Annotated in this window: 45 protein-coding genes, 4 tRNA genes and 1 pseudogene; 20 read left to right on the top strand and 30 right to left on the bottom strand. The window is 48.1% G+C overall.

All coding sequences use genetic code 11. From position 1 onward, the window contains the following. Positions 1 to 309 precede the first annotated feature (309 nt). From H5985_RS01590 to purB, 3 genes are all read right to left on the bottom strand, one after another. Positions 310 to 1,302, bottom strand: coding sequence for a class 1 fructose-bisphosphatase (locus H5985_RS01590; RefSeq protein WP_205049574.1), 993 nt, complete (start codon positions 1,300 to 1,302; stop codon positions 310 to 312). A gap of 21 nt (positions 1,303 to 1,323) precedes the next feature. Beyond that, entirely contained in the window at positions 1,324 to 3,996 is a 2,673-nt protein-coding gene (gene pepN / locus H5985_RS01585) for an aminopeptidase N (RefSeq protein ID WP_205049573.1), read from the bottom strand. A 177-nt stretch (positions 3,997 to 4,173) separates the two neighbouring features. Then, positions 4,174 to 5,538 (bottom strand): adenylosuccinate lyase, encoded by a 1,365-nt coding sequence (gene purB, locus H5985_RS01580; protein ID WP_205049572.1) that lies wholly within the window; start codon positions 5,536 to 5,538, stop codon positions 4,174 to 4,176. A 270-nt stretch (positions 5,539 to 5,808) separates the two neighbouring features. On the opposite strand from purB, the gene H5985_RS01575 reads away from it, so the two are divergent. From H5985_RS01575 to H5985_RS01560, 4 genes are all read left to right on the top strand, one after another. Continuing rightward, positions 5,809 to 6,399, top strand: coding sequence for a BAR domain-containing protein (locus H5985_RS01575; protein WP_205049571.1), 591 nt, complete (start codon positions 5,809 to 5,811; stop codon positions 6,397 to 6,399). A gap of 229 nt (positions 6,400 to 6,628) precedes the next feature. Beyond that, a complete protein-coding gene (locus H5985_RS01570; RefSeq protein WP_205049570.1) occupies positions 6,629 to 7,705 on the top strand; it encodes a DUF72 domain-containing protein in 1,077 nt (358 codons plus the stop codon). Further along, the gene (locus H5985_RS01565; protein WP_205049569.1) at positions 7,702 to 8,325 is read left to right on the top strand and encodes a cyclase family protein; all 624 of its coding nucleotides are present in this window, start codon (positions 7,702 to 7,704) and stop codon (positions 8,323 to 8,325) included. The genes H5985_RS01570 and H5985_RS01565 overlap by 4 nt, the downstream gene beginning before the upstream one ends. Further along, positions 8,309 to 8,725, top strand: coding sequence for a thioesterase family protein (locus H5985_RS01560; protein ID WP_205049568.1), 417 nt, complete (start codon positions 8,309 to 8,311; stop codon positions 8,723 to 8,725). Before H5985_RS01565 ends, H5985_RS01560 begins: the two co-directional genes overlap by 17 nt. Before the next feature lies 1 nt (position 8,726). Here the strand turns inward: H5985_RS01560 and murI are convergent, their stop codons facing one another. The 14 genes and pseudogenes from murI to H5985_RS01490 all read right to left on the bottom strand — a co-directional run bounded on the left by murI (position 8,727) and on the right by H5985_RS01490 (position 18,826). Further along, the gene (gene murI / locus H5985_RS01555; protein ID WP_205049567.1) at positions 8,727 to 9,524 is read right to left on the bottom strand and encodes a glutamate racemase; all 798 of its coding nucleotides are present in this window, start codon (positions 9,522 to 9,524) and stop codon (positions 8,727 to 8,729) included. Beyond that, a complete protein-coding gene (locus tag H5985_RS01550) occupies positions 9,521 to 10,408 on the bottom strand; it encodes a DMT family transporter (protein WP_205049566.1) in 888 nt (295 codons plus the stop codon). Before H5985_RS01550 ends, murI begins: the two co-directional genes overlap by 4 nt. Positions 10,409 to 10,418: 10 nt before the next feature. Then, positions 10,419 to 11,159 (bottom strand): annotated as a pseudogene (locus H5985_RS01545) (pseudouridine synthase); the annotation flags it as partial. Positions 11,160 to 11,174: 15 nt separating this feature from the next. Then, positions 11,175 to 12,155: an L-threonylcarbamoyladenylate synthase gene (locus H5985_RS01540; protein ID WP_205049564.1), complete on the bottom strand. Its 981-nt coding sequence runs from the start codon at positions 12,153 to 12,155 to the stop codon at positions 11,175 to 11,177. Continuing rightward, positions 12,155 to 13,321: a 5-(carboxyamino)imidazole ribonucleotide synthase gene (locus H5985_RS01535; protein WP_205049563.1), complete on the bottom strand. Its 1,167-nt coding sequence runs from the start codon at positions 13,319 to 13,321 to the stop codon at positions 12,155 to 12,157. Before H5985_RS01535 ends, H5985_RS01540 begins: the two co-directional genes overlap by 1 nt. Positions 13,322 to 13,338: 17 nt before the next feature. Beyond that, positions 13,339 to 13,833 carry a 5-(carboxyamino)imidazole ribonucleotide mutase gene (gene purE / locus H5985_RS01530; RefSeq protein WP_205049562.1) on the bottom strand — a complete coding sequence of 165 codons (495 nt, stop codon included), beginning with the start codon at positions 13,831 to 13,833 and terminating at the stop codon, positions 13,339 to 13,341. 82 nt (positions 13,834 to 13,915) lie between these two features. After that, positions 13,916 to 14,803: a phosphoribosylaminoimidazolesuccinocarboxamide synthase gene (locus H5985_RS01525; RefSeq protein WP_205049561.1), complete on the bottom strand. Its 888-nt coding sequence runs from the start codon at positions 14,801 to 14,803 to the stop codon at positions 13,916 to 13,918. A gap of 130 nt (positions 14,804 to 14,933) precedes the next feature. Continuing rightward, positions 14,934 to 15,323, bottom strand: a complete 390-nt coding sequence (locus H5985_RS01520) for a diacylglycerol kinase (RefSeq protein ID WP_205049560.1) — start codon at positions 15,321 to 15,323, stop codon at positions 14,934 to 14,936. Between the two features lie 59 nt (positions 15,324 to 15,382). Further along, positions 15,383 to 16,447, bottom strand: coding sequence for a class II fructose-bisphosphate aldolase (gene fba, locus H5985_RS01515; RefSeq protein ID WP_205049559.1), 1,065 nt, complete (start codon positions 16,445 to 16,447; stop codon positions 15,383 to 15,385). A 97-nt stretch (positions 16,448 to 16,544) separates the two neighbouring features. Then, positions 16,545 to 17,915: an N-acetylmuramoyl-L-alanine amidase gene (locus tag H5985_RS01510; protein ID WP_205049558.1), complete on the bottom strand. Its 1,371-nt coding sequence runs from the start codon at positions 17,913 to 17,915 to the stop codon at positions 16,545 to 16,547. Beyond that, positions 17,891 to 18,391 carry a tRNA (adenosine(37)-N6)-threonylcarbamoyltransferase complex ATPase subunit type 1 TsaE gene (gene tsaE / locus H5985_RS01505; protein WP_205049557.1) on the bottom strand — a complete coding sequence of 167 codons (501 nt, stop codon included), beginning with the start codon at positions 18,389 to 18,391 and terminating at the stop codon, positions 17,891 to 17,893. Before tsaE ends, H5985_RS01510 begins: the two co-directional genes overlap by 25 nt. Before the next feature lie 159 nt (positions 18,392 to 18,550). Next, a tRNA-Lys gene (locus H5985_RS01500) sits at positions 18,551 to 18,626 on the bottom strand. Between the two features lie 25 nt (positions 18,627 to 18,651). Continuing rightward, positions 18,652 to 18,727, bottom strand: a tRNA-Lys gene (locus H5985_RS01495). A 23-nt stretch (positions 18,728 to 18,750) separates the two neighbouring features. Continuing rightward, positions 18,751 to 18,826, bottom strand: a tRNA-Lys gene (locus H5985_RS01490). 368 nt (positions 18,827 to 19,194) lie between these two features. On the opposite strand from H5985_RS01490, the gene recA reads away from it, so the two are divergent. Next, positions 19,195 to 20,274: a recombinase RecA gene (gene recA, locus H5985_RS01485; protein ID WP_205049556.1), complete on the top strand. Its 1,080-nt coding sequence runs from the start codon at positions 19,195 to 19,197 to the stop codon at positions 20,272 to 20,274. Further along, the gene (gene recX / locus H5985_RS01480) at positions 20,258 to 20,767 is read left to right on the top strand and encodes a recombination regulator RecX (protein ID WP_205049555.1); all 510 of its coding nucleotides are present in this window, start codon (positions 20,258 to 20,260) and stop codon (positions 20,765 to 20,767) included. Before recA ends, recX begins: the two co-directional genes overlap by 17 nt. Positions 20,768 to 20,820: 53 nt before the next feature. Here recX and folD read toward each other — a convergent pair whose 3' ends face one another. The 3 genes from folD to H5985_RS01465 all read right to left on the bottom strand — a co-directional run bounded on the left by folD (position 20,821) and on the right by H5985_RS01465 (position 24,726). Then, positions 20,821 to 21,669, bottom strand: a complete 849-nt coding sequence (folD, locus tag H5985_RS01475; RefSeq protein ID WP_205049554.1) for a bifunctional methylenetetrahydrofolate dehydrogenase/methenyltetrahydrofolate cyclohydrolase FolD — start codon at positions 21,667 to 21,669, stop codon at positions 20,821 to 20,823. 68 nt (positions 21,670 to 21,737) lie between these two features. Then, positions 21,738 to 22,388: a response regulator transcription factor gene (locus H5985_RS01470; protein ID WP_205049553.1), complete on the bottom strand. Its 651-nt coding sequence runs from the start codon at positions 22,386 to 22,388 to the stop codon at positions 21,738 to 21,740. Positions 22,389 to 22,437: 49 nt separating this feature from the next. Continuing rightward, positions 22,438 to 24,726 carry a PAS domain-containing sensor histidine kinase gene (locus H5985_RS01465; protein WP_205049552.1) on the bottom strand — a complete coding sequence of 763 codons (2,289 nt, stop codon included), beginning with the start codon at positions 24,724 to 24,726 and terminating at the stop codon, positions 22,438 to 22,440. Between the two features lie 179 nt (positions 24,727 to 24,905). Between H5985_RS01465 and rpiA the strand changes: the two genes are divergently transcribed. Beyond that, positions 24,906 to 25,562 (top strand): ribose-5-phosphate isomerase RpiA, encoded by a 657-nt coding sequence (gene rpiA, locus H5985_RS01460; RefSeq protein ID WP_205049551.1) that lies wholly within the window; start codon positions 24,906 to 24,908, stop codon positions 25,560 to 25,562. 30 nt (positions 25,563 to 25,592) lie between these two features. Here the strand turns inward: rpiA and H5985_RS01455 are convergent, their stop codons facing one another. Further along, on the bottom strand, positions 25,593 to 25,862 hold the full coding sequence (locus H5985_RS01455) for an oxidative damage protection protein (protein ID WP_205049550.1): 270 nt from the start codon (positions 25,860 to 25,862) through the stop codon (positions 25,593 to 25,595). A gap of 95 nt (positions 25,863 to 25,957) precedes the next feature. Between H5985_RS01455 and hrpA the strand changes: the two genes are divergently transcribed. Genes hrpA through H5985_RS01440 form a run of 3 tightly spaced genes read left to right on the top strand, consistent with a single transcriptional unit; the run spans position 25,958 to position 32,242 of the window. Further along, positions 25,958 to 29,881 carry an ATP-dependent RNA helicase HrpA gene (gene hrpA / locus H5985_RS01450; RefSeq protein ID WP_205049549.1) on the top strand — a complete coding sequence of 1,308 codons (3,924 nt, stop codon included), beginning with the start codon at positions 25,958 to 25,960 and terminating at the stop codon, positions 29,879 to 29,881. A gap of 14 nt (positions 29,882 to 29,895) precedes the next feature. Beyond that, the gene (locus tag H5985_RS01445; RefSeq protein WP_205049548.1) at positions 29,896 to 31,887 is read left to right on the top strand and encodes a heterodisulfide reductase-related iron-sulfur binding cluster; all 1,992 of its coding nucleotides are present in this window, start codon (positions 29,896 to 29,898) and stop codon (positions 31,885 to 31,887) included. Beyond that, positions 31,880 to 32,242 (top strand): GtrA family protein, encoded by a 363-nt coding sequence (locus H5985_RS01440; RefSeq protein ID WP_205049547.1) that lies wholly within the window; start codon positions 31,880 to 31,882, stop codon positions 32,240 to 32,242. Before H5985_RS01445 ends, H5985_RS01440 begins: the two co-directional genes overlap by 8 nt. On the opposite strand, the gene H5985_RS01435 is transcribed toward H5985_RS01440, so the two are convergent. From H5985_RS01435 to xpt, 6 genes are all read right to left on the bottom strand, one after another. Further along, entirely contained in the window at positions 32,239 to 33,426 is a 1,188-nt protein-coding gene (locus H5985_RS01435) for a THUMP domain-containing class I SAM-dependent RNA methyltransferase (RefSeq protein ID WP_205049546.1), read from the bottom strand. The two genes, H5985_RS01440 and H5985_RS01435, sit on opposite strands and share 4 nt — an antisense overlap. Positions 33,427 to 33,431: 5 nt before the next feature. Further along, positions 33,432 to 34,445, bottom strand: coding sequence for a DNA polymerase III subunit delta (holA, locus tag H5985_RS01430; protein WP_205049545.1), 1,014 nt, complete (start codon positions 34,443 to 34,445; stop codon positions 33,432 to 33,434). After that, a complete protein-coding gene (locus tag H5985_RS01425) occupies positions 34,435 to 34,950 on the bottom strand; it encodes an LPS-assembly lipoprotein LptE (protein ID WP_205049544.1) in 516 nt (171 codons plus the stop codon). The genes holA and H5985_RS01425 overlap by 11 nt, the downstream gene beginning before the upstream one ends. A 110-nt stretch (positions 34,951 to 35,060) precedes the next feature. Further along, positions 35,061 to 37,697: a leucine--tRNA ligase gene (leuS, locus tag H5985_RS01420; RefSeq protein WP_205049543.1), complete on the bottom strand. Its 2,637-nt coding sequence runs from the start codon at positions 37,695 to 37,697 to the stop codon at positions 35,061 to 35,063. 148 nt (positions 37,698 to 37,845) lie between these two features. Next, positions 37,846 to 39,219, bottom strand: coding sequence for a nucleobase:cation symporter-2 family protein (locus H5985_RS01415; RefSeq protein ID WP_338124942.1), 1,374 nt, complete (start codon positions 39,217 to 39,219; stop codon positions 37,846 to 37,848). Positions 39,220 to 39,229: 10 nt separating this feature from the next. Further along, entirely contained in the window at positions 39,230 to 39,796 is a 567-nt protein-coding gene (xpt, locus tag H5985_RS01410) for a xanthine phosphoribosyltransferase (RefSeq protein ID WP_205049542.1), read from the bottom strand. A gap of 313 nt (positions 39,797 to 40,109) precedes the next feature. On the opposite strand from xpt, the gene H5985_RS01405 reads away from it, so the two are divergent. The 3 genes from H5985_RS01405 to H5985_RS09410 all read left to right on the top strand — a co-directional run bounded on the left by H5985_RS01405 (position 40,110) and on the right by H5985_RS09410 (position 42,299). After that, positions 40,110 to 41,309: a M20 metallopeptidase family protein gene (locus tag H5985_RS01405; protein WP_205049541.1), complete on the top strand. Its 1,200-nt coding sequence runs from the start codon at positions 40,110 to 40,112 to the stop codon at positions 41,307 to 41,309. 292 nt (positions 41,310 to 41,601) lie between these two features. Beyond that, positions 41,602 to 42,126 carry a carboxymuconolactone decarboxylase family protein gene (locus tag H5985_RS01400; RefSeq protein ID WP_239481527.1) on the top strand — a complete coding sequence of 175 codons (525 nt, stop codon included), beginning with the start codon at positions 41,602 to 41,604 and terminating at the stop codon, positions 42,124 to 42,126. Between the two features lie 17 nt (positions 42,127 to 42,143). Continuing rightward, a complete protein-coding gene (locus H5985_RS09410; RefSeq protein WP_239481525.1) occupies positions 42,144 to 42,299 on the top strand; it encodes a carboxymuconolactone decarboxylase family protein in 156 nt (51 codons plus the stop codon). Between the two features lie 205 nt (positions 42,300 to 42,504). Here H5985_RS09410 and H5985_RS01395 read toward each other — a convergent pair. Beyond that, positions 42,505 to 42,581 (bottom strand) — tRNA-Met (locus H5985_RS01395). Positions 42,582 to 42,661: 80 nt separating this feature from the next. Continuing rightward, the gene (locus H5985_RS01390; RefSeq protein ID WP_205049540.1) at positions 42,662 to 43,801 is read right to left on the bottom strand and encodes an MBL fold metallo-hydrolase; all 1,140 of its coding nucleotides are present in this window, start codon (positions 43,799 to 43,801) and stop codon (positions 42,662 to 42,664) included. A gap of 226 nt (positions 43,802 to 44,027) precedes the next feature. Here H5985_RS01390 and bcsA point away from each other — a divergent pair, with 226 nt between their 5' ends. From bcsA to H5985_RS01360, 6 genes are all read left to right on the top strand, one after another. Further along, positions 44,028 to 46,607, top strand: a complete 2,580-nt coding sequence (bcsA, locus tag H5985_RS01385) for a UDP-forming cellulose synthase catalytic subunit (protein WP_205049539.1) — start codon at positions 44,028 to 44,030, stop codon at positions 46,605 to 46,607. Positions 46,608 to 46,629: 22 nt separating this feature from the next. Then, complete coding sequence (bcsB, locus tag H5985_RS01380; protein ID WP_205049538.1) at positions 46,630 to 48,849, top strand: cellulose biosynthesis cyclic di-GMP-binding regulatory protein BcsB; 2,220 nt, start codon at positions 46,630 to 46,632, stop codon at positions 48,847 to 48,849. Further along, positions 48,846 to 49,928, top strand: coding sequence for a cellulose synthase complex periplasmic endoglucanase BcsZ (gene bcsZ / locus H5985_RS01375; protein WP_205049537.1), 1,083 nt, complete (start codon positions 48,846 to 48,848; stop codon positions 49,926 to 49,928). Before bcsB ends, bcsZ begins: the two co-directional genes overlap by 4 nt. Before the next feature lie 13 nt (positions 49,929 to 49,941). Further along, positions 49,942 to 51,588 (top strand): cellulose biosynthesis protein BcsG, encoded by a 1,647-nt coding sequence (gene bcsG, locus H5985_RS01370; protein ID WP_205049536.1) that lies wholly within the window; start codon positions 49,942 to 49,944, stop codon positions 51,586 to 51,588. Between the two features lie 5 nt (positions 51,589 to 51,593). Further along, positions 51,594 to 52,148, top strand: a complete 555-nt coding sequence (locus H5985_RS01365) for an NUDIX hydrolase (protein ID WP_239481523.1) — start codon at positions 51,594 to 51,596, stop codon at positions 52,146 to 52,148. Between the two features lie 115 nt (positions 52,149 to 52,263). Next, positions 52,264 to 53,337: a quinone-dependent dihydroorotate dehydrogenase gene (locus tag H5985_RS01360; protein ID WP_205049534.1), complete on the top strand. Its 1,074-nt coding sequence runs from the start codon at positions 52,264 to 52,266 to the stop codon at positions 53,335 to 53,337. A 25-nt stretch (positions 53,338 to 53,362) separates the two neighbouring features. On the opposite strand, the gene H5985_RS01355 is transcribed toward H5985_RS01360, so the two are convergent. Continuing rightward, positions 53,363 to 55,117, bottom strand: a complete 1,755-nt coding sequence (locus H5985_RS01355; protein WP_205049533.1) for an IS1634 family transposase — start codon at positions 55,115 to 55,117, stop codon at positions 53,363 to 53,365. A 275-nt stretch (positions 55,118 to 55,392) separates the two neighbouring features. Between H5985_RS01355 and H5985_RS01350 the strand changes: the two genes are divergently transcribed. Next, complete coding sequence (locus H5985_RS01350; protein WP_205049532.1) at positions 55,393 to 57,498, top strand: AsmA family protein; 2,106 nt, start codon at positions 55,393 to 55,395, stop codon at positions 57,496 to 57,498. Positions 57,499 to 57,671: the final 173 nt, after the last annotated feature.

Below are 57,671 nucleotides of genomic sequence, written 5' to 3'. Positions count from 1 at the left end.
GTTAAATGAGAGTATAAGAAGTCAAACTTTAAAACTCAATTTAAGTTTGAACTTTGGCCGATAGATTTTGTTTATCAAAAAGGCGTTTTTGATTGATTTTGTCTATCAAAAACGCCTGTAGATCAGGATCGTAATTCAGATTTTTTGTCAGGATTTGCCTGAGGGCTTTTTGTCTTGTTGTCGTCCTCGGGCTCAATCCAGAATTTTGTATCCGGATTTTCCTTGGACCAACTGACAAAGCCGTAAATAATAATTCCGGGTAGTAACACCCAGTTGATCAAAAAATCAATAACAACCATTTGCCCCGTCTCAGTTGTGGTAGGACGTTACAAGTTCCACCTCTTCTTTAGCGCCTAAGAAGACTGCAACGCGCTGGTGCAGACCTTCAGGTTGAATATCAAGAATATTTTGTTTGCCGTTTGTTGCTCGACCACCTGCTTGTTCAACGAGCCAGCTCATCGGATTGGCTTCATACATCAGGCGGAGCTTGCCGGGCTTGGAGGGATCACGATTGTCTTTCGGGTACATGAAAATACCGCCTCTGTTGAGGATGCGGTGCACTTCGGCAACCATAGCAGCCACCCAACGCATGTTGTAATCTTTGCCGCGCGGACCGGTCGAACCGGCTAACAACTCGGTGATATAACGTTGCACGGGCGCTTCCCAATGGCGCATATTCGAGCAGTTAATGGCAAATTCTTTGGCTTGAGGAGCAATTTCCAGTTTTTCTACCGTTTGGTAGAAATTGCCGGTTCCCAAGTCTAACGTAAAGAGAGTCGTACCGAACCCTAAGGTGAAAACCAGTTGAGTCTGAGGACCGTAGATGACGTAGCCGGCAGCTAATTGATGGCGACCGGATTGCAGGAAATCTTCGTCTTTGACCTGACGACGGGCTTCGCCTGCCGGTAGGATGGAAAAGATCGTACCGATCGAAACGTTGATGTCGATGTTACTGGAACCGTCGAGCGGGTCAAAAAGCACCAGATACGGACCGACTTCACAGTCTTCAGGAACCTGCAGCGCATGATCCATTTCTTCGCTGGCTACCCCGCTCACAAAGCCGCTTTCCGTGCAAGCTCGGCACATGATGTCATTGGCAATGATGTCAAGCTTTTTCTGAGTTTCGCCTTGCACATTTTCACTGCCTGCTGAGCCCAAGACGCCTGCTAGGGCACCTTGACTGACTTTGAAACTGATCTCTTTACAGGTACAGGCCAGATGATTGATCAAAGCGGTCAGTCGAGGATCGACCTGGTGGTGAACTTCCAGATCATGCAGGTAAAGGTCTAAAGTTTTTGCCATCTTTATGAGTCCTTCTCGAAATTAATGGGTAGCGTTATTGAGCGCTTTGCCGACGACTTCCTTAAGGTCAGTCGACAGATTGGGTTGAGAGTACACGTATTTGAGTGCACTGAACATCAATTTAGAGCACTCCGGTGTGTAGCGTCTCCAGCCGTCCAAGCAGCGAGCTAGGCGGCTTGAAACCTGAGGGTTGATTCGGTCGAGTTTGAGAACCTGTTCAACCCAGAATTTATAACCCACACCGTCGGGGCGGTGGAATTCGGCCAGATTATTCTGGCAGAAAGCCAACACAAGTGAGTAAACGTTATTCGGATTGTGGGCGTTGTAACCTGGGTAGCGTTCTACGAGGTTTTGAACTACATCAACAATCGGGCATTCGTCCATCGGAACAGTCGCTGTAGCCTGAAGTGTAAACCACTTATTGATCAGCAAGGGTTCGTTTCGCCATTCGGTCTCTGCTGCTTCCAAAAGGGTGAACTTCGTCGGAGATGCACTGTTGACAATGATTCGCAAAGCGTCGAGTCTTTCGGTCAGATTTTTACTTGTTTCAAAAATTTGTCTGGCTCGAAGCAGAGATTTGGCATTACCGCCCGCTAACAACAGTTCGAAGCAGAATGCACGCATCGCACGCTTGCCGGCGTCGGCTGCATTGGGTGAGTAAACGGGATTGGGGGCATTGTCGTCAAATACACGCATGATCAGATGCGAGAATTGGCGGCCCAATTGTTCGCGTAGTGAACGGATAGCTGCTCGAATCGAAATGGGATTGATCATCGGTTGGGCTTCGGCAATGCGCGTCTCACTGGGTAAGGTCAGTGCAATAGCCTTAAATGCCGGCGAGATACTCTTATCCGTGAGCATGGACTCGAAGGCATTTCTGTAGTGAGGATTGATGACCATGCGAGTGCCGCGCTCATAATCACTCACCATCTCATTAATGCATAAAAGAGAAAGCTCTTCCATGGCATGGGCTCGATTGAACGCATCATTGTCGCACTGACTTAAAAAGACAAGTTCTTCAGGCGAATAGTTGTAGTCAACGATGATCGGAGCGGAGAAGTTTCTTGCCAATGAGGGGATCGGCTTTTCTTTGACGCCCACAAACACCCAGGAGTGTTCCTCGTCGGTCAGTTCCAGTACGCGCGAAGTTCCTTTTGCGTTCGTTTCAGCTTGCAATTGCAAAGCAATCGGTTTGCCTTTGCTGTTAAAGAGCGCCACGTCAAACGGGATAAAGAACGGTTCTTTTTTCGTTTGACCCGGAGTCGGCGGACAGAATTGCGACAGGGTAATGGTGTACGTGGCACTGCGCTCATCCCAATGCGTGCGAACACGAACGTGGGGAGTGCCGGCTTGTGAGTACCAACGGGTAAATTGCGACAAATTACGCATGTTGGCTTCTGCCATGGCGTTGAGAAAATCTTCGCAAGTAGCACTCGAGCCGTCATGGTCTCGGATGTATTGTTCCAGTCCCCGTTTAAAGCCGTCTTTACCCAAAAGGGTTTGCAGCATACGGATGACTTCGGCACCTTTTTCGTACACGGTAGTCGTGTAGAAGTTATTAATTTCTTCGTAGGATTCCGGACGAATCGGGTGAGCCATGGGGCCTGCGTCTTCCGTGAACTGTCTGTCACGCAAATAACGCACATCTTCAATGCGTTTGACGGCGCGCGCCGTGCTGTCGCCTAACATGTCGGCGGCAAACTCCTGTTCACGGAAAACAGTGAGTCCTTCTTTAAGCGTGAGTTGGAACCAGTCACGGCAAGTGACACGGTTCCCGGTCCAATTGTGGAAGTATTCGTGACCGATCACACTTTCAATGCGGGCAAAATCCCGGTCGGTAGCCACCTCAGGCGTTGCCAGTACGCAGCGGGAATTGAAAATGTTGAGTCCTTTGTTTTCCATCGCACCCATGGTGAAGTCATCCGTGGCGACGATCATGAAACGTTCAAGATCCAGTTCGAGTCCGAAACGTTCCTCATCCCAAGCGATGGCACGCTTGAGACTTTCAAGGGCAAATTCTGTTTTATCCAGGTTTTGCGGCTCGACCCAAATTTGAAGCAGTGCTTTTTTGCCGTTTTTCAGTTGAAATTTTTCTTCGCGGCACTTTAAGTTCCCGGCCACTAAGGCGAAAAGATAGCTGGGTTTGGGGAACGGGTCTTCCCAACAGGTGTAGTGCCAGTTGCCGTCAAGTTCACCTTCCTCAACAAGGTTGCCGTTAGAGAGCAGCACCGGGCAGACCGATTTCGGAGCGTTGATTCGGACAGTAAATTTGGCCGAAATATCCGGGCGGTCCGGGTAATAAGTGATGCGTCGGAACCCTTCGGCTTCGCACTGAGTCATGAAATTACCTTTGGAAAGGTAAAGACCCATCAGTGAGGTATTGGCTTGAGGATTGATGATATTTTCAATTTCAAGCTTGATTTCTTTGGTAATTCCACGCAAAACAATGTCACCGTTGGGCATCAGCGTGTATTCGGTCCGATCCAATTCACGCCCGTCCATGACGATACGGACCAATTCCAAATCCCGACCGTTTAAAACAAGGTCATTGTTAATCCGATCTTCATTGGGGCGGATTATCAAGGTACTGTGAACGTGGGTTTGTTGGGGATGGAGATCAAACTCCAAATGGACTGAATCAACCCAATGAGTGGGTGGAATGTAATCTTTGCGATAAACGGTAGCCGACGCCATGCTCAAAACCTCTGAAAATCAAGACGCTTTTTAGTGTTTCAACTTTCACATTGTAAGCATATGATGATGAAATTTCCGCTATCGCGTGCAGATTTTAACGACACGATTTGATGGCATTAAAAAAGCCCGGGAACCTCGTCGGAGGAGATTCCCGGGCCGAAAAACAAACAAAGCGGATTAGGCGCGCTTAGCCAATTCAACTGCCTTACCGATGTAGGTGGCAGGGGTCAGTTTCATCAGACGCTCTTTTGCCTCGGCAGGGATATCCAGCTGGGAGACAAATTCGTGAATTGTTTCCGGCGTGATGCCCTTGCCGCGAGTGAGGGCTTTGAGTTGTTCGTAGGGGTGCGGCACACCGTAGCGACGCATCACCGTTTGGATGGCTTCAGCCAACACTTCCCAGGCGTGATCGAGGTCTTCTGCGACACGTTGTTCATTGAGCTGCAGTTTGCCCAAGCCGCGCGTTAAGGCGTTGTAGCCCACGAAGCAGTAGCCGAAAGCGACACCGAGATTGCGCAAAACGGTAGAGTCCGTCAAATCGCGCTGCCAGCGGGAAATCGGCAACTTTTGAGCCAAGTGCGTCAAAAGTGCGTTGGCGATACCGAGATTGCCTTCGGAATTTTCAAAGTCAATCGGATTGACCTTATGGGGCATGGTTGAAGAACCCACTTCGCCTTCCTTGAGTTTTTGCTTATAAAAGCCCATGGAGATGTAACCCCAAATATCGCGGTCTAAGTCAAGCAAAATAGTGTTGGCACGAACAATAGCATCGAAAAGCTGGGCCATGTAGTCATGAGGCTCAATCTGAATGGTGTGCGTATTAAAGGTGAGCCCCAGGCGTTCTTCCACCACTTTCTTGGCAAAGGCTTCCCAATCTTTTTCCGGGTAAGCGATGGTGTGGGCATTGTAATTACCCACGGCACCGTTCATTTTGGCCAGAATCGTTACCGATTCAATCGATTCGATTGCGCGTTTGAGACGCATCGCTACGTTGGCCCATTCTTTACCGATTGTGGTCGGAGAGGCTGTTTGTCCGTGGGTACGGGACAGCATCGGAACTTCGGCCCAGCGATGGGCGTTTTCCACCAGAGTCTGATGGATACTGCGCAGGAACGCAACGAGCTCTTGACGACCTTCGGAGAGCATCAAAGCGTGAGAAGTGTTGTTGATGTCTTCACTGGTGCAGCCGAAATGGACAAATTCGCTGGCACGGGCTAACTCTTCGTCGTGAGAGACTTGCTCTTTGATCCAATATTCAACGGCTTTGACGTCGTGATTGGTTGTTTTTTCAATGTCTTTGATTTCTTGACAGGATTGAACCGTGAAATTCTCAACTAGTCCGCGCAGGTAGGCTTTGCCGTGATCGGAGAGGTGATCGAGCTCGGGCAGTTGAGCTTCAGACAAAGCAATCAACCACTCGACTTCGACGCGAACACGGGCACGCATAAAGGCAGATTCAGAGAAAATACCACGCAGCGATTCGGTTTGGCGGGCGTAACGACCGTCAAGCGGTGACAAAGCAGTCAATGCAGAAAGTTCCATTTTGTAAAGTCCTGAAAAAATGTAAATATACGACGTCCTCATTGTATCAAAAGCAAGCTTCAGTCTATTGGTAAGAAGGCCTGATTTTGCTTGAAATTTTTAAGATTGAGCCGATAAGCATCTGTTGAGCTTAATAACAAAATCACACAGTTGCCAAAAGATTGTTGCTTAACTGATCCGTACACTGCAATTAACAAACAAGCTAAAGTCTTTTCCCCCTGCCTGACAGCAACGACTCGCAGGGGACATTTTTCTAGTAGGGGAGCAAATATGACAAAGAAAACATTATTGATCGCTGCGGTAGCTTCCGTCGGTTTTATTCCGCTGGCTTCTTTTGCTTGGCATGGGGCTCCTTGTTGGGGTGCCGGAGCGCCGGGTTGGCATCACTACGATGAAGGGCCTCACTGCATGATGCGTGGAGACGCTCCTCGCTTCGGGCCTCACCACCGTGCTCGGGCTCAAGCTCCTTACGGTTTGGGAGTGCGCACTTTCGGTATGGATCGTGCAGAGGCAGAGCACTTCATGACGGAAGTCGGATCTGTTTTAGAAATTAAGAGCAACGAGCAAAAGGCATGGCAGCAGATGCAAAAAGCCTATGCCGATTTGGCCCAGACACGATATGATCGCTGGAAAACGGGTGAAGCACCTCAAAACCGGCAGGAAAGACTTCAGGCACGCAGTGCTTTTATGAGTGCTCATGCTCAGGCGTTTGACGGTTACGTCAAGGCTCGAGCCGAATTACAAAAGGTGTTCGGACAAGAGAAGATGCACGAATTTGACTACATCGTCAACACCGGTAGCCTTTTAGAACCTCCGGCCCCGCGCGCACAACCTCGTCCTCCTCGTGGTCCTCGTCTGTAATATTTATCAATGGCGGGAAATAAAAAAATTCCCGCCATGAGCTGCAACCGAACTTTTGTCTCAATTGCTCAACTTCAGACATTGAAGTAGAAAATTTTTTCTGCTATTTTTCAATCTTCTGAGCAAAATTACTCATTTTTCGTCCTATGTTGTTGAATTTTCGGACGTATACTAAAAAAAGCAGTCATTCGGCTTTATTTTTGTTTGTTGATATACAGATTGGAAAGTTATGTTTGATCAATTTACGACAGATCCTTACAGTTTTGATGAAGTGACATCTTCCCCCATTACTCCGGTTACCCCTTCTCAAGACGTTTTGCGTTTAGGTCGCTTATTACCTTCTTCCATCTATCTGGGTTGTGCCAGTTGGAATTTTCCGGGTTGGAAGGGAATCGTTTGGGGTGAAACAAGTGGAGTAGAGGATTTAACCAAACGGGGATTGACAGCGTATTGCAAGCACCCGGTTTTGCGTGCCGTTGGTATCGATTGGTCGTTTTTCGGCACTCTCAATGAAATGTCCTACGCTGCCATGGCTGCTCAGGTGGACGAAAAATTCCGTTTTCTTATCAAGGCTCCGCAAAGTGTGACCGATGCCGTCAAGCGTGATCCTAAGGGACGTTTCCGTTCCCTCAATCAGGATTTCCTTGATTTGCACGCAGCCATGCATGAATTTGTGTATCCGGTGATTAACGGTTTGGGAGAAAACGCGGGTCCCTTGGTCTTTCAATTGTCTCCCATCCCCAGACCGCTTTTACCCACCCAAGCTGAGTGTTACAGCTACATTGATCGAATTGCTCAATTTTTCGCAGACTTGCCGAAAGAAGTGGAAGGGGAACATCCCGTCTATGCGGTTGAAGTCCGTACGCTTTCTATTTATACAAAACGTTTATTGAATGCCTTGCGTCCGAGCGGAGTACGTTTGGTTGTCGGGGTTCATCCCTCCATGCCGGATGTCATCCGTCAAACGGCGGCCTTGCGTTATTACGAAGACCCGGAGGCCCAAGGAGAGGATTGGAAGATGAAGGGACCGTTGGTAGTTCGTTGGTCTTTAAATCCCATTCAACGTCACGGTGTAGCCAAGATGACCTATGCGCCGTTTAACCGTGTTGTTCATCCGGATCTTGCTACCCGCTCCGGTATCGTTCATCTGTTGGACATTGCGCAAAAATCCGGGCAAAAGAGTTTTGTGATTACCAATAATAAGGCCGAAGGTTGTGCTCCGTTGACAATGATTGAAATTGCTCGAGAGGTCGTCAATAAACTGTCGAGCGAAAAAGACGCTCAATTGGATCCCCGTAACCTGTGAGAATCCTTGATATCTCTCCCTTGATTACAGAAGCATCGCCCGTGTATCCGGGCGATGCCCCTTTGAGTTTGTCATTTGTCCGCTCATCTCAGGTGTGTGTCGGTACGTTGACTATGAGTGCGCATTTGGGAGCACATGTGGATGCTCCTCAGCACCTCAACCGTGTGGGAGATGTTTCCGAAATAGCTTTGACAGAGCTGATCGGACCGTGTCAGGTCATTGAAAGAATAGGGAAAAAAGTTATCACTGCCGAAGATTTACCTTCGAGGCTGTCTGCACGACGGGTGCTGATTAAAACGGGCTTTAACAGGCCTTGCTGCTGGACGAACGAGTTTAGTTATTTGTCAGCCGATGCCGTTGCGTTTTTAATTGAGCAAGGCGTAAAAGTGATCGGGATTGATACGCCCAGCATTGATCCGGCAGAGGATGAAAAACTTCCCTCCCATGTTTTAGCTATTGACGCCGGGATTCTCATTTTGGAAAATCTTAAACTATCTGCCGTACAGGCAGGCGAATATGAATTGATTGCTCTGCCTCTGAAAATTAAGGGGTTGGAGGCAAGCCCAGTGCGGGCAGTATTAATCGATCAAAGGAGTGGTGAAAGTGGGAGCTGTATTTAAAAAGTCCTGCATGATTCGTTTTGCGCATTGTGATCCTGCCGGCATTGTGTTTCATCCCAATTTTTTTGTATTGTTTAACGGCTTAACGGAAGATTGGTTCCGCGAAGGAATGCAACTGCCCTGGGAACGCATGTCTGAGCTCGGGGTCTTAATCCCGGTTGTTTCCGTTCACTCGGATTTTTTCAAACCCTTTACAATCGGGGATCAAGGTGAAATGCGCCTTTGGGTCAGTCATATCGGCAACAGCTCCTTTACAGTAGAAATTGAGTTTTACAAGGGCGAAGCCCTTCACGTGAAGTGTCGTGAAGTCATGGTCTGCATTGATCCCGTGAGCAGAAAATCGACCCCCATTCCTGAAAAACTTCGTGAGCGGATGACTCCATTTTTGACAGAAGCCTGAGTCAAACTGCCAGATTTTCAAAAAGTGTGGCATTGCGCCATAAACGGCGGGCCACACTTTTTCTTTGCTCATTGAGTCCGCTGACGTAAAAGCATTCCTTACCACGGTGATTTTCTCTCAGAGCATGAGCATCCTTTAAAAGCATCTGAAGGCGTCTGGAGACAGCAAGACTCGGTTCGTAGAGGGTTACTTCAGGGCCGACAATTGATGAGATCGTATCGCTCAAAAACGGGTAGTGCGTGCAGCCTAAAACCAAAGTATCGATTCCGGCTTCAAGCATAGGATCCAGATAGCGGTGTAAAAGCTCACGAGTGGTCGCTGTGTCAAATTCTCCAGCTTCCACACAGTCCATTAATCCCGGACAGCCCGTTGAGAGGATGTGAGAATTTTGTCCGTAACGCTTGAGAAGTTGACGGTAGCGATCGGATGTGGCGGTACGGGTTGTGGAGATCATACCGATGCACTGTTTTTTCGATAACGCGACGGCCGGTTTGACTGCTGGTTCAACGCCGACAATCAGAGCTTGCGGTAACTCTTTTCTTAATGTATCAATGGCCTCGGCTGTTGCCGTGTTGCAGGCAATGACCAGTGCTTTGACCTGTTGGGATTCAAAAAGAAAACGGGCAATTTTGCGGGCCCGATCAACAATGAATTCGTGAGTACGGTCGCCGTAAGGAGCATTGGCGCAGTCGGCTACGTAAATAAAATCTTCCGATGGTAGTATTTGGCGAGCTGTTTTCATGATGGACAGACCGCCCCAGCCGGAATCGAAAAAACCGATCGGTTGATTTTGCCTCATAATGTTTCCCCATTATTTTTCTTGCCGCTACTGGGACGCCAGGCACTGATCAGAACTGCAAAGATGATCAGTGTAGCACCGGACAGTTCCGATAAGCCGAACTGTTCACCGGCGAACCACCCGATAATACCTGCAAATACCGGTTCCAATGCATAGATGAGTGTCGCTCGCATGGCAGGAACGTATTTCAAAGCCCAACCGATCCCGAATTGCACAAAACTGACAATGGCCGCTAAGGCGATGACGCAGATAAAAAGTCCTGACGTCCATTCTGTGGGACGAGAAGGCTCGTGCCACAAAAGGGTCAATAATGCCAGGCAAGCAACAGTGATCAGTTGAGTAAAGCTCAGTTGAAGCGGTCGACAACCTTTCGTGAAATAGCTGATTGAAAGAATTTCAGCAGCACAGATAAGCGCACTTAAAACGGTGATCCATTCTCCCATTTGACCGGAAAAGCTTACGGAGAAGGGATTGGCAAAAAGGGTCATGCCGGCAAAGGCGAGCACGATTGTCACAATGGTTATGGGTTGAGGGGCATTTTTAAAAATCAACCATTGCAAAAGCGGCACAAAGCCGACATAAAGTCCGGTGAGAAAAGCCGAAGTGCTGCTGGCAATAGATTGCAAGCCGATTGTCTGAAGGGTGTAAACACCGAAAATACAAATTCCCACTACTATTCCGGCCTTCCACTCGTAGCGGGAGATTTTCAGTATTTCGCCTCTGAGAAGACAAGTGAGGATGCCGGTGGCGATGACAAAGCGCAATGCGACGATAACCACAGGATCAGCCCAGGTCAGAGCTATCTGAAGAGTCAGAAACGTCGAGCCCCACAAGAGTGTGACGAAAACCAACAGAAGCTGAGCCAATATCGAGCGGTTGTGCATACTGAAGTGTTCAGAAATTTTCGCCGGGTTTTAAATAACGCCATTGACCGAGCGGTAAATGACCGAGAACGATCCGACCGACACGGACGCGTTTGAGGCGAAGAACTTTCAGACCTACGGCCTCACACATGCGGCGAATTTGTCTTTTTTTCCCTTCCTTCAGAACAAAACGCAGTTCATCCTCATTAAGCCAGGAGACTTTGGCCGGTAGTAAAGGTTTGCCGTCAAGCTGCAATCCGAAATTGAGGAGCGCAAGATTCTCTGCACTTAATGTCGGGCGCGATCCGTCAAGCGCGGCTACACGCACAATGTATTCTTTTTCCAGATCGGTGGTTTCTCCGATAATGGATTTTGCAACACGTCCGTCTTGAGTCAGAACCAAAAGCCCTACCGAATCAATATCAAGTCGGCCGGCAGGTACCAAATGATTCAGTTGCGAGGGGGAGAATCGAATAGGTGCATCATCTTTTACCCAATGATTTTGGGCGGTGATCAGAACTTTAGCGGGTTCATAGCCGTCTTCGGCCTGACCGCTTACGTACCCTACCGGTTTGTTGAGCAAAATCGTGACGAGTTTTTTCTGCTCGTTTTTCGCTTTGGAAGATATTTGAATCCGATCGGAATGAGTGACTTTCATGCCGAGCGTAGCGATCTCTCCGTTGACTTTGACCCAGCACTTTTCAATCCAGGCATCGGCCTCGCGACGCGAGGCGATACCGAGTTCACTGATGCGTTTGGAGAGTCTGACAAGTTCTTCTGACATGGCTTAAGCAGCGGCACGGGATAAGCGATCCTGAACGGCATTCCAGGCATCACCCGTAGGAGGCGTTTCAATCAAAATCAAGTCGGCACCGGCCTGATCAAGCTCGTGCAGACGAACGTACAGATCATGCATGTAGGCCGTGGCATTATCCGGGGCGACAAACCATTTGATGACGTGATCAGGTGTCTGTGCAAGGGATCGTGCACTGGCCATGACGGCAATTTTTTTATCCCCGTACTTTTTGAGCTCAGAGACCAGGTCATCGCACAGAATGACTTTGGTCTTGGGCGCATAATGGCTCTTTAATGAGCCGGAAACGCGAGGTGAGTCTTTTCCTCCGTCGGGTACAGCACAACCGAGAGCCTCTTCAAGCATGTTTCGGGTGATGGCTCCGTGACGCAAAATTTCGGGGTGTTCACCGCTCAGATTGATGATGGTTGATTCAACTCCCACTTCACATTCGCCGCCATCGAGAATGAAGTCGACTTTACCCTTGGGTTTTTCTCCCAAATCGTCTCTGACGTGCTGAGCTGTTGTGGGGGAGATCCGACCGAAAGTGTTGGCAGAAGGGGCTGCCAATCCTCGATGGTGTTTGCCCGCAAAAGACTTGATCAGCGCGACAGCCCAAGGATGAGAGGGGCAACGAAGACCCACAGAGTCTTGACCTCCGGTAATCCAATCGCCCACAGAATCACTCTTTTTCAAAATCATAGTGAGCGGTCCGGGCCAGAAGCGTCTTGCCAATACGTAGGCACTCTGAGGAATCTCTCGGGCCCAGTGATCCAGTGCTTCTTCGCCCGTGATGTGAACGATCAGAGGATGAGTCGTGGGGCGGTGTTTAGCCTCAAAAATTTTCATTACGGCCTTTTCGTCCTCGGCATTGGCTGCAAGTCCGTAGACAGTTTCTGTGGGCATTGCGACCAGTCCCGAGCATTCCAAGACATCAACAGCAGCTCGTATGGCACGTTCATCAACAGGTTGCATTATTGCGGCTCCGGTAAATTCAAAATTTTGGCAACTTTTTTCGCCCGATCAAGAGCTTCTTCGATCGTGTGTCCGAGGCAGGTCACATGTCCCATTTTACGGGCGTGGCGGGCTTGGGCTTTGCCATAGAGGTGCAGCTTCACACCGGGAATCGCCAAAACGGCAGACCACTGAGGTTGTTTGGGCTTGTCGCCGTCAAACCAAATGTCTCCCAGCAAATTCAACATCACTGCAGGGCTGTGTTGAGTGGTATCGGCCAGTGGTTGGCCGGTCATGCATCGAAGTTGCTGTTCAAATTGATTGCTCCAGCAAGCATCAATCGTGGCGTGTCCGGAATTGTGCGGACGGGGAGCCATTTCATTGGCAACGAGGCTGCCGTCCTCAAGGACAAAGAATTCCACACAAAGTACCCCTACATAGTGCAGAGCGTCGACGATTTGTGTGGCGTAGCGGCGAGCCTGCATGGAAATGGCTTCACTCACACGCGCAGGCATCACGGTAACGGCCAAAATACCGTTTCGATGTTTGTTTTCGCACACCGGGAAAGTGGCGGTTTGTCCGTTGACCGAACGAGCCACAATGACTGAGACTTCTTTAAAAAGCTTTAATCGTTTCTCGAGAATACAGCCAACCTTGTGAAGGCTTTCAAAGGCACGTGTGAGATCTTGGCGGGAGTCAACGAGGACTTGTCCCTTGCCGTCATAGCCCAGGCGGGCTGTTTTTAAAATGGCAGGAAAAAGTGAATCCTCTACCGCTTCAATATCCGATTGAGCACTGATGCGGCAGTGAGGTGCCACAGGAACGTGGGCTACGCTCTCAATGAAATGCTTTTCACTGTTGCGGTCCTGTGCGACTGCGACAGCCGATCCGGGAGGAGCAACAAAAACGTTTTGGGCCAAGCGATCCAAGGCTTGTGCCGGGACGTTTTCAAATTCAGTGCTGACGGCAGCGGTGTCGGCGGCCAATGCATCAAGCCCTTCTTCACTCAAGTAGGGACGGGCGATATGATGAAGTGAAACTTCAGCGGCAGGCGGCAACTCACCGGGCTCCAATACCGTGACGTGATAACCCATGTAAGCAGCTTCGATGGCAAACATTCGACCCAGTTGGCCACCGCCCATCATGCCGAGCGCTTCTCCGGGATTTAAGGGAAATTTTTTCTGCATCGTGATGTGTCCGTTTATTAAAGGGGCAAAATCATGTTGCGGGCTTTTTCGTTCTGAGCTTTGCGGAATTCGGCAATCTTTTTCTGCATTTCAGGGCAGCCTGCGCTTGCCAACATTTCGATGGCAAAAAGTGCGGCGTTGCCTGCACCGGCCTCACCGATAGCAAAGGTAGCAACGGGAACGCCTTTGGGCATTTGAACAATCGACAGCAGAGAATCTTCACCACGAAGATAGCGTGAGGGAATCGGTACGCCTAAAACCGGGACAACAGTCTTGGCGGCGAGCATGCCGGGTAAGTGAGCAGCGCCGCCCGCACCGGCAATAATGACTTTGAGACCGCGCTCTTGGGCCGTTTCGGCGTAACGGAACATTTCATCCGGCATGCGGTGAGCGGAAACCACCTTGGCTTCAAACGGGACTTCAAATTGCTGAAGAATATCGCAAGCATTTTTCATGATGTCCCAGTCAGAATTTGACCCCATGACAACACCGACAACAGGATTGTTTTGCATAGTCAGATTACCTATTAAAAAAGAAGAAGGGCGCGGAAAGAAAGGACTCTTCCGCGCCATCGGATACATTTAAGCGACCTTTTTAAGCCACATCACGACCGGCGAGTCGGCGAAGCGCTTCACGGTACTTCTGGGAGGTTTTTTCCAAAATCTCTTCAGGAGCCCGGGGAGCCGGAGGGGTTTTATCCCACGTTTGCGTCTCGAGCCAATCGCGAACAAACTGCTTATCAAAGGAAGGCGGCGAAATGCCTTCACGATATTGATCGGCAGGCCAGAATCGGGAAGAGTCAGGTGTGAGGACTTCGTCCATCAGGCGCACCGTACCGTCCTTATCCAGACCGAATTCAAACTTTGTATCCGCAATGATGATACCTTTGGTGAGGGCATACTCGGCTGCACGCGTATACAGTTCAATCGAGTAATCGCGAATTTGGTTGGCAATCTTTTCACCGACCAATTCAACGGCTTGTTCAAAGGAGATATTTTCATCGTGCGTGCCCACTTCCATCTTGGCTGCCGGCGTGAAAATCGGTTCGGGAAGTTTCTGAGCTTGCTTGAGACCGGCGGGTAACTCAATACCACAGACTTTACCGGTCGCCTGATAGTCTTTCCAACCGCCGCCGATGATGTAGCCGCGAACGACGCATTCAATAGGAATGGGTTTGAGCTTCATGGCAACTACAGAACGGCCCTTGACTTGTTCGACTTCATCCTCGGCAACGACCGTAGTGGGATCAATGCCCGTTAAGTGATTCGGCACAATGCCTTTGAGCTTATCAAACCAAAAATCCGTGAGTGCCTGCAAAACCATACCTTTGTAAGGAATGGGATCGTCAAGAATCACGTCAAATGCGGAGATGCGGTCCGTTGCGATGATCAGCAATTTGTCATCGTCGAGCTCATAGCTGTCGCGGACTTTGCCGCGATAGATGCGCTTTAAGGAGTGCAAAGAAGTATCAAGAATGGGCATGATCGTTTGATTCCGTTTGAAAAATGGGTTGGCCCACTGCCAACTGCTTAACGGATACATTCTAGCGGTTTTTGACGTCGCTGCGAGTGTTTTTGAGCAGATTCGTCTTAACGGAAAAACAACAAGCTCGTCAATTCAGGAAAAAACAATCGACAACAACAGCAATCCAGACAATGGCTGCCAGGAAACAGGCAAACAGTACTGCGCAGCTGCCCATGTCTTTGGCACGTTTGGATAAGGGATGAATCTCAGTGCCGATCCGATCAATGGCCGCTTCAATGGCAGAATTAAGGATTTCCACAATCAGCAATAGCAGCAAAACAGCAATAAGAGCCACCGTCTGTAGCAGAGTAACTGGTAAGACAAAGGCAATGATCGAACCGACCACTAAAAGCCAGAATTCCTGTCTGAATGCCTCTTCCGATTGATACGCTGCGGCAAAACCGTCTTTAGAGTAAAAAAATGCATTGGTGAGGCGTTTAACCCCGGTTTTACCTTTGAGATCTTTTGCGTCAGACATTTGATATTTGCAGTCAATAAGAGGGGGAAGTTTCCCCCTCTTTTATCGGTCAAAAACAGTTAGATGACGTTTTGCTTTAATTCGCCGTTGGCATAGCGCTTAGCCATCGAGAACAAATCAATCGGCTTGATGCGGGCACCTTGACCTTCGCAACCGAATTCAAGGTAACGCTTCTTGCAAAGCTCATAAGCAGCTTGGCGTGCAGCCTTGAGGTATTCGCGGGGGTCAAACTTCGTCGGATTTTCGACCAGGAAGCGACGAACGGCTGCAGTCATTGCTAAACGGATGTCCGTGTCAATATTGACCTTGCGCACGCCGTGCTTGATGGCTTCCTGAATTTCTTCAACCGGAACACCATAAGTTTCACGGAATTGGCCGCCGAACTCTCTGATTTCAGCCAGATATTCCTGGGGAACAGAGGACGAGCCGTGCATCACCAAATGGGTGTTGGGCAGACGGCGGTGAATTTCTTTGACGCGGTCAATGGACAGAATGTCGCCGGTGGGCTTACGCGTGAATTTGTAGGCGCCGTGGCTCGTACCGATCGCAATGGCCAGAGCGTCCAATTGGGTCTTTTCGACAAAATCGGCTGCCTGATCGGGATCCGTGAGCAATTGATCACGAGTCATCTTGGCGTCCGTCCCGTGACCGTCTTCTTTGTCGCCCTTCATCGTTTCCAAAGAGCCCAAGCAACCCAATTCGCCTTCCACGCTTACGCCGATGCAGTGAGCCATTTCAACGACCTGACGCGTCACATTGACGTTGTAGTCGTAGCTGGCAATGGTTTTGCCGTCGGCTTGCAGTGAACCGTCCATCATGACTGAAGAAAAGCCCATGCGAATAGCGCCTTGACAGACGGCCGGGTTTTGGCCGTGGTCCTGATGCATACAGACCGGGACATCCGGATAGGTTTCAACAGCCGCCTGAATGAGGTTCTTCAGGAAAAGTTCACCCGTATAGCGACGGGCACCGGCCGAAGCCTGCATGATGACGGGGGCGCCTACTTCCTGGGCGGCCGTCATGATGGCCTGAACCTGTTCCATGTTGTTGACGTTGAAAGCCGGAACGCCGTAACCGTTTTCAGCAGCGTGATCCAGTAATTGACGTAGAGAGACAATAGCCATGATTGCGATGTCCTAGAGTTAAAAATCAATACGATTAGGTAATTTTAGCGGTTAAGCTTTAAATTGTTAACAAAACAACGTTGCAAAACTTTTCCGATCAGCCCTGCATGATAGAGTCATTTTTCTTAACCTGAGCTTTTATGCCTTTTAAAATAGCCTCCGCAACATTTTGCTGATAGGCAGCGGTTTTCAGTTTGCGCTCTTCTTGCGGATTGCTGATGAAGGCGGTTTCAACAAGAATGGAGGGGACTCCCGGCGTTTTAAGGACTAAAAAGCCCGCCTGCTCAACCTGTCTGCGATGCAAGGTATTGATTTTGCCCAGATACTGCAGCACACTGTGACCCAATTCAAGGCTGTAGTTGATCTTCCATGAGGTCGTCATATCGACTAAAACAGATTGCAGTCTTTTATCCACTTCTTTGAAGTTGGCCCCGCCGATCAAGTCGGCTTCATTTTGGTTTTTAGCCAACCACATGGCAGCAGAGCTCGTCGCGCCGCGTTCGGCCAATGCGTAAACCGAGGCGCCCTTGGCAGAGGGTTTCGTCCAAGCATCAGCGTGAATACTCACAAAAAGGTGGGCTTTCGCTTTTTGAGCAATCATCACCCGCTGACTCAAACTGACAAAGTGGTCGGACGTGCGGGTCATGACAACTTTCATGCCCTTTTCCTTTTTGATCAACCGTTCCAGTCGTTTGGCAATCGACAAAGTGATGTGCTTTTCGTACGTTTTTCTTTTACCCACTGCTCCGGGGTCTTCACCGCCGTGACCGGCGTCCACCACGACAATAATGTCACGCTTGGGTTTGGACGCAGGTTTGGTTTGAGCCGGCTTTTTAGTCTGTGTCGGCTGAGACTTCTGAGGAGTGGTTTTCTGAGGCGAAACGGCCTGTTGGCCCGTTGATTGAGCGGGTTTATTTTGAGCTGCGCTGCTTGTCGACTTTGAGGACTGGGAACGATTTTTCGCTAATAAGTCTCCCACCGGATCTGATTTTTTCGACTTGTCATTGAGACCGGCGATCACGCCTGCAATGGGGTCTTTGTCGACGGGGTAAATATCGAAAATGAGACGGTACTTGTAATTGGCTATCGGTTTTAAAGAAAACACTTCCGGTCGGACCTCGTTTTTAAGATCCATGACCAGGCGAACAACGCTCGGTGTGTACTGACCGATTCTCACCGCCTGAATATAAGGGTCATTAGGTGAGACATCGGAAATCATTTTCTGTAGTTTGGCCGTCAGTGTCAGCCCCTCGATATCAACCACCAAGCGATAGGGCATGGGTGAGCGAACGAGGAAATATTTAAATTTAATCGGCTCATCATGTTCGAGCGTTACGCGGGTATATTCCTCGGCCGGCCACATACGCACATCCACCATTTGCGCGGCTTGAGTCGCACGTACAGGCAAAAGTGACAGAGCCAGTGTTCCTGTCGTGGTTTTAATTAAAGTTCTACGGGAGAGGGCCATTGTTTTTTCAATTCGCTTAAAACGTTTACACCTAAGTCAGATGAGGCAGATAGTTGAACAGACCGACCGTCATCGTGGGGTTCTAATTCAATCGTCAGATCGGCGGGCGGCAAGCATTCGCCGGCCTTTTCGCTCCATTCGCAAAACGTGATGTGACCCGGGCCGAAGTTATCGCGAAAACCCGCATCCAAAAATTCTTCAGGTGTTTCGAAACGATAGAAATCAAAGTGAAACACTTCAATTTCAGAATCGATCGGATAAGTTTCCAAAAGTGTGAAAGTCGGGCTTTTGATTCTGCCGGTGACACCGAGTGCACGAAGCGTGGCGCGGGTGAGACTGGTTTTGCCAGCACCCAAATTGCCTTCCAATCGAATGTTAAAGCCCTGAAGAACAACATTTGGGCGAAATTTAGTCAGGCATTGCGCCAACAGTTGTCCCAATCGATCCGTATCATCGGGCGAAGGCAAAAGAATCATATTGAAAAGCCACTCAGATAAATTCAAACAAGGAAAATATTTTAAAGGTAAGCGCTTATTTTTGGACGAAAAAATGCCTTCTTCGACTAAAAAATTTCAAGTCGTTACAAAGAAGCAAAGATAGGAAGTCAACAAAGAAAAGGAAGAGGATTTTGGCGATGGTGGGAGCGCAGAGACTCGAACTCTGGACCGACGGATTAAGAGTCCGCTGCTCTACCAACTGAGCTACGCTCCCAATGCCAATCAACGGTTGTGAGGTTTGGTGGGAGCGCAGAGACTCGAACTCTGGACCGACGGATTAAGAGTCCGCTGCTCTACCAACTGAGCTACGCTCCCAAACCTTCAACAATTTTCGGTGGTGGTGGGTCGTGAGAGACTCGAACTCTCGACCAACGGATTAAAAGTCCGCTGCTCTACCGACTGAGCTAACGACCCGTAGATTAACGAGCGGGACAAGCCCACAGGTAACGTGTCCAACCGAGTGCGAAATGATGCCTCATTAAAATCGGTTTGTCAAATAATTTTGGAGAAAAAAGTGAAAAACATGAAAAACGGATAAAATTTTGGAATCTTGATATAGATCATTGATTGATATGAAAGTTAGGGTAAACGATAACAAATTTAACAAAATAAAGTCTCGACAAATGATCTTTTATTGTTAATAATTTGACCTATGAAGAAAATAAATCGCCCGAATGATGGGAGTTTGATCTTGATTGATATTTTTTTTTTAAATTATTAAAAAATATATTAGTCAAAACGAACAAGAGTTGGGGCACACGATAACTGTTAAAGGAATAAAAATGGCAGAAAAGAAAACGTTACCGCGGGTCGAACGCGTTGAAGGTGAAGAACGAAAAAAGGCTCTGAGTGCCGCCCTGGCTCAAATCGAAAAGCAATTCGGTAAGGGTTCCATTATGCGCATGGGCGATAAGGGCATGAGTGAAGATATTGACGTGATCTCAACGGGTTCACTCGGCTTGGATATCGCTCTCGGTGTGGGTGGTCTGCCTCGCGGACGCATCATTGAAATCTACGGACCGGAATCGTCCGGTAAAACCACTCTTGCGCTTCACGTGGTGGCGCAAATGCAAAAAACAGGCGGCACCTGTGCGTACATTGACGCTGAACACGCCTTGGATATTCAATATGCGCAACGATTGGGCGTTAACCTCAAAGATCTGTTGATCTCTCAGCCGGATACCGGTGAGCAGGCTTTGGAAATTTGTGATGCCCTGGTTCGTTCCGGTTCTGTTGATATGGTGGTGATTGACTCGGTCGCTGCACTGACTCCGCAGGCTGAAATTGAAGGTGAGATGGGTGAGGCATTGCCCGGACTGCAGGCTCGTTTGATGAGTCAGGCTTTACGAAAACTGACTTCATCGATTAAACGTACCAACACGCTCGTGGTTTTCATTAACCAAATTCGTATGAAGATCGGCGTGAGCTACGGCAGCCCTGAAACAACAACCGGCGGTAACGCATTAAAGTTCTACAGCTCCGTTCGCCTGGATATTCGCCGCGTCGGTGCTATCAAAAAGGGCGATGAAGTGATCGGCTCGGATACCAAGGTGAAGGTGGTAAAAAATAAAGTGGCGCCTCCTTTTAAGACCGCTCAGTTTGACATCCTTTACGGTGACGGGATCTCGCATGAGGGTGAAGTGATTGATATGGCCGTAGACCTCAATCTCATCCAGAAGTCCGGTGCCTGGTACAGCTATCAAGGCAGTAAGATTGGACAAGGACGCGATAATGCTCGTGAATACCTCAAGGCCAATCCGGAAATTTTGACAGAGGTAGAAAATCGTATTCGGGAAATTAAGGGCGTGAAGTCTCTGGTCAAGACCGCAGCGGTTGAAGAAGCCCATGCCGATCAACAATAGCGAAGAAAAATACGGGAGTGGCTGCTCCCGTCGCGCAGGCCCGAGCTTAAAAACTCGGGCAGTGCGTTACCTGGCACGGCGGGAATACAGTCGCTGTGAGCTGCGTGAAAAGTTACGCCCCTACCTGCAGGAATCTCAAAGTGAGGAGGAATTAGATACTGTCCTCGATGAGCTTGAGCAAAAAGGGTACTTATCGGACGAACGATTTGCTCGTTCTCGCGTCAGACTGCGAGCTGCCCGATACGGTAACGCTCGCTTGGCCTATGAGCTTCGATCAAGCGGGGTCTCGAACGAACTTATTGATCAGGCGCTCGATGATTTAGGCCAAAGCGAAGGACAACGGGCTCGAGCCTTATGGTCCAAGCGCTTCGGACAAATTGCGCAGGACTATAAAGAAAGAGCCAAACAGATGCGATACCTGTTGGCTCGAGGTTTTTCAATGGAAATCGCCCGAAAAGTCGTTCAGGCAGATGATTTCGATGATGCGTTTTAAAGGAGAGTGTTGATCCGCTCATTGGGTTTGAGCGGCATTCAACACTCTTTTGCTTAGAAAATATTTTGCCGTTTCTGTGCAGATATCAAAGTATTGTGCATCAGCATGGCAATGGTCATCGGGCCGACGCCACCGGGAACCGGGGTAATCCAGCCGGCCACTTCCTGTACGGCTTGCGTATCAACGTCGCCGCATAATTTTCCGTTTTCATCCCGATTCGTGCCGACGTCAATGACTACCGCACCCGGTTTAACCATATCGGCTTTGACGTATTTGGCCCGACCGATCGCAGCCACCAAAATGTCGGCATCCAATGTGTAGTGTTTCAGATTCGGTGTGTGGCTGTGTGTCATGGTCACGGTTGCATTTTCCTGCAGCATCAGCATCGCCAACGGTTTACCGACAATGTTGGAGCGCCCGAGGATCACGGCATGCTTGCCTTCAATGGGATAATCAATGGCTTTAAGTAGTTCAATGATCCCGGCCGGGGTACAGGGTTTGAATCCCCCTCCGGTTGTCACAAGTTTGCCCGTGTTGTAAATATGAAAACCATCCACGTCTTTGTTGGGGTCAATGGTTTCAAGAATTAAGCCTGCATGCATATGCTCGGGCAAAGGCAGTTGAACCAGAATACCGTCAACCGTTGCATCTTCGTTCAATGCTTTGATGACTTCAAGTAAGCGCTCATCGGTGCAATCTTGCGGCAGGCGGTGTTCAATCGAGGTGATTCCGACTTCGTTGCAGGCCCGAACTTTGTTTCGAACATAAACGGCACTGGCAGGATTTTCTCCGACCATGACTACGGCTAAAGCCGGAGCACGGCGCAGACGAGCGGCCGCAGCTTTGGTCTTTTCCCGAATGGCTTTGGCAATTGCTTTGCCGTCGATGATTTGAGCTGACATTTGTGACTGTCCTCATACGGAAAAGTCCGCCCACACGAGCGGACTTTCCCGGCACTGAAAAATTCGACTTAAATTTGTTTATTGGCGCTCATCACCACGCGCATCAAATCGGCCACCGTTCCGGAGTTGGTTTTATCCATGATAGAGGCACGATGGGCTTCCACAGTCTTAATGGAAATGCCTAAGTCATCAGCGATTTGTTTATTGAGGCGGCCAGCCACAATACGCTCGAGCACCTGTTGCTCGCGGGGAGTCAATTTTGAGAGCATGGCTTCATTTAAGGATTGACGCTCACTTTTGACTCGCTGTTCACGCGCTTCAGATAAAAGGCGTGAGATCTGCGGCAAAAGAAGCTCAATCTGAGGAGGCTTTTGCATAAAGTCGGCCGCTCCCTTTTTCAACGTACTGACAGCCATCGGCACGTCACCGTGACCGGTCATGAAGATGATGGGAATCGTAGCCTTGCGCGCGATCAAGTGATCCTGCACCTCCGTGCCCGTCATGCCGGGCATGCGCTGATCGAGCAAAAGAACCGCAATGGCGTTGGGGTCATACTTAGCAATAAAGGCTTCACCGCTGTCGTACGCTTCGACTCGATAGCCTTGGGATTCAAGAAGTCTGCGCATAGAATCGCGGACATCAACGTCGTCATCTACAACGTAAACCGTTCCCAGTGGTTCCTTGCGGATATTGTCAAAATTAAATGCAGGAAAAGACATAGTTCAATAGCGGGTAAAGTCCCTGTTTTTTAGTCAACAACCAACCATTTTAACCTGTTTCCTTTTTTTCGGAAGGAAGGGTTAATGTGAAAATCGTTCCTCGGCCGATATTGTCTGAAATCGCCAGTCGCCCGTGATGCAGCTCAACAATCGTGCGACAAATATTGAGCCCCATACCCATACCGGTCGATTTAGTCGTAAAAAACGGATCGAACAGTTGGGCTTTATGTTCATCGTCAATGCCGCAGCCGTTATCAGCTACTTCAAAAACGACATGATGATTAATGTCCGAGTAAATCGTCAGAGAGACTTCGGGCTTTTGACCTTCAATGCCGAGACTGGCTTCAATACCGTTTTTGATCAAATTCAAAAGAACCTGTTCGATCATGATTTCATCGCACCAGACATTACTGACGTCTGGAGCGATAAAGTATTGCACCTTGGCGTTATGACGTCGTGCTTGGATGTTGGCCAGTTCCATGACTTCTTTAACCAGGTTGATAACCGGAATGGACTCCATCTTCGGTTCACTGCGTTTGGTGAAAGCGCGAATACGCTGAATGATTCCGGCTGCTCTTTGTGCCTGCGCCTTAATGCGTGAGACGGAATAAAACATTTCATGTTCTTCGGGCACCCCGGCCGCTTTCATCATGGAACCGACCACGTAGGCGTAATTGGAAATGGCACTTAAAGGTTGATTCAGCTCGTGAGCGAGGGAACTCGCCATTTCACCCATGGTAACCAGACGGGAGTTGAGTTCCGAGCGAGCCTGCTGCTCAACGAGTAAATTTTCGTTTTTACGTCTTTCCGTGATATCGGAGAGAATCTGCAGTCTCACTTCCGTGCGATCGGTCCAAGTAATGGTCCTTTCGTGCAGAGCAAACCAACGATCTAGTTTTTCCAAATAAATGTCGGTGGAGATATCGTTGGCTGCTTTGACTTTTTCTTCACCTTTTTCATTGATGAGTTCCATATGCGCCTGAAGATGGCCGGAACTATCATCTCCGAAGAGCGAATCGTAGACGGAATTGGAAAACAATAAGACATTGCTTTGGGGGTCAACGACGCTGATCGCATCCTGCATGGATTCGAGCACGCGGGTGAATCGTTCGTGAGCAGCCGTCACACGTTCCTGTGCCTGACGGATTTCTGAAATGTCGGTTAAGGTCCATAGCCATCCTAAATGCGTGCCTTCCATCGTAATCATCGGCGAGATGTGCAGGTAGGCACTGAACGTGGATCCGTCCGGTCGCATGGGATGAAACTCATAACTGGTCGTGGTCATTTGACCGCGTCTGATGGTTTCAAAAAGCTCCATCAAGCGAAAGCCTGCATCCCCTTTAGGCCAATAGGAGTAAGGCGGAAGCTGACCGATTAAATGGTCATTGGAGCCGATACCGAGAAGGTCGGTGAACGTTTTATTGGTGTAGACAATCCGACCGTTACGGTCGGTGACTTGAAGGCCGGATAATTGACTGTCTGCAATGGTTCGTCTTAGTGCCGATTCTGCACGAAGGGCTGTTTCCGTACTGTTTTGCCGCCAATTGAAACGAATGAGTCCCAAAAGGGCGACGATAAGAAAAATTCCCAAAGCACTGATCACCCAAAAAAGAGTGTTCTGGGTTATGAGACCTTGAGCATAACTCGATACCTGCAGTTCGAATCCGGCGGGCAGGGGCTCTAAGGGAATTTTGTATGAGATGGATTGACGTCGGGAGTCAGTACTGGCCGCGATGATCGGTTTGTCTTCGTACAGAATACTGATGCGGAAAGAGGAATTCTGACGGTTCTGAGTGGCCTGACGCAACAGTGACCAGATCGATAAACGAGAAATCTGCAGGTACCTCTCCCCTCCGATTAATGCAGGCGAAACCAGATCAATAAACGGAGAACCTTCAATCGGCAACGAGTAAGGTTCCGAAAAAGAAGAGGATCCCGTACGTTTGGTACGCACAATGGCATTGGCCGAGCGACGATATTGCTGACCGACGGTAGAGGTGATATTGCCGAACGGGTGAGGAGAGGCAAAGGTTGAAATAACACGGTTACGACTGTCGAGGTAATTGATCTCCAGGATTTCTGCTCGTTGCTGCATTAACTCACGCGCCTGTTGGGCAATGAGTGCCATGTTTTCTGCAAAACCAAGATTGGGAGGCAGTGAGTTATTGAGCTGGCCGAGTCGATCTAAATCTGCATTGAGTCGAATGGAAAAAGATTCGGCCCACAATTCCGTCGTTTGGTGCAACTGAGACAGTTGAGATTTCTCGTCTTCCGATTGAATGACTCGGCCGATAAACAGTAATCCGATAATGACGCAAATGAGCATGATCCATGTCATGACGACACCGAACATGCTTTGACCGCGAAACGATTTGTCGCCCAAACTCTTAAAGGTTTCGACGGCAAAAATTGGAGTAGCTCTTTGCACTGTATAGAAAACTGAAAAATTCTTAACACCGAATAATAGCTGTCATTTAGAATTCGTGCTGTTGGACAATCGGATTAAAAGAGGTCAATATGGATCAGCAAGAACTGAAAAAGGCCGTAGGGCGGGCTGCGCTTGAGTATGTCAAACCCGGTGAAATTCTTGGGGTGGGGACAGGCTCTACGGTGGATTGTTTTATCGATGCCTTAAAAGAAAGCGGTATCGACGTCCCGGCCTGCGTTTCAAGCAGCGTTCGATCAACTCAAAAGCTTCAGGCTTACGGTTTTAAAGTACTCGACTTGAATGAAGTTGAGAAAATCGGTGTGTATGTGGACGGAGCCGATGAAATTGATCCTCACTTTGCCATGATCAAGGGCGGTGGCGGAGCGCTTACGAGAGAAAAAATCGTGGCGATGGTTTCCGAGCGTTTTGTGTGTATTGCCGATGAGTCCAAGAAGGTGGATGTTTTGGGTAAATTCCCGCTGCCTATTGAAGTCATTCCGATGGCTGTCAGAGCCGTGAGTCGTGAAATCGAAAAATTAGGCGGCAAGCCCGTTTTGCGCGATTTCACAACGGATAACGGCAACAAAATTTTGGATGTTCACGGTTGGCAGATTACTGATGCCGAGCAATGGGAGCAAAAACTCAACCAAATCGTCGGCGTAGTGACGGTGGGACTTTTCGCCAAGCGCGGAGCCGACGTTTTGCTGTTGGGAACTTCGCAGGGAGTTAAGACCTTTAAACGTTAAAAAAAACGGGCACCTAAGGTGCCCGATGAATCATTTGGGTGGCGTGTAGTTAGGAACGGATTCCACGCCGTCACCAAAGAGATACTTTTGCATCTGACCCAGAAGATGTTTTCTGGCCTCCGGATCTGCAAGATTGAGTTGGTATTCGTTGACCATCATTGTTTGCAGACGGATCCATTCGTTCCAGGCTTCCTTGGAAATGTTTTCGTAAACCTTTTGACCCAAGGGGCCGGGCAGAGGGGCGAAATCAAGCCCTTCGGCTTCTTTATTGAGTTTGAGACAGTGGACCATGCGAGCCATACTGATTGTCTCTCCTATCGTAGAGTGAAACTTTCGCTAATTGTAAGTATTCGGCAAGCATTTGTCTTGGCGAGTTAAATTTTGAGGAATACGCGGTGAGCGGTAACAGTCTTCGTGATCAGTTAAAAGGGTTGGCGTTGGAGCGCCAAAAGCAACGTGAGCAGGCGCAATTGCAAGAGGAAAAAAAGAAAGCGCCCGCCGCTAAGTCTGAGCTCAAGCATACTGAGAAAGAAGCTTCCGAAACAGTAACGAAAAGCAGCGAACAAAAGGCCGTACCCCGTGCACGACTGACCCCGATGCCGGGACTGCCGGTTTCAGAGCGTGCCCAAGAGATCATTGAGGCTATTAGGAAAAATCGCGTCTTAATTCTTTGCGGCGAAACGGGTTCCGGCAAAACAACTCAATTGCCGAAACTGTGTGTTTTAGCCGGTCGCGGTCGTAGAGGAAAAATTGCTCATACTCAACCGCGTCGAATCGCCGCATCTTCAATTGCCAAGCGATTGGCTGAAGAAACCGCAACAGAGCTCGGCCAGTGGGTGGGATTCAAAATTCGATTTACCGATAAGACCGAGCCCGGCGCCAAAGTCAAGATGATGACTGATGGCATTTTGCTTGCTGAGACTCAAGGCGATCCTTTACTTCGAGCCTACGACACGATCATCATTGACGAAGCCCATGAAAGAAGTATCAACATTGACTTTTTGTTGGGGTATTTAAAGGGTTTATTGAAAAAACGGCCCGACCTGAAAGTGATCGTGACCTCGGCGACGATCGACAGTGAGCGCTTTGCCAAACACTTTGCAGACGACAAAGGCATCCCCGCTCCGGTATTGACGGTCTCGGGGAGAACCTATCCGGTAGAAATCCGTTATCGACCGCCTGAAGACGAAGATGAAACCGATGACAAGAGTTGGATGAATGCCATTTCAGATGCTTGCGACGAACTTTGTCGGGAGGGACCGGGCGATATCCTGGTGTTTTTACCCGGGGAGCGTGAAATTCGGGAAGCGGCTGAGACATTGACGCGGTCACAACCGCCGACAACAGAGATATTGCCCTTGTATGCCAGACTGTCTGCAGCAGAGCAGGAAAAAGTTTTTAAACCCAGTGAGAAACGACGCATTGTGTTATCAACCAATGTGGCGGAAACCTCTATTACGGTTCCTGGCATCCATTACGTTGTGGATACGGGTTTAGCCAGAGTCAAACGTTATTCCTACCGCAATAAAGTCGATCAACTGCTAATTGAACCCATCAGCCAGGCCTCTGCCAATCAGCGCTCGGGTCGGTGCGGGCGTGTGGCAAACGGCGTATGCATTCGTCTCTACAGTGAAGAAGATTTTGCCCGAAGAGCACCTTTTACTGACTCAGAAATCATGCGCACCAATCTGGCTGCGGCAATTTTGCGGATGAAGTCGCTCAAGTTAGGAGACGTACGGGCCTTTCCCTTTGTTCAGGCGCCGCCCAATCGAGCCATCGTCGACGGTATTTCACTTTTAAAGGAACTCAATGCGCTCGATGATAGGGAACGATTAACGGAGACCGGCAGGGCTCTGGCAAAACTGCCTGTTGACCCCAAAGTGGCTCGAATGCTCTTGGCCGCTAAAGAGAACGGTGCTCTTGCCGAAGTGTTGATTATCGCCAGTGCTCTGTCCGTGCAGGATCCGCGCGAGCGTCCACTGGATCGTCAGGAAGCAGCAGACAATGTTCATCGGGCGATGGCCGATGATAAAAGTGATTTCACAACATTTGTAAAACTGTGGCGCTATGTACAAAACGCCATGGAGCACAAAGAAAGTAACCGAAAATTAACCGAACAATTCCGACGGCAATTCCTCAGCCCCAGACGTTTGCGTGAGTGGCGGGATGTTTACCGTCAGCTCAAAGAGCTTTGTACTGAACTGGGCTGGAAGATCAATGACAAGGATGCCAACTATGAACAGGTTCATACCGCGCTTTTGAGTGGTCTTCTCGGTAACCTCGGCTACAAGATTCCGGATGCAGAACCTAAAGCCGCTCCTTTTTTAGGGGCACGTGGGATTAAGTTTTTCATTTGGCCGGGTTCTCCTCGAGTGAAAAAATGCGGCCGTTGGATCATGGCGGCAGAATTGGTGGAGACCTCACGCCTTTTTGCCCGCACGGTGGCTGACGTTGATCCTCAGTGGATTGAACGGGTGGGGTCACATTTGATTAAAAAGAGCTACTCGGAACCTCACTGGGAGAAAAAAGCCGGTGCCGTGATGGCCATGGAAAAGGGAACCGTATACGGATTGACGGTTTACGCACAGCGAAAAGTTACTTATACCGACAAAGATCCGGCACTGTGTCGTGAGCTTTTTATCCGAGAGGCACTGGTCAATGGAGAATTTGAAACTCAGGCGCCTTTCTTTAAGCACAATCAACAACTTGTTCGTGAGATTCGAAATCTTGAACATAAGGCCAGACGCTTGGATGTATTGGTCGACGATGAGTTGATTGTTCAGTTCTACGATTTGCACTTGCCAGCAGAAGTTGTCAGTGCGGTGACCTTTGAACAATGGCGCAGGAAGGCTGAAAAATCGAACCCGAAGCTTTTGTATTTGTCTCGTGATGAGCTGATGCGTCATGAGGCAAGCGGCATCACTACCGAGTATTTCCCGAAACAAATGGAAATGAAGGGCGTATCGATGGCGCTCACCTACCACTTTGAGCCGGGTAGCCCTCGAGACGGGGTGACACTTGCAGTTCCGCTTTATGCATTAAACCTTGTCGATGAAGTCAGAACTCAGTGGCTTGTCCCGGGTATGCTCAAGGAAAAAGTTCAGCTTTTACTTAAGAGCCTTCCCCAGCGCTACCGCAGGCACTGCGTGCCGTTAGGTGACTATGCCAAAGGGTTTGCTCAGCGAAGTGAGTCCGTAGCCGGACAAAAACCGCTTTTGCAAGTGCTTTGTGAGGATATCGAAACACAATGTGCTGTCCGACCGAAAGTTGAGGATTTTAAATCGGAGCAATTACCGCCCCATTTGACGATGAATTTTAAAGTTCTCGATGAATACGGCAGACAAATAGAGATGGGCAGAAACTTGGCGGAATTGAAATCTGAGTTGGGCCCTCAGGCTCAAAAATCATTCCAACAGGTTGCCTCTCAAGATACCTCCGTCTCTCAGGAGTGCGAACAGGAAATCACGCAATGGGATTTCGGAGAATTGCCTGACATTATGGAGATTAAACGCAAGGGGCAATCTTTAATTGGTCACCCAGCGCTTGTTGATCACGAAACATTCTGTTCATTGGAAGTATTTGACAGTCCTGATGAAGCGGCCCGTCAGCATCAAAAGGGGTTGCTGAGGTTATTTAAGCTGCAACTGCGGGAACAGATACGTTATTTGGAAAAAAATCTCAAATCCCTTCAGAGCATTCAGATGCAAGCATCAATGCTTGAACCGATGAAAGAAGTGTTTGAGAGTTTTGAAGCGATGCGAGAGGCGGTTGTGGACGCATCACTGAAGCAGTGTGCTTTATGTGAACCGTTGCCGGTTAATGCCGAGCAGTTTGAGCTCAGACGTCAGGATGCCAAAGGCAAATTAAATTTGATTGCTCAGGATATTTCTCATCTTTTAAGCGAAGTGGTTGAGCAAACCGCATCAGTGATGAAGAAATTGAAATCATGTTCGGACAAATGGGTTCTCGAAGATGTGAATCACCAGCTAAAGAGTCTCTTTTTTAAAGACTTTTTGCTTAAAATTGGCTACTCACATCTGTCTCACTACCCGCGTTACTTAAAAGCTATAGAGCTGCGTTTGGAAAAAAGACGCGACGAACCGGAGAAGGATGCGCAGAAAATGCGCGATGTCACACGTTTTGTGACGATGTATGAGCGCGAACTTGCAGCTCGAAAGGGAGTGACCGACAGTCGTTTGGAAGAATTCCGTTGGATGATTGAAGAACTTAGAGTGTCGCTTTTTGCCCAAAAATTAAGAACACCTATGCCGGTGAGCGTCAAGCGACTCGATAAAGTATGGTCTTCAATTAAGTATTAAAAGGAAAATAAGTCATGGAATCCATGCCGATTCGTCCCGCATTTTGGAACATTCCATTTTGGGCGGAAATTGGTGTTTATGTAGTGGGATTGATTGCTGCCGTTGTCTGCGTGGTCGGCATTTGCCGCTGTGTGCATCTTTGGCGTCAAGGACGTCCTCTTCAGTTGCCACAGGCCAGAAAAGAGCGATGGCTCGGACTCTGGCGGGATGGGTTTATGCACAGACGCTTACTGAAAACACCGGGCGGTTTGATCCACTTTGCCATCTTCTGGGGCTTCATTTTTCTCTTTTTGGGTACTGCGACAGCGGTGTTGGATTGGGATATCGCACACTATCTGTTTGATGCGCGTTTACTCAAGGGCGATATCTATCTCGTCTACAAATTTGTGTTGGATATTGCCGGTCTTTTCTCTTTGATCGCATTAGCAGTGGCCGCCTGGAGACGATTCGCGGTAAAAGGAAAGAAACTGGAACGCTCATGGCGTTTTGCCTGGATTCTGACGTCTCTGGCCATCATTATTTTTACAGGATTCATCGTCGAAGGTTTGCGTCTGGCGTCGCAGCAACCTGAGTGGGCTGTGTATTCGCCCGTGGGCTATGCCCTATCACTTCTTTTCCTTCAGATGTTTACCCCCGAGCAGCTCCAAGGCGCGCACTTTACTTGGTGGCTGGTGCATGGTGCGGGGGCTTTGATTTTTGTTGCCTTAATTCCGTTTACATTCTTTGGCCACATGTTTAAAGCTCCTGCAAACATCTATTGGAGGAAACTTGCTCACAAAGGACAGTTGGCCAAGATCGAGGATATTGAAGAGCAGGAATCATTCGGCGTCTCTGATTTCAATCAATTTACTTGGAAACAGCGTTTGGATTTTGATGCCTGCACGGAATGCGGACGTTGCTCTGAAGTGTGTCCTGCCTTACGTTCTGGTGCTCCTTTGGATCCTAAAGCGCTGGTCATGAGTTTGAAAAAGCGTCTGCATCATCCCGCAGACAAGGCCCTGATCGGAGATATTGTCAGCAAGGAGGCACTCTGGAGCTGTACAACGTGCGGAGCCTGTATGCAGGCTTGTCCGGCACGCTTGGATTTGCCTTCAACCATTGTGGATATGCGCAGGCACCTGGCGTTGGAATTGGGAGAATTTCCCGCCGGACTTCCCAAAGCTTTACAAAATACTCAAAACGTCGGAAATCCCTGGGGGATGGACCCGGCTTCGCGCTTGGATTGGGCTAAAGGACTCAACGTCCCTGTTGCCACCGAAGGCCAACCTGTTGATTATTTGTATTGGGTCGGTTGTTCGGCTTCTTATGACCGAAGAGCGCAGAAAATTGCCCGCGCCATGGTAAAGATTTTAAATGCGGCAGGGGTCTCTTTTGCCGTTATGCAGGAAGAACGCTGTCACGGTGATTTTGCCCGACGCAGTGGCGAAGAGTATACCTTCCAGCTGGCAGCGCTTGAAAACATTGAAAACTTACATAAGTATCAATTCAAACACATTTTGGCTCATTGTCCGCACTGTTTTAACACGCTCAAAAACGAATACCCGCAGTTTGAAGGCGGTAAATTTGATGTGATCAGTCATACCCAGTTGATTTTGGGATTGATTGAGTCGGGGCGTATCAAACCGAAACTCAAACACGCTGAGAAAATTGTTTTCCACGATCCGTGCTACATGGCTCGGTACAACAACAGTGTCGGAACGCCTCGCAAGATCTTAGATTCCATTGAAGGCGTTTCGCGAGTAGAAAATCTTGAGAGGGGTAAGACGGCAATGTGTTGCGGCGCCGGTGGCGGTCAGATGTGGATGGAGAGTTCAACCAAGAAGATCAACTTTATCCGTTTGGTGGACTTACGTAAATCTGCTTCGACCGTTGCGGTCGGCTGTCCTCATTGCCTGACTATGTTTGAAAGTGCCATGACGGCCGATAAGGTTCTTTCCGGAATGGACATTATTGAGTTGTCGGAAATCGTTGCACAAGGATTGGATGATGAGGCCCAAAATGGATGAGAAACTTAAACAGTTTTTGACGTATGCCACGATCGGTGTAGTCAATACCGGCATTCATTGGGGAGCTTTCGGTTGCTTTTATAATTTTTTGGACTGTTCTCAGAGCATATCGAATCTGTTGGGGTTCCTGATCGCGGTGACATTTTCCTATGTTATGAATGCAAAATTCACCTTTAAAAAGGAACAGAATCTGGCAGGCTACCTCAGAATGGTCGTGGTGATGGCTTCCATTTCCTGGGGAATCGGCTGGTGTGCCGATCAAAGTTCCTGGCACCCGATGGTGACATTGGTTCTTTCATCGGCAACAAGCCTGGTGTTGGGTTTTATATTGTCCAAACTTTTGGTTTTTCGTTAACTTCCCTGAGCCTGGTTTTTCTTACTGCGAAAAGATCCGCTGACCATTTCGAATTTAAAGAAACGGCACTCCAGCGGTCCGTTGAAAATAACGATTTTTCTCGATTCAGACAATCGCATCTGACTGGGCAGCTTACGATCGCTTGTGAGCATCCAGGCTGTCCATCCTGAAAATTGCTTTTTCAGATTGTCGGCTACATTTTTCATCATGGAACCGACCGTAGCGCTTTTCGGATTGGACTGTTCCCCGTAAGGCGGATTGGTGACGATGAAGCCTTTTTCGCTCGATGGGGAAACCTCGCGGGCATCACATTGACTGAAAGAGAGCCTCCCGTCATCGAGCAGTGCCTGAAGCCCCGCTCGTTGAGCATTTGCCTGAGCTTTACCGACAACAATTGTTGAAATGTCGCTGGCACGAATATTCAGTTTGGCGTGCAGGTTGACTTCTGCCTTGGCATCTTCCTTCATTTCTCGCCATTCCTGCATGTCGAAAATATGCAGTTTTTCAAAACCGAAAGAGCGATTGAGTCCGGGGGCTATGCCGCAGGCAATCTGAGCAGCTTCGATAGCGATGGTGCCCGAGCCGCAGAACGGATCCAACAGTGGTTGATCAGGAGTCCAGCCCGACAGTGCAAGCAGCCCCGCAGCCATATTTTCTTTCAAAGGTGCCTCGCCTTTTTCCACGCGCCAGCCACGTTTAAACAAAGGTTCACCCGATAAATTCAGATAAAACGTGCAGTAACGCTCATTAATGAACGCATGGATACGTACATCGGGATCTGTTTTTTCAATACTCGGCCTTTTTCCGCATCCTTCACGGAAGTGGTCACAAATGCCGTCTTTGATACGAAGGGTTGTGAAATCCAAACTTTCTAAGGGTGAGCGGTGAGCGGTCACATCGACTCGGATTTTGGCTTCAGAGTCAAAAAAACGCTCCCAAGGCAATACATGAGCCATGTCGTAAATGTCATGACTGTCATAGTACTGGCGGGTAGCGATACGAAGCAGAATCCGACTGGCGTATCGACTTCTTAAACAGGCAGCCATGGCCAGTGCAAGCGGTCCTTCAAACAAGACTCCGCCCGCATTGGTTTTAATGTTCTGTGCACCCAGTCCACGCAGTTCTTCAGCTAAAACCGGTTCAAGTGTGCGGGGGCAAACCGCAAAAAAGTGGTAAGCGGGCATGACAATTACTTCCTATTGGGAATATGTGCAAGAAACACGCAAAGAGTTTTTAATTCCGACCAAACATCATCTCGATTTTCGACAGTAAGACCTTTGGCCAACCGGTCTAAGTCTGCGCAACGTCCCAGCATATTGGCGATTTTGGCTGTGCTGGATCGCTTGGCCAGTTGTGTGGCAAGATAACGTGTTGAAGGCATGATAGGAGCCTGACGATCAACCGTTAAGGCGAGGGTGTCGCGAAGAAAACTGCTCAGCCGCATCAAAATAAGGGGTAAAGGTTCATCTTCGGATTGCATCCCAGAGACCGTGCGGGCCGTACGGGCAACATCACCTTGGGCCACCGCCTCAATTAAATCTTCCATGCTGTAGCGCGAGACATTCATCACGCAGTCTTCTACTTCTTTTAGTGTCAGCTCTTTTCCGGGGTACAGCAACTCAAGTTTCATCAGTTCCTGCTTGGCTGCCATCAAATTGCCTTCGGTCTGTTCAGCAAAAAATGTCAACGCCTGATCCTGCATGCTTTGCCCTTGTTGACGAAGCCGTTCCCGAATCCAGGTCGGATATTGAGCGTGAGAAATGGGTTGACAGGAAATGACATGCCCGCAGGCGGCCAGAGTTTTAAACCATGAACTTTTTTGAGTGGAATAATCTGTTTGCGTTAAATGAACGACCGTAACCGTGGAATCAATCTGCGGGACAAGCTGAGCAAATTGAGCCAATACCTTAGCGCCCTTAATGCCGGGTCCCGAAGAGAGAAAACGCAGTTCAATAATTTTTCGATCATCAAAAAGCGAGACGGAACTCACCGCATCAATAAGCGGAGACCAGTCGCTTACGGAATTGAAAGCCAACACCACCCTTTCGGAGTACCCGAGATCTTTCGCTGTATTACGAAGCGCATCTCCGGCTTCCAGAGCAAGCAAAGGCTCCTCGCCCACAATAATCCATAAGGGCGACAGTGCTCCTTGGGTGCGTTCACGCTCAAGGATGCGAGGCAACTCTTCGCTTTTAATATTCATGCGAGATAGCTTGAACGGTGGTTAAACGGCTCAGAAGCTGTGCGATCAGATCCTGCTGCATCTCGTTGTAGAGCACATTTTCTTCAGCGTTTCTGGAAAGGTACTCATCATCGTTGTAGTACATGTTACGAGAGGCAGTAAAGGTTGTAGGCGGAAAGAATTCCTCGCCATCAGGATTGACCAGACGGAAAGTCATGTTCAGTGTGAGCTCGTACTCGCGGGCCTCGCCTTCCATGTTCAGAGAGACCACTTCACGATGTCGTCCGGAGGAGAGCAACTCCAAGATGGCTTCGGCACCCTCTGCCTCCATGACAATCTTGACATTGGTTGAGGCGGCAATCATACGACGAATGTCAGCACCAACCTTGTTGTTGACCGGCATATTGACGTAAAGAGTATTGAAAGGCAACGTGACATGTCCGCGCAAATGCCAACCGCATCCGGTTGCTGCCGCAGCAGTCAGGGCAAGAGCTGATAAAAGAAAGGAGCGTCGGGCCAAAGCCATGATTTAACTTCCCAAAAATGAATAGCTTCAAAACAATAGGCTCATTATAGGGCAAAAAGTCCCGAAGCCAATGCGACTTCGGGACTCCCGTTGATCTCAGAACTTAGAAATTAAGCTGCCACAATATTGACGAGCTTCTTCGGAACAATAATGATCTTTCGAATCGTCTTGCCGTCAGTGAATTTCTTCACATTTTCGTTGTCCAGTGCAGCCTTTTCAATTTCCTCTTTCGCGGCTTGCGCAGAAACCGTCACGGAACCGCGAAGTTTGCCGTTGACCTGTACGACCAACGTCATATCATCAGCAACGAGGGCTTTTTCATCCACTTCAGGCCAAGAAGCATCAAGAATGGAACCTTGGACCGCTTCAAAGCCTAAGTCTTGCCACAACTGCGTGGTGATGTGCGGGGCAATCGGATAGAGCGTGCGAATAAGGATGCTTGCGCACTCTTTCTTGACTGCAGCAGCCGACGCATCGCTTCCGATCTTGGCACTCTCAAGCGAATTGAGCATTTTCATCGTGGCAGAAACAACCGTGTTGTATTGCATACGGTCGATGTCAGAAGTTGCCTGCTTGAGCGCCTGATAAATATCGCGGCGAAGATTTTTCTGCTCAGCGGACAATGCTGCAACATCAATCGCTGTTGCCGTCTCGATCGTCTCTTTGTTCTTGAAGCACCAGTTCCAAAGTCTGCGCAGGAAGCGGAAGGTACCTTCGGCTCCGGAATTACTCCAAGCAGCGGATTGATCAGGAGGTCCGGCAAACATCACGAAGCTGCGGGCCGTATCGGCGCCGAACTTATCAATGATGGTCTTCGGTTCCACCACATTGTTTTTCGATTTACTCATCTTCTCGACGCCGCCCATTGTGACGGGTTGGCCGTCATCCTTTGCAATGGCGCGTACCGGACGGGCTTTTTCATCGTAGAAGATTTCAATTTCGTCGGGGTAGTACCAACGCTTTTTACCGTCAGGCATTTCACGGTAGTAGCACTCAGCAGTGAGCATACCCTGGGTAAACAAGCGGGTGAAGGGTTCGTCAAACTTCACCAGGCCCAAATCACGCATGACTTTTGTCCAGAAGCGGGCATAGAGCAAGTGCAGCACAGCGTGTTCAATACCACCGATGTATTGATCAACCGGAGCCCAGTAGTCGTTGCGTTCGTCGACCATAGCGGTGTCGCAGTCAGGCGAGCAATAACGCATAAAGTACCAGGAAGAATCCACGAATGTATCCATCGTGTCGGTTTCACGCGTGGCATCAGCTCCGCATACCGGGCATTTGCACTTCAAGAAGGATTCACACTTGTTGAGCGGGTTACCGGAGCCGTCAGGTACGAGATCCGTAGGCAATACAACCGGAAGATCTTTTTCAGGGACCGGAACCGGGCCGCAGTGCGGACAGTTGATGATCGGAATCGGCGTACCCCAATAACGTTGACGGCTGATGCCCCAATCACGGATGCGGAATTGAGTCCGTTTTTCACCCAAGCCCTTGGCTTGCAGCGCTTCGGCAATCTTGTCGATACCTTGATGAACGGTCAGACCGTCGAATTCTCCGGAATTAACCAGTTCGGTTGTGTCGCTTTTATCGGCATACCACTCTTGCCAAGTGTCAGTCGAGTAGGTTTTGCCGGGCATCCCGACCACTTGTTTGATCGGTAAGCCGTACTTCTTGGCAAAGGCAAAGTCACGTTCATCGTGCGCCGGCACGCCCATTACTGCGCCTTCGCCGTAGCTCATCAGCACGTAATTGCCCACCCACACGGGCACGTCTTCACCGGTCAACGGGTGCTTAACGCAGAAACCGGTCGGAACGCCTTCTTTTTCGCGAGTGGCTAAGTCGGCTTCGCTTACACCGCCCTTGGCGCATTCCTTAATGAAAGCGTCAACTTGAGGATTATCCTGAGCCAAGCGTTTGGCCAAGGGGTGTTCGGCAGCAACTGCTACAAACGTCACACCCATTAAGGTATCGGCACGAGTGGTGAAAACCTGAAGTTTTTCGTCATGGCCGTCAATGCTGTAGGGGAACGCAAGTTTGACACCGACGGATTTGCCGATCCAGTGTTCCTGCATGCTACGAACCTGCTCCGGCCATCCCTTAAGGATGTCCAGATCCTTTAACAGTTCATCGGCGTATTGCGTAATGCCCAAGTAATAACCCGGAATTTCTCGCTTTTCGACAACAGCACCGGAGCGCCAACCCCTTCCGTCGACCACTTGTTCGTTGGCGAGAACCGTCTTATCGACCGGGTCCCAGTTAACGATCTGTGTTTTGCGATAACAGATGCCCTTTTCGAGCATCTTCAAAAACATCCATTGATTCCAGCGGTAGTACTCAGGTGTACAGGTGGCGACTTCTCTGGACCAGTCAAATGCAAGGCCCAAGGGCTGCATTTGATTTTTCATTTCGGCAATGTTGTCAAAAGTCCACTTGGCCGGGGCAATGCCGTGATTGATGGCGGCGTTTTCGGCCGGCAGACCGAATGCATCCCATCCCATCGGGGTCATGACGTTGTAGCCCTTCATGCGAAGGTAGCGGTACATTACGTCATTTAATGTGTAGTTACGGACGTGACCCATGTGCAGTTTGCCGCTCGGATAGGGCAACATTGACAGGACATAGAATTTGGGTTTTTCTTTACCGTTTTTATCCTTAGCATGTTCGTGAGCATGGTAAACGTCAGCCTTTTTCCAGGCTGCCTGTACCTCTGCTTCAACAATTTGCGGAGAGTAAGTTTCACGCATAGTGCTATCCAATCACAATTAATTAAGCGAATCCAGAAAGTATAACGATTTTAGGTAATCTTTAGAGAAAGCAGGTAGGCGAAATGACCTATGAGCCTCACGCTTGAAAAAAGCTCCTGATTTTTGCCAGGAGCTTTTCAAAAGAGCATTAAAGCTGCTCGTCTTTGTTGTCTTGATATTCCTCAATGTGAATTAAGGTGTTGGCAACAATAGCTGTCAGACCGCCCGTAGTGATGCCCGAAGCGAAGATGTTTTTCAGGGTTTCGGGGAATTGCGAAAGAATTTCCGGAACCAATTCAACACTTAAGCCGAAGGAGAAACTCAACGCAATTACTAAAATGGCTTTACGGTCAATACGCTGGCTGGCAATGATACGCATACCGGCAGCAGCGACTGTACCGAACATCAAAAGAGTGGCACCACCCAACACCGGATCAGGCATCAAGGAAAATACGAGACCGATGGCAGGGAAGAGGCCGAGCAGAACCAAAAAGCCCGCGATAAAGTAACCGACATAACGACTTGCCACACCGGTTAATTGAATCATGCCGTTATTTTGGGCAAAAATTGAATTCGGGAAAGAATTGAGCACGCCGGCCAACATAGAATTGAATCCGTCGGCTAGGATGCCGCCTTGAGCACGCTTCATGAAACGGTCACCGCGGAAGGGTTGTCCTGAAATCATCGAGTTGGCGGTTACATCACCGTAAGCTTCAATAGCTGTAATGAGGTAAACAAGACCTAAGCCGATAATGGCACCCCAGTCAAAAGAAATGCCGTACTTAAAGGGAATGGGGATATTGAAACCGCCGTAACTTTTAACGGCAGAAAAATCCACCATACCGCAGAACCAGGAGACTGCGTAGCCGATCGCCAAGCCGATGACGATGGAACTCATACGAAGGTAACGGTTGGAGCTGCGGTTAAAGAAAATAATAGAAAACAGAACAAGAGCTGCAATGCCCAAGTGTTGGAAGCTTCCGAAGGTGCCCGCAGCCTTGGCTCCGTAGCCGCCTCCGCAAGCGATAATGCCCACTTTAATAAGGCTCATGCCGATCAAGGTCACCACAATGCCGGAGACCAAAGGTGTAATCACACGCCGGGTGTACTTAAGAATGCGGCTCACAAACATTTCCACCGTGGAGGCAACAATCGTTGCCCCGAAAATGCAGGACAGCCCTCCTGTCATCCCGGCCGAAATGATCGGTCCGATAAATGAAAAGCTGGTTCCCTGAATGCAAAGCAGACCGCAACCGATGGGGCCCACGGTTCGGCACTGAATAAACGTGGCGATACCGGAAACCATAAGAGACATGGACACAAGGTAGCCAGTTGTTTCAAGGTCCAATTGCAACGCCCCCGCAATGATAAGGGGAGGGGTGACGATGGCCACGAAAATGGCCAGCATGTGCTGCAATGCGGCAAAAAGAGTTTCCCTTAAAGGGGGACGATCCTCAAGACCGTAAATCAACTCGGAGGACTTAGCGTTGTAGGAATGTTCTTCGAAATTTAATTCGGCCACTTTTTATCCTTTAGCGAAGCGTGATTTTGTTGTTATCCAGACTGTCAATAATGGCGAGGGATTCAACGTGAATGCCCATTTTGCGCAACTCATTTCCGCCGGCTTGGAAGCCTTTTTCAATCAAAAAGCCCATACCGACGAGTTCTGCGCCGGCCTGCTCGACCAAATCCAGAATGCCTTTGGCAGCGTTGCCGTTGGCAAGGAAATCATCGATGAAAAGAACTTTGTCACCGGGACGCAGATAGTCTTTGCTCACGCAGACGTCATAGGTGCGATTTTTAGTAAAGGAGAACACCTTGGTGGAAAGCATGTTGTCCATGGTGCTCGGCACTTTCTTTTTGGCAAACACAACGGGCAACTCTAAAAGATAGCCGACCAGAATGGCCGGAGCGATACCGCTGGCCTCAATCGTCAGAATTTTATTGATGTCGGTACTTGCAAAGCGACGGACAAATTCCACGGCCATGGATTTCATCAAAATGGGATCCATCTGATGGTTAATGAAATTGTCCACTTTCAGAATACCGCCATCGAGGCATTTACCATCCTTTAGGATGCGTTCTTTGAGTGCTTTCATAAAATATCGGTCCAGAAACCTCGCTTTTCAGGCAAAGGCTGTTGACCGTCTCCTTATCAATAGTTGGAATTTTTTTTTATCCGGTAACTCAATGAAGAATAGCGACAATTTACGCTATCTTATTGAGAAATAAAATTTGCGGAATTATACGGCGAAAGAGGAATTCTCTGCTTTGTGTGTGAATTTAGTGGAGAAAATACCTCCATGAGTGCTAAAGTGAGCGATAGTCTTTGAAAAGGTACGTACTCGGGCTTTTTCATAAAGGCATAACTTTTTATTCGTGACAGACACGTACTCTATTTAGGAGAGAAAAATGGCAGTTTTATTAGCCGATCGATTGTTGCCCGGCGTTGCCGACTGGGCCGATGAATTAACCGCAATCCGTCATGATTTGCACAGCCATCCCGAACGTGGTTTTGACACCGATCGGACGGTGGGAGTTATTTGCGAAAATCTCCGTAAATGGGGTGTAACCGATATCAATACCGAATTTGTCAAAGGGGCGGTTATCGCCGTCATCGAAGGGACCCGCCCGGGTCATACGATCGGTATTCGTGCCGATATGGACTGCCTGCCGATGAATGATCATTGTGGTAAAGAATATGCCAGCCAAAATGAAGGCTTGGCCCATACCTGCGGTCATGACGGTCATACGACGTGGTTATTGGGAACAGCTCGTTATTTGGCCGCTCATCGCGATTTCCCGGGTAAGGTTGTTTTGATTTTCCAACCGGCTGAAGAAATCAGTCGTGGCGCACAAACACTGGTCAAAGCCGGTCTTTTGGAAAAGTATGGCATTGAAGAAATTTACGGCGGTCATACCGAACCGATGCTTCCCAAGGGAACCATCGGCTTTAAGCCCGGTCCCTTGCAGGCTGCCTCTGACAGCGTCTATGTGACGGTTAAGGGGTTCGGCACGCACGGCGGACGTCCTCATTTGGGTGTAGACCCGATTCCGGTAGCCGCTCAGATTGTTACCGCTTTGCAAACAATCGTTTCCCGTAAGATCAACCCGATCGATACGGCTGTTCTGTCCATTTGTTCAATTAATGCCGGTCGCTTTGAAGCGGTCAACATCGTTCCGGCTCAATGCACATTAAGCGGCACAATTCGTACCTTCTTGCCTGAAACGCGAGCGTTCGTTGAAGAAACCGTGAAGACAATGGTGCCTGCCATTGCTAAAGCCAACGGCTGTGAAGCTGAAGTCGAATATGTTCACGAGTGCGGCTCTGTCATCAATACCCCTGCTCAAACCGAAGCAGCTTTGAAGGTGACAGGTGAACTGTTGGGTGAAGATCACGTGAAGGTGATTGATCCCTTTATGAGTTCTGAAGACTTCAGCGAATATCTGCAGCGTGTACCGGGTTGCATCATTCGCGTGGGTATTAAAGATGAAGACCATGCAGTGAGTTTGCATAACCCGAACTTTGACTTCAATGATGAAGTCTTACCCGTTGCCGTCAGTGTGGTTGCCAATATGGCCATTAAACGTCTTGAAGCCTTAGCTTCTTAGTCGTTCTACTCTTAGTACCAAAAAGGTGTCCGCTGTCGCTCAGTCGGGCACCTTTTGTGCTTTCATGCCAATGAAAAATTCAGAGAATTTTCTCTCCGTTTGAATAAGCAAATAATTGAGCCAGTCCGTTAGAGGAAAAACAACATAACCTATTCTTTTCTTCCTAAAACAAAGTATTTGGCAAAAATACTTTAAAAATCAGCAATAGCACAATCTGACAACTTCATGCAATAAAAATGCTTAAAGCTCAAGGAGTTAGCACTTGAGCGATTGTCTCATTAAGGAGTTCGTCATGAAGAAAAAAGCTGCTGCCGCTGTTCTTTCTGCTGTTATGGCATTGAGTATTCCTGCGGTTTCTAATGCCGCACCGGATACACGAGAAATCAGCATCGTCCCCATTGCTGCCTATACGGCTCAAGGCAATGAACAAGCCTTGAAAAAAGCTCTGGTAGAAGGGCTCAACAATGGGATGACCGTTAATGAAATTAAAGAAGTTTTAGTGCAAATGTATGCCTATACCGCTTTCCCGCGGAGCTTGACCGGTTTGGGTGTTTTTGTCAATTTATTAAAAGAAAGAAAAGCCTCCGGAATTAACGATAAGGTCGGTCGTGGTCCTACCCCTTTGCCCGAAGGAACCAATATTCGTGAATTGGGAACAAAAGTTCAGACTGAGCTGATCGGACGTCCGGCAGCAAGTCCCGTTTATGACTTTTCTCCTGAAATTGATACCTATCTGAAAGAGCATTTGTTCGGCGATATTTTTGCCAGTGATGTACTCGATCATCAAGCGCGAGAAATTGCAACCGTTTCTGCCTAGCCTCATTGCCGGCTCCTGTGCAATTACGTTCTCATCTCAATGTTTGTCTGAATGTCGGATTGACTCCGGACGAATTGAAAGAATTCGTGAAGGTGTTGCGTGAAAAAGTCGGCACTGAAGAGGCGAATTTAGCTGATCAGGCGTTAAAGACGGTTTTGCAATCTCGGAAGTAATATTTTTGGAAGGATATAAAAATGACAAAGACTGTAGCTGCTGCAGCTGTTGCTGCTACGATGGCCATTTCTATGGGGGCTTGTGCTGCATGATCTGAGGCTTAGCATCTCAGTCATCATAAGAAGGACAACACAGAGATATTTGCGACTGCTTGAATATGAAATAAAAAATCTCAGAAGTCTTTCGACTGCTGAGACATTCAACTGGTTGCGGGGGCAGGATTTGAACCTACGACCTTCGGGTTATGAGCCCGACGAGCTACCAGACTGCTCCACCCCGCGATCACCTAACGAAGGACTGAATTATATCCTTTTGATGAATCTATTGTCAAGTTTCTTCTTAAGATTTCCCGCATGTTGTTTCAGGGGTGTTGTTTTTGGCTCAAATTTTTGTTTTCTTCCCACCAAACCGGTTGAAGGGGTATTTGTTTTGTCAGTTCTAAGGGTTGGCCGATTTTAGGGGTAATGAGCCGGACGCCATTTTTTAAAGCACCGATTTTCAGACGATCAAAGGGCTCGTACCACGGGTGCATAGAGATGCAAAATTTTCCGATATGGGCAGGGATGAAGTTCTGAGCTCTTAAATCTTTTGCAGCCTGCAGAGCTTCATCGGGATTCATGTGAATGTAACGCCAACGCTCGTTATATTGTCCGCTATCGAGAAGCGCCAGATCAACGGCTCCGTAACGATTCCCTATTTCTTTGAAATGAGGACCAAACCCGGAATCACCACTGAAAAAGATTTTGTAGTCAGGGCGTTGCAGAAGGAATGAAGCCCAAAAACTTTTGTTTTGATCTAGACTCCTGCCGGAATAGTGTCTGGCTTCCAAAGCTGTCACCGTCAAATTTTCAGAAACGATATAGCTTTGATTCCAATCCAAAGGATGTAGGTGTTCGGGTTGAAAGCCCCAACGTAAAAAGTGTGCATCTGTTCCTAACGGGCAGACAATTTCTTTTATCTTGTGCCTTAATGAGTTTATTGTCGGATAATCTAAGTGATCCCAATGATCATGAGAAACGATCAGTAAATCCACTGTTGGGAATTCTGATGGGTGATAAATATTGGTCCCTTTAAAAGCTCGTGTGCTGAAAGAAACCGGGGCGGCATGATCACTTAAAACCGGATCAATCAGGATTCTTTTCCCAGACAGTTGAATAAAGAATGAAGAATGCCCCAACCATATTACGGTATCGATCTGACGGTTTAAAGTCTCTAAATCGATCTTAACTGTCGGTAAATCCCTTGTCGGTTCGGGATCAATTTTCTCAGTCAAAAAGGATTTTGCAAATGCTCCGATGAAAGAAGAGTTATCCGTTAGTACCGGAGTCGGTAAAGTGTTGTGAAAGACTCCGTCATAGAAATGTGGGCAAGTTTTAAAGGCAGCAGTTGAAGCGGGAATCGCCCCGAATCGTGCAGATTTAAGGAAACCATACGTGCCGCCGAAGCAGGCGGCTACAGCAATACCGACTCCTGATAATATGAATGCAGATCGACGCTTCATAAAATTTCCCCATGATTTTTCTTTAATAGTAGGCACAATAGCCTCAATTTACGCGCTCTTTTTGAGAAAATTTTTGCCTATTTCAAGCCGTTGTTCTTGAGCTAACAATTTGTTAAGGCTTTATTTTTTGACTTGTTTATAATTCGTCACCCACCAATTACAACGAATAACGTTTTAACCTTCGTACTCTTTCCGCCTTTATTTACGCAGAAAGTACCGTTAAAAGATGCCATTGGCAACAATTTTGAATTATTTCTCTGAGAAAGCTCATCTTTGGCGACAAAATGGATCAAGCAAATTCAGCGTGGCGGTGAATTTGACTTGGCTTGCGTTGGCATGGCTGTTTGTTCCTTTAGAGTCCAAGCCATGTGTTGCTTATCGCTCATTATTCAGGTCGCTCTATCCTCAGATTAACCCGGATGCTCCTAAAGCCGGCGATTGTGTGCGTTGGCTTGTTCAAACAATTTTCCTTTTATGTTTTAAAACAACCGGCCACGGCAGCTGGCTGTGGAGTGCGATTATTTGGACAGCCAATAAAATCGGCATCATTTTGACAAAACTGGGTAATTGGATTGGCTATCACGGCGCTCTTATTCTGGATGGGAATCACAAGAGTTTGGATACCATTGACAAAAAAGGGGAGGAGCTGTCGCGCCCGGTCAAGCTTGTTGTCATCAGCGTGTTGGGAGGCTTGGCGGCAGCATTAGCTATCCTGTGTATTACGCAGCCCTTTAATATTCAGGGACAAGTCGTTTTCCTTTCCGTGATGCTTCTGTCTGCACTTGCATTAAGAAAAATCAAAGCACGTTTAACTTTGATGCTTCTTTTTGTCATCTCCATGGTTGTCTCGGGACGTTATTTGTGGTGGCGTTGTACGTCAACGTTAAATACCGACTCCGCCTTGGGAATTGTTTTAAGCGGCTTACTGTTGGCTGCAGAACTCTATGCTTTTGTCGTTATGGTTTTGGGTTATTTCCAGGTTTGCTGGGTCTTGGATCGTAAACCCTACCCGATGCCTGAAGACAAAAACCTTTGGCCTCATGTCGATATTTTTATTCCGACATACAACGAGTCGCTTGATGTGGTAAAGCCCACCGTATTTGCGGCCCTGAATCTGCAGTGGCCAGAGGAAAAGCTTCATGTCTACATCTTGGATGATGGGAGTCGTCCGCTTTTTGAAAAGTTTGCAGCCGATGTCGGTGCCGGCTATATCAAGCGTGTCGAGCACAATCATGCCAAGGCAGGTAATATCAACCATGCGATGACGGTGACAAACGGAGAATTCGTCACAATTTTCGACTGCGACCATGTCCCGTCTTCTGATTTTCTCATCAAAACCATGGGCTGGCTGATTAAGGATCCCAAGATTGCCTTGGTCCAAACGCCGCATCATTTCTACTCTCCTGATCCTTTTGAGAAGAATCTTCATTTGGATCGTACGATACCGATTGAAAATTCCCTGTTTCATGATTTCATTCAAAAGGGTAATGACACGTGGAATGCCACCATGTTCTGCGGCTCGAGCGCTGTCATGAGAAGAAAGGCTTTGATGGAGGTAGGAGGAATTGCCGTTGAGACGGTAACCGAAGATGCTCACACGTCCCTGAAACTTAACCGTAAAGGTTGGTCGTCGGCTTTTATTGATTTACCCTTGGCATCCGGTCTGTCCACTGAGACTTTGGCTGCACACATCGGGCAGCGTATCCGTTGGGCGCGTGGCATGATTCAGATTTTCCGCCTCGATAATCCATTCCTCGGGAAAGGACTGACGCTTCCCCAGCGGCTGTGTTTCTTTAATGCCATGTTCCATTTTTTCCATGGCTTACCGCGTCTGATTTTCCTGGTTGCGCCTCTGCCTTATATGTTTGCCAATGTTTATGTGATCTATGCAACGGCCGCAGCCATTTTTGCCTACGTGTTGCCGCACATGATTCACTCAGCGTTGACTAACCAGATTTTGCAAAGAGGTTATCGCTACCCGTTCTTAAGTGGAGTCTATGAGACGGTTTTATCCTGGTACATTCTGCTGCCTACGACCGTGGCGCTGATTTTCCCCCACAAAGGTAAATTTAATGTAACGGCCAAAGGCGGTACGATCGGTGAAAAGTATTTGGATTGGCCGGTCAGCAAACCCTATTTGGTATTGATTGCTTTGAATCTGATCGGGTTGTTCATCGGTTTTTATAAAGCATTTTTTGATCCTAATCCCGAATACCTTACCTTGGTCATTAATATGGGATGGATTGCCTACAACTTGATGATTCTCGGTGCCTCCATGGCTGTGGCGGTAGAAGAGGTTCAAACTCATCAATTCCCACGGATTCATTGCAAAATTGATGTAAATATTTGTGATGCAGAGGATGCCAATTACAAGGCTCGAATGGTTCAGTATTCACAAACTGAAGTTCGACTTCAGGTTCTTAATAGCCAAAAGACCTGGACTTGCGGTGACGAGATTCGTCTTTTGATGACGTATAAAGAAAAGTATTACTGCTTTAAGAGCAAAGTTTTGTCCAGTGACACGTCCGGCGCTTTGGAATTGAGTTTGAATTTTGAAGATTATGAGACTGAAAAAGCCTTTAATCGTTGTACGTTTGCCCGTGAAGGAATGTGGGTGCCGGAAAAGGTTAAAGTGGATGACCGTATGTTGAAGGGTTTCCTCAAACTCGGACAATTGGCTTGGTACGGTTACCGTTCAATGATTGAGTTCCTGCCCGGAAAGTTACAAATTGTTCCCAAAGGATTGGCTTGGTGCCTATCGTTTATGCCGAGACGGACGGCTCGTGCGCTAAACTCGGACGAATAAGATATAGAAAGAGAGCCCAAAAGTGAAATTATCAAAATTTTCTAAGGCGTTGATGACTTCTGCGTTGCTGTTGGCGGCGACGGTTTCATCCTATGCTCAACAGACTCCTCATGATGCCTCTACAGTTGCTCCTGTCTGGCGTACCGATGTCACCGGTTCTTTTACACAACAGACACCGTTGATTCGTTTGGTCCCGGGTGGACAAGCCACAGCCATTCGTTTAACGGGTATCAGCAACATTCAATATCTTGATTTCGGTGTACGCGCAGACGAATTGGTTTCGCAGGCAACTCTTGAGTTGGCTTTTACTGCGTCGCCAGCCTTGATTCCTATTCGCTCTCAAATCAATGTGTTTTTAAACGGACAACTTCAACAGTCGGTACCTGTCACTGCTGATGCATTGGGCAAACTCTATCGTACGTCAGTGTCTTTGGATCCCAAACAAATCAAGTCCGTCAATCAGATTACGTTGGAGTTTGTCGGTCATTATCAAAATATTTGCGAACGCCCCTCCAGTGAAACTTTATGGCTTAATGTCGATGCCAAGAGCTACTTATCACTTGTTAAGCAAAAGGTGAAAATTGCCAACGATCTGGCCCGTTGGCCGGCTCCATTTATTGACACCTTTACAAATAATCCGACGGTTATTCCTTTTGTTTTTGCAAAAACTCCGGATAGCGAAACGAAAAAAGCGGCGGCCATTTTATCTTCTTTGGTTGGTAAACATACTCAGTGGCGGGGAGCGGATTTCCCGGTTTATTTCAACCGGGTGCCGACAAACGGGCATTTCTTTGTCTTTGCAACCAACTCCAGTCGGCCGGCCTTCCTTAACGATTTACCGATGGTAGAAGGTCCGCAGATTTTCATGATGGATGCGCCTGAAAGCAGAAGTGACAAAATGCTTGTGATTGCAGGCCGAGATGAAGCGGACTTAGTGCTGGCGGCTAAAGCTTTGGCTTCGGAAGATCTTGTTTTAATCGGTGACAAACTGCGGATTCAGGATTTTAAAGAATCCCCTGAACGTCAGGCATACGACGCCCCAAATTGGGTGCCGATTGATGAGACCATTGCCTTTTCCCGCATTATGCAGTACCCGGGGCAGTTAACGTCTCGTGGCTATGCACCGCCTCCCGTTCATATGCCGATGAGTATTGCACCTGACCTATACATGGTGGGAACGGGTGGCCTGGATGTGAATCTTAAGTACCGTTATACCAAACCCGAAGGGGGCGATCAGGCTCAACTTCGTATGCGGATCAACAATTACCTGATTGATTCGGTCAACTTATCGTCTCAGTCCAGCAGTGGAATTCGTGAGATGCGTCTGCCGTCTTTCAACGGTCCCTTGGCAACGAGTCCTTCTGAAGCATTGGCTCTGGCAGCACAAAATGATCTGAGTTTTGAGGTCGTGTATCGTCGCGAGCTCTCTGAGGGGTCGCCCGATAATTGCAAGTCTGTGGTGCTGCTGCCTCATCAGATGGAAATTGATCCGGCTTCCACCATGACGCTGAACGGTCTTTTCCATTATGCCGAGATGCCGAATTTGACGCTGTTTACGCAGAGTGCATATCCTTACTCGGTTTATGCTGATTTATCCCGAACGGCCGCGGTGATTTCCAAAGAAGCTTCGGCAGAAAAGGTGACCACACTATTAAATACCATGGCCCGTATTGCTTCGGTTACCGGAGCCGTGGCCACAAAATTGACTGTGGTTGATCAAGCCAGTGAAGCCGCCTTGGATGGGAAGGATATTTTGTTTATCGGTGAAATGCCGATTACATTGCCTGACTTTAAAAAGGAGAACGCTGAAGAGTTGCAAAATGCTATTGCCAATAGTCTGAAAGGTGAGGAAATCTTGCAACCTGAAGAAGTGCTCTTTAGCCCTGACGGAGGAGTCGGGGCAATCGTATCGCTTCAATCTCCGTTTGATTCCGATCGTACGGTTGTGGCTCTCTTAAGTGAGGGACAGTCGGGCAGCTACTTATTGAACGAACAGCTCAAGAGCCCCTCATCCATGAAGACCGTGGCCGGAGCCGTTGCCATTATTAATGAGCAGTCAATTGTCGACTTTAAAGTCGGAGACACTTATAGCATCGGAGATCTTCCTTGGTATCACAAGATTTGGGAAACCATGAGTAATTACCCGTTACTTTTGGTTTTATGTGCTTTGATTTGTGCCGTCTTGGTCGGTACAGGCATTTTCTACTTCATGCGCCTGTGGGTGAGAGGACGTGCAAAATGAGAAAGTTGATTTTAGCCTTGGTGTTGGCCATGGGAATGAGTTCGCCGACTTGGGCAGCTTGGCCCATGTGGGATGCTTTCAAAGCAGTTGGGATTGAAAACGGACGAGTGATTGACTACAGCGATGCCCGTGCGGTGACGACTTCAGAAGGCCAATCTTATGCAATGTTTTTTGCTCTCGTGGATAACGACCGGGAGACTTTTGAGGAGTTGCTGGCTTGGACGGAAAATAACCTCTCCGGTGGTGACATAACTAAAAATTTTGCTGCCTGGCTTTGGGGTAGGGACGGTAACGACTGGACGATTCTGGATACCAATAATGCAGTGGACTCAGATATGTGGATTGCTTACTGCTTGTTGGAAGCCGGCCGACTCTGGGATAGGCCTGACTACATCGAAAAAGCTCATGCGATGCTGGAGTTGTTAAAAACTCAGGTTCGTGAAATTGATAACTTGGGTAAGGTGCTTCTTCCCGGCCGTATTGGTTTTGAGCATGATGGAGAATACAAACTCAATCCGAGCTATTATCCCCTTTTTCTTTTACAACGCTTTGCCTTAGAAGACGAATATTGGTTGGATGTGTTTGAGGGCAGCGCCCGAGTTCTCATTCGTAGTGCACCGGCAGGCATCTCTCCTGATTGGGCAACCTTTTCCAGTCGTGGTGAATTAGTACCGGTTGATAACATTGATAACACAATTGGCAGCTATAACTCTATTCGAGTTTATTTATGGGCTGGGATGATGTCTCCTAAAGATCCCGTGTATCGAGAACTTAAGGCTCACTTTGAACCTATGATTGAGATCACACGTCGATTGAATATGCCCCCCGAAAAGATTGATGTCAACACGCTTAAAATCAATCAACCGGCTTGGGATGGATTCGGAGCTTGTCTGCTTGAGCTTTTAGGAGCCGATAAGTCTGCGGATTTGATTCGTACTGTTTTGTCGAGTGCGCCGATCGAGAAGGAAAACTATTATCGTAATGTCCTGACTCTCTTCGGTATGGGATTTGATGAAGGCTATTTTGCATTTGATGAAAAGGGGCGGGTTTATTTCCCCAATCAACAAAAACAACATTGAGAACGGATAAGCAATGCAAGAGGACACGAAAGGGAATTTCAATATTCTTTCCTTTACGGGCTTAGGACTGTGGAACGTATACTTCATCGCGAAGTTTGCGCTTGCTCACTATGAGTATCTGACGCTTAATTTTCTGTACAACGGATTACTGCTGCTTTTTATTCTGTTGCCGTTGAAAAACCGCTTTTTATGCATTGCCAGAACAGTTGTAGCTTTAATCGCCGCTGTCGCTTTGCTCTATTCTGAAAGTTGGCTTCCCGGTCCCGACAGTATTATCAGCAACGCCCAGAACATCGCAGGATTTTCTGCCATGTATGTGGCGCAGCTCATTGTTGATTTTGTCAACGTCAAGATGGTTATCTGGGGCATCGTTATTGTCTTGGCGTACCTGCTGATTAAAAATTGGGTTCGGTTAACTGTTTTTACGTTGGGTTATTTTATTTGTTTGGTTTTACAACCCTATTATGTGGCGTGGACAACAAAGCCCGCTGTTGAACAAAATGTTGAAGTTGTCGCACAAAACAAGCCCTCTCAACCTCAGCAGGAAACCAACGCCGATCCTTCTGCAATTACTTCAGAAACCATCGATAAGTGGTACACCGCATTTCTTGATTATGAAAAAGGACGTCGTGCAGAATTTCCTCAGGGACTTTCGGCTAATGACACGCCTTTTGAAATCATTTTGATGAACATTTGTTCATTATCCAATGACGATTTGTTGGCGTCGGATTTAATGAATCATCCGGTCTTGTCTGAATTTAATATTCGGTTTGATCATTTCAATTCTGCTACGTCTTATTCCGGCCCGGCAACGCTCAGACTGTTAAATGCCGTGTGTGGTCAGGTCAATCATGATTCGCTCTACGACGGCAGACGCCCCGAGTGCGAAATCATGAATCGGCTCGATCAATTGGGCTATCGTCAACATCTTTATCTCGATCACCGAGGACAGTACGACAATTACTTGCAGACTCTTCGAGATAAAGCCGGTCTGATGGCGCCGCTCGAAAGTACCGCAAAATACCCAGTGCGCTATATGGCTTTTGACGATGAAGAAATCGCCGATGATTTAGCCGTGCTTCGCGATTGGCAAAGAAAGACCTCGCGAGATAAGGAAACAAAGCGGCATGTCACGCTCTTTAACTTCATTGCGTTACACGATGGTAACCGTTTGCCGCGACATAGCCGTTGGGAAGAATTTAAACCTCGTGCTATTCGTTTCTTAAACGATTTGCAGACCTTTATGCATGAGTTGGAACGCTCTGGTCGTAAAGTGATGCTTATTGTGGTGCCTGAACACGGAGCAGCTGTTCGCGGTGATCGAATTCAGGCTCCGCGCTTGCGTGATATTCCGAGTATGCGTATTACGGAAGTGCCTTTGATGGTGAAGTTTTTCGGCATTAAAAATATGCCTGCCGAACCGATTCATGTCACAGGTCCGACCAGTTACCTTGCCATGAGTACGCTTATCGGCCGAGTCCTCAGTCTCAATTACTTCGGTGCTGACGGAGGCAGTGTGCCGCTTGAAGAGTTGGTGCGCGATCTTCCTGAAACCAATCCCGTTTCTGAAAACGGACAGTCTGTCGTGCTAACCTATCGCGGGAACGACTACATTCGCCAAAAGGGAGGTGAATGGCGTCCCTATCCTCGAGAAAGGTAGAGCCTATGAAGGTTATCGAAGCACCGTTGTTTAAATTTTGTCCGATGTGCGGTCACCCGATGGTCACCAAGCGTCCGCAGGATGACGTACGGGTTCGAGAACTATGTGAGGCATGCGGCTACATTCACTACGTCAACCCGATTCCGGTGGTCGGTACGGTGCCGGTGTGCGGGGATCGCGTTTTGCTATGCAAGCGAGCCATTGAGCCGCAAAAAGGAAAATGGACACTGCCGGCCGGTTTCATGGAAGCTCATGAAACCCTTCTGGAAGGGGCACTGAGGGAAACTCGTGAAGAAACGGGAACAGAGGCCAAAGGCGGGCAGCTTTTTACCGTGATTGATGTTCCGTACGCCAGTCAGATTCACTTCTTTTTCTTGGCTGAAATTACGCAACTACCTACCAATCCGGGGCCAGAAACGATAGAGCAAAAACTATTTGCCGAAAATGAAATCCCATGGGATAAAATCAGTTTTACAACCGTCAGAACAACTTTAGAGCACTTCTTTGAGGACAGACATCAAGGAAGCTTCATGTTGCATCAGTATCGATTGGATGATTGAATTCCCTGCAATATGGCAAAAGCGTATTACGGAGCAATCGGGTACAATTATTGACTCGATGATCAAGCCTGTTTCAGGGCAAAATTGAATGATTTTTCGATAAAAGAGAGACAAAATGCTTTATTCCATCGCTCGCAAAATTCTTTTCTCCATGGATCCGGAAACCGCCCACTCTGTGATTATGGCCAACTTGGATTGGGCCGTAAATTTGGGGGTGACAAAACTGGTGACAAGAGATCCGGTTGAGGATCCGATTGAAGTGATGGGATTGCGTTTTCCGAATGTTGTGGGATTAGCCGCCGGCATGGACAAAAATGGCGAACGCGTCAGTGCTTTCGGTGGTTTGGGCTTCGGCCACGTCGAAGTCGGAACGATTACTCCCAAAGCCCAACCGGGCAATCCTAAACCGCGTTTGTTCCGTGTGATTCCCGCCGAAGGCGTGATCAATCGCATGGGATTTAACAACCACGGCGTTGACGAAGTGCTTGAACACCTTCGCAGTGCGGCTGCGTTCAGAAGTCGTGGTGGCATTCTCGGCATCAATATCGGTAAGAATGCCGTGACACCGATTGAGCGAGCAGTGGACGATTATCTGATTTGCTTGCGTAAGGTCTATAACCATGCCGATTACATCGCCATTAATATTTCCTCTCCTAACACAAAGAATTTAAGAAGTCTGCAAGCCGATAGCGAATTAAATAAGCTTTTGACCGCTATTACAGATGAGCGCAAGCGTTTGGTTGATGAAAACCAGGGCAAATATGTGCCGATCGCTTTGAAGGTCGCACCGGATTTGGAAAACGATGATATTTTGAGAATTTCCGACCAGTTGGTCAGTTTTGGAATTGACGCCATTATTGCGACCAATACAACGATTTCTCGTGATGCGATTCCCGGTATGCCGCACTGTGAAGAAACAGGCGGTTTGTCCGGTAAACCTCTGCGTGCTCGTTCTACTGAAGTGGTTGATCTTTTGTATCGTCACCTTAAGGAGACGATGCCGATCATTGCCAGCGGCGGTGTGATGACAGGCGAAGATGCTGTTGAAAAGATGCAAGCCGGAGCCAAGCTGGTTCAATTGTTTACAGGCTTTATCTATAACGGACCGGTGTTGGTACCGGATTGCGTTGATGCTGTAGCCAAGTGGCGTAAAACCCAAACCGGTTCCGTCGCTTCGTTGCGTCCTTGAAATAGGTAAGAACCTGAACTCCGCCTTACCTGCTCCCCACGAGTAAGGTTCTAGGCGGTTCAGGCAGCTCAAGAAGCTCAAAACAACGCCGACGTTTGGCTGGAATTGTAGTTCTCACCCAAGCGTTGGCGTTTTTCCTTTTCTCCGCTTTCACCAATTCCAGAGACTTCAGCAAATAATCAATCGAATCATTCGGGATTCGGTATCCGGGCTTTTTCTCTACAACTGATTTTGCCGTAAACAGCATCATCATTCGTAAGGTTGTGGCCAATACTGTCACCAGCATCTTGCCTTGCACAGCTTTAGCACCTACCCGCAGCCGATCACCATCGACCCAGTTCTTCATCTGATTGAAATCCTGTTCTACAATCCCTCGTTGATGGTAGATTTCCAATGCCTCAAAGGGATTGCCGATGCAGTTGGATCGCAGAACAAACTGCGTGGCTCTTTCTGCCGCTTGATCCATCTTTGCCGTATCAATCATCCAACTCGTTGAACCGTCATCATTGTTTCTTTCCACCAAATAACGTCCGTAGTTGTCCCACTGATCTGATGGCACTCTTTGTTGCCGTTGCTTGAGTTCAATCATTTCAGCTACGTTTTCCCAAATCAAAGCTCGTTGCTGCTCATAGCGCTCATCAAGCCGGTATAAATGAACGTAGACAGGACACTTTATTTGTCCTTGTTCCCATTCTTCCTTATAGGTGAAGGCTGAGGCTCTCAAGTGACCGTTGTAAAAAGCGCCATTCATCAAAGACGCTCGATGCTTTTTAAAGGCTCTCTTGATTACATCTTCCTGTCGCTTGACTCCCTGAACAAAGGACAGATCAATATTGATCATTTTCTGTACATTGATGAGACTGTTGTAGCCACGGTCGGTAACCAAAATATTGTTGTTGAGATCGAAGTTGGCTTCTTTCATCGCCCATAAAACGTCTTGCAAAGAAACGACGTCATTGACCGATCCGTCATAGAGATAGGCAAAAACGATTTCTCCGCTTCGTTGGTCACAAACCACTGTCAGATTAATTTGTTTAAGCCCCTCGTTTTGCTTGGCATGACCGATTTGGGCCATGGGATTATCTGAATACGAAGAGATAGAGGTACTGTCCAAAGCGTATTTGATTTTCTTTCCTTTAAGCTCGGGTTGTTTTTCAAAGATTTTCTCCCAGACTTCACCTTGACGGAGGTGCCTTAACTGGAAGTAGTCATTGATTTGAGTCTTTGTGACGGACTGCAAAATTTCCGAAATCTTCTGTCCGCTCAAGCGAATATTCTTAGGCAACCAAACCTGTTGCCGCCAGAAGTCATAAGTCATCATAGATGTGCCTCCGGCAAGCTTATACAGAGCTAAATAGAGCAGCTGCTCACCGGTGTCATCACCGAAGACTTCTTTAAGGTGCTTAAGAATGCCGCTGTTGTAAGCGACTTGGTAGGCCGCCCAAGTGAGACCAACACTGATGTTGTTGAGTATGTCGGCGTCTTCAGGGTCAACTGCAGTGCCGGGAGGAGTCGGGAAATCGTTTTTGTACTCAGCTAACGTGACGGGCCGTTTAGAAGCTCCCCAATACCAGTCTTGTCCGCGGTACTGGGGGTGATCGGCGAGGAATTTTTCAGACATGGCGATACGGTCATCTGGCAAAAGTCGACCGACGTGACGGCGCAGGGCACGTTTGGGCTTTTTAGCGACTTTGTCCCAAGCCATTTTGTAGGCCTTGATGTAAGTGCGCCCTTGGGCGTTTGTTTCAGCGGTGAAGTTCCAATTGACCGGATCAGCCATAGTAAATAATCCCCATGTATAAGATAGGGAGTATTTTAACACAAAAGACGGTCTATCAAGAAATTTTTTCTTTAAAAATCAAAGAGAAAAAGTAGGAAAGTAAACCCTATTTGAGTCAAATCAACTCAAATAGGGAGTAGGTAACACGGAGTTCAGGTAAGAAAAAAGCTGCTTCGGCAGCTTTTTTTTTAACACTTTACAACAAGTTACTCTGACCAAGCAGACTCAATGTACTACACTGAGCTATGAAGATAAACTTTGTAGTGAGGTGTGCCATGTTCCGTAAGGTAGCAATTGCCATCGTAGCGGTTGTTGTTATCGCGTTTGGTGCCCTTTGGGCAGCCGTGACGTATTTTTTGGATAGCGCAACCATCGCCGAACAGCTCAAAAAGGAAGTGACGACTCGATTCAATCGAACCTTGGTATTTCAAGGGGATTTGAAAACAAATTTCTTCCCGAAAGTACAGATTGTGTTGCCGGCTACATCACTTTCCTTTGAGGGAAGTGATAAACCTCAGTTTACCCTCCAAGGTGCCCAAATCGGTGTAGCGGTGATGCCGCTCTTAAAGGGTGATGTGCAGTTTGATGATGTCGTAATTGATGGATTGAAGGGACAGATTAACGCAGCACGTATTTTGCAAAAAGCTCAACAGTCTCCTAAGGCGCAAACTGCTGCAGGTAGCTCTGTTGAAACGAAAGCCGATAACTCCGGCTCTTCCTTTATCAAAAATCTGGAAGTTGCGAGCGTCGAGATTAAAAATGCAGGTCTGACGGTTTATGGACTTCAGGATAAGAAGATCTATGCTGTAGATTCTTTAAATCTGTCGACTGGAAAAGTAGGTTTAAGCGGAACGACACCGCTTAAATTCAGCACAAATTTTTCAGAAAAAACTCAGAGACTGAGCGGACAGCTCTCACTGGATTCAACGATTACCTATGATGTGCGGACGATATCAGTCAGCCTGGCTAAACCTTCTTTGGCGGTTTCAATTCAACAAAATGGTGAAACGACCTCTGCTGAACTGAAAGCTGATCAATTGCAATACGTCAATCAGGATGTCTCAGCCAAGGTTTTGGATCTGACTGCTAACGTAGCAGGTATGAGTGTCAAAGCTCAAGTGGCAGCCGCACAAACCCAAGGGATGCAGTCATGGGGCATTGATGGTTTGAAGTTGGATGCAACGGACAATAAAGGTCTTAAAGCGAATTTAACCGGTAGTTTTAAGGGAGAACTCAAAAACCTCACTTTGCAGAGTCAAGCGCTCAAAGGGGAAGTGCAAACTGTATTAGCGCAGTCTACTTTGTCGGTTCCGTTTGAGGGAACGGTATCCGTTCAACCCGGAGAAAAAGCAAACTTGAATTTAAAGGGAACGCTTGATAAATCACCATGGCAAGCAAATGTGCAGGTAAGCGGATTCACAGTTCCGACAATAAACGGTAATTTTGCATTGGAGACATTTGTCGTAGATAAGTGGATCGCTTCTGAGGCGGCGCCGAGCAAGAAGACTGCTTTAAATTCATTGCAACTGATTAGTGATGCTTATGCAGCACCTTCTCAAAGCTTGGATGTACTCAATAAAGCCAACGGTCGCTTCGGTATACAGGTCAATTCCGTTCGTTATCAAGGTTTGAATGTGTCCGGAGTTGATACAACGATTACTCTTTCAAAGGGAGTATTAACGTTGGGTAACGTAAAAGCGAGTACGTGTTCGGGCGCTATTACGGGTAGTGCCCAGGTCAATGCTTCAGAGAAATGGTCTGTCAACATGAATGTCAAAGGCTTGAGTATGCAGGAGCTTCTCAAGGGGCTTGGCAGCCAAGTTGATTTTGCGGGTAAAGCTAACGCTACGGTGAAATTGAACGGTCTGGGGTTGGAAAAAACGGCCTTGTTAAAGAGTGCGAACGGTAATATGTCATTGTCGATCAATGATGCGGTACTGAAAGGGTTATCTTTAGAAAAAGTTGCAACGGCTGTTAAGCAAAAGAAAGTGACCGGTTTGGTGATGCATCCCGAAGATCAAACCCGTTTTAGTGTGTTGAGCGCAACAGCAACGGTCGGTAACGGTATATTGAATGCACGATCTATTCAGGGTAGAGCCAGTGTTGCGGAAGTTAATGGTCAGGTTCAAGTCGGCATGATCGACAGTAGTTTGTATGGTGAAGTCAGCGCTAAATTGGCCACCAGTGTAGATGGGCGACGTGTGACGGTTCCCATTAAGTTAGGAGGAACGATTCAGGCGCCGACTTACGGGATCAATCTTGAGGCAGTCATCAAGGACCAACTGCATAATGCAATAGAAAAGGCCGTTACTGAAAACCCGAAACTTAAAGAAGGTCAAAAACGTTTGATAGAGGGTTTAGGTAAGCTATTCAATCGGTAGATTGAAACGCAGTCAAATCAAGCGGGGGCGCAAGCCCCCAAACTGTTGTATAGGAAAGACAAAATAATCAAAGAGTTGGAAAAAGGGGAAAGAGGCGTCAGAAGAAATAATTGAAAAAGGGCTTGACAAAGGGAAAACGCGGGTTAAAATACGCAATCCGTTGCTCACGAAGC

This window comes from Parasutterella secunda (assembly GCF_016901835.1).
In the GTDB taxonomy this organism is placed as follows: domain Bacteria; phylum Pseudomonadota; class Gammaproteobacteria; order Burkholderiales; family Burkholderiaceae_F; genus Aphodousia; species Aphodousia faecavium.
This window is presented reverse-complemented; position numbering and strand designations above follow the sequence as displayed.

Bases quoted from the DNA above. Each gene is read 5' to 3' on its own strand.
- bcsA (WP_205049539.1), top strand. From the start codon at position 44,028: ATGCCATTGGCAACAATTTTGAATTATTTCTCTGAGAAAGCTCATCTT.
- H5985_RS01445 (WP_205049548.1), top strand. From the start codon at position 29,896: ATGGAATCCATGCCGATTCGTCCCGCATTTTGGAACATTCCATTTTGG.
- H5985_RS01570 (WP_205049570.1), top strand. From the start codon at position 6,629: ATGTTTGATCAATTTACGACAGATCCTTACAGTTTTGATGAAGTGACA.
- bcsZ (WP_205049537.1), top strand. From the start codon at position 48,846: ATGAGAAAGTTGATTTTAGCCTTGGTGTTGGCCATGGGAATGAGTTCG.
- H5985_RS01455 (WP_205049550.1), bottom strand. From the start codon at position 25,862: ATGGCTCGCATGGTCCACTGTCTCAAACTCAATAAAGAAGCCGAAGGG.
- H5985_RS01355 (WP_205049533.1), bottom strand. From the start codon at position 55,117: ATGGCTGATCCGGTCAATTGGAACTTCACCGCTGAAACAAACGCCCAA.
- H5985_RS01390 (WP_205049540.1), bottom strand. From the start codon at position 43,801: ATGAAGCGTCGATCTGCATTCATATTATCAGGAGTCGGTATTGCTGTA.
- H5985_RS01510 (WP_205049558.1), bottom strand. From the start codon at position 17,915: ATGGCCCTCTCCCGTAGAACTTTAATTAAAACCACGACAGGAACACTG.
- H5985_RS01520 (WP_205049560.1), bottom strand. From the start codon at position 15,323: ATGTCTGACGCAAAAGATCTCAAAGGTAAAACCGGGGTTAAACGCCTC.
- H5985_RS01365 (WP_239481523.1), top strand. From the start codon at position 51,594: ATGAAGGTTATCGAAGCACCGTTGTTTAAATTTTGTCCGATGTGCGGT.
- purE (WP_205049562.1), bottom strand. From the start codon at position 13,833: ATGCAAAACAATCCTGTTGTCGGTGTTGTCATGGGGTCAAATTCTGAC.
- H5985_RS01350 (WP_205049532.1), top strand. From the start codon at position 55,393: ATGTTCCGTAAGGTAGCAATTGCCATCGTAGCGGTTGTTGTTATCGCG.
- recA (WP_205049556.1), top strand. From the start codon at position 19,195: ATGGCAGAAAAGAAAACGTTACCGCGGGTCGAACGCGTTGAAGGTGAA.
- H5985_RS01405 (WP_205049541.1), top strand. From the start codon at position 40,110: ATGGCAGTTTTATTAGCCGATCGATTGTTGCCCGGCGTTGCCGACTGG.
- bcsG (WP_205049536.1), top strand. From the start codon at position 49,942: ATGCAAGAGGACACGAAAGGGAATTTCAATATTCTTTCCTTTACGGGC.
- recX (WP_205049555.1), top strand. From the start codon at position 20,258: ATGCCGATCAACAATAGCGAAGAAAAATACGGGAGTGGCTGCTCCCGT.
- holA (WP_205049545.1), bottom strand. From the start codon at position 34,445: ATGAATATTAAAAGCGAAGAGTTGCCTCGCATCCTTGAGCGTGAACGC.
- folD (WP_205049554.1), bottom strand. From the start codon at position 21,669: ATGTCAGCTCAAATCATCGACGGCAAAGCAATTGCCAAAGCCATTCGG.
- H5985_RS01440 (WP_205049547.1), top strand. From the start codon at position 31,880: ATGGATGAGAAACTTAAACAGTTTTTGACGTATGCCACGATCGGTGTA.
- H5985_RS01435 (WP_205049546.1), bottom strand. From the start codon at position 33,426: ATGCCCGCTTACCACTTTTTTGCGGTTTGCCCCCGCACACTTGAACCG.
- H5985_RS01540 (WP_205049564.1), bottom strand. From the start codon at position 12,155: ATGCAACCTGTTGATGAACGTGCCATACGAGCTGCTGTTGATGTCTTG.
- murI (WP_205049567.1), bottom strand. From the start codon at position 9,524: ATGAGGCAAAATCAACCGATCGGTTTTTTCGATTCCGGCTGGGGCGGT.
- pepN (WP_205049573.1), bottom strand. From the start codon at position 3,996: ATGGCGTCGGCTACCGTTTATCGCAAAGATTACATTCCACCCACTCAT.
- rpiA (WP_205049551.1), top strand. From the start codon at position 24,906: ATGGATCAGCAAGAACTGAAAAAGGCCGTAGGGCGGGCTGCGCTTGAG.
- H5985_RS01360 (WP_205049534.1), top strand. From the start codon at position 52,264: ATGCTTTATTCCATCGCTCGCAAAATTCTTTTCTCCATGGATCCGGAA.
- H5985_RS01550 (WP_205049566.1), bottom strand. From the start codon at position 10,408: ATGCACAACCGCTCGATATTGGCTCAGCTTCTGTTGGTTTTCGTCACA.
- H5985_RS01590 (WP_205049574.1), bottom strand. From the start codon at position 1,302: ATGGCAAAAACTTTAGACCTTTACCTGCATGATCTGGAAGTTCACCAC.
- leuS (WP_205049543.1), bottom strand. From the start codon at position 37,697: ATGCGTGAAACTTACTCTCCGCAAATTGTTGAAGCAGAGGTACAGGCA.
- tsaE (WP_205049557.1), bottom strand. From the start codon at position 18,391: ATGATTCTTTTGCCTTCGCCCGATGATACGGATCGATTGGGACAACTG.
- H5985_RS01535 (WP_205049563.1), bottom strand. From the start codon at position 13,321: ATGCAGAAAAAATTTCCCTTAAATCCCGGAGAAGCGCTCGGCATGATG.
- H5985_RS01425 (WP_205049544.1), bottom strand. From the start codon at position 34,950: ATGGCTTTGGCCCGACGCTCCTTTCTTTTATCAGCTCTTGCCCTGACT.
- xpt (WP_205049542.1), bottom strand. From the start codon at position 39,796: ATGAAAGCACTCAAAGAACGCATCCTAAAGGATGGTAAATGCCTCGAT.
- H5985_RS01575 (WP_205049571.1), top strand. From the start codon at position 5,809: ATGACAAAGAAAACATTATTGATCGCTGCGGTAGCTTCCGTCGGTTTT.
- purB (WP_205049572.1), bottom strand. From the start codon at position 5,538: ATGGAACTTTCTGCATTGACTGCTTTGTCACCGCTTGACGGTCGTTAC.
- H5985_RS01400 (WP_239481527.1), top strand. From the start codon at position 41,602: ATGAAGAAAAAAGCTGCTGCCGCTGTTCTTTCTGCTGTTATGGCATTG.
- H5985_RS01465 (WP_205049552.1), bottom strand. From the start codon at position 24,726: ATGACATGGATCATGCTCATTTGCGTCATTATCGGATTACTGTTTATC.
- fba (WP_205049559.1), bottom strand. From the start codon at position 16,447: ATGGCTATTGTCTCTCTACGTCAATTACTGGATCACGCTGCTGAAAAC.
- H5985_RS01470 (WP_205049553.1), bottom strand. From the start codon at position 22,388: ATGTCTTTTCCTGCATTTAATTTTGACAATATCCGCAAGGAACCACTG.
- H5985_RS01525 (WP_205049561.1), bottom strand. From the start codon at position 14,803: ATGCCCATTCTTGATACTTCTTTGCACTCCTTAAAGCGCATCTATCGC.